This is a genomic window from Aeromonas sp. Y289-2 (genome assembly GCF_027705925.1).
Taxonomy (GTDB): Bacteria; Pseudomonadota; Gammaproteobacteria; order Enterobacterales; family Aeromonadaceae; genus Aeromonas; species Aeromonas veronii.
On sequence record NZ_JAPDCH010000008.1, the window covers coordinates 1 to 57,671 of the forward strand.

Annotated in this window: 47 protein-coding genes and 4 tRNA genes (1 of these 51 running past the window's edge); 25 read left to right on the forward strand and 26 right to left on the reverse strand. The window is 60.9% G+C overall.

The genetic code is table 11. From position 1 onward, the window contains the following. Positions 1–393: 393 nt before the first annotated feature. Positions 394–1,479 carry an AI-2E family transporter YdiK gene (ydiK, locus tag OKC43_RS12940; protein WP_047437873.1) on the reverse strand — a complete coding sequence of 362 codons (1,086 nt, stop codon included), beginning with the start codon at positions 1,477–1,479 and terminating at the stop codon, positions 394–396. Further along, complete coding sequence (locus OKC43_RS12945) at positions 1,476–2,864, reverse strand: bifunctional NUDIX hydrolase/phosphatase PAP2 family protein (protein WP_236271793.1); 1,389 nt, start codon at positions 2,862–2,864, stop codon at positions 1,476–1,478. The genes ydiK and OKC43_RS12945 overlap by 4 nt, the downstream gene beginning before the upstream one ends. Before the next feature lie 185 nt (positions 2,865–3,049). Between OKC43_RS12945 and OKC43_RS12950 the strand changes: the two genes are divergently transcribed. The 9 genes from OKC43_RS12950 (at position 3,050) to OKC43_RS12990 (ending at position 11,183) form a co-directional block, all read left to right on the forward strand. Next, a complete protein-coding gene (locus OKC43_RS12950) occupies positions 3,050–3,430 on the forward strand; it encodes a hypothetical protein (RefSeq protein WP_005340143.1) in 381 nt (126 codons plus the stop codon). Between the two features lie 255 nt (positions 3,431–3,685). Continuing rightward, positions 3,686–4,084: a ribosome-associated heat shock protein Hsp15 gene (gene hslR / locus OKC43_RS12955; RefSeq protein WP_005340141.1), complete on the forward strand. Its 399-nt coding sequence runs from the start codon at positions 3,686–3,688 to the stop codon at positions 4,082–4,084. A gap of 77 nt (positions 4,085–4,161) precedes the next feature. Continuing rightward, a complete protein-coding gene (hslO, locus tag OKC43_RS12960; protein ID WP_005340140.1) occupies positions 4,162–5,046 on the forward strand; it encodes an Hsp33 family molecular chaperone HslO in 885 nt (294 codons plus the stop codon). 149 nt (positions 5,047–5,195) lie between these two features. Then, positions 5,196–6,821 (forward strand): phosphoenolpyruvate carboxykinase (ATP), encoded by a 1,626-nt coding sequence (pckA, locus tag OKC43_RS12965; RefSeq protein ID WP_005340139.1) that lies wholly within the window; start codon positions 5,196–5,198, stop codon positions 6,819–6,821. A 193-nt stretch (positions 6,822–7,014) separates the two neighbouring features. Beyond that, the gene (locus tag OKC43_RS12970) at positions 7,015–7,680 is read left to right on the forward strand and encodes a GntR family transcriptional regulator (RefSeq protein WP_005340138.1); all 666 of its coding nucleotides are present in this window, start codon (positions 7,015–7,017) and stop codon (positions 7,678–7,680) included. A gap of 33 nt (positions 7,681–7,713) precedes the next feature. After that, positions 7,714–9,516, forward strand: coding sequence for an aminopeptidase P family protein (locus OKC43_RS12975; RefSeq protein ID WP_005355029.1), 1,803 nt, complete (start codon positions 7,714–7,716; stop codon positions 9,514–9,516). Between the two features lie 87 nt (positions 9,517–9,603). Then, entirely contained in the window at positions 9,604–10,008 is a 405-nt protein-coding gene (locus tag OKC43_RS12980; protein WP_005356534.1) for a nitrous oxide-stimulated promoter family protein, read from the forward strand. Positions 10,009–10,120: 112 nt separating this feature from the next. Next, entirely contained in the window at positions 10,121–10,618 is a 498-nt protein-coding gene (locus OKC43_RS12985; RefSeq protein ID WP_005340127.1) for a GNAT family N-acetyltransferase, read from the forward strand. Positions 10,619–10,715: 97 nt separating this feature from the next. Further along, a complete protein-coding gene (locus OKC43_RS12990) occupies positions 10,716–11,183 on the forward strand; it encodes a glycine zipper 2TM domain-containing protein (protein WP_236271792.1) in 468 nt (155 codons plus the stop codon). Between the two features lie 82 nt (positions 11,184–11,265). Here the strand turns inward: OKC43_RS12990 and amt are convergent, their stop codons facing one another. After that, positions 11,266–12,693 (reverse strand): ammonium transporter, encoded by a 1,428-nt coding sequence (gene amt, locus OKC43_RS12995; RefSeq protein WP_179902685.1) that lies wholly within the window; start codon positions 12,691–12,693, stop codon positions 11,266–11,268. 505 nt (positions 12,694–13,198) lie between these two features. Here amt and OKC43_RS13000 point away from each other — a divergent pair. Beyond that, entirely contained in the window at positions 13,199–14,122 is a 924-nt protein-coding gene (locus OKC43_RS13000; RefSeq protein ID WP_236271791.1) for a GGDEF domain-containing protein, read from the forward strand. 90 nt (positions 14,123–14,212) lie between these two features. On the opposite strand, the gene OKC43_RS13005 is transcribed toward OKC43_RS13000, so the two are convergent. Next, positions 14,213–14,836, reverse strand: a complete 624-nt coding sequence (locus OKC43_RS13005) for an outer membrane beta-barrel protein (RefSeq protein ID WP_236271807.1) — start codon at positions 14,834–14,836, stop codon at positions 14,213–14,215. Positions 14,837–15,083: 247 nt separating this feature from the next. Here OKC43_RS13005 and OKC43_RS13010 point away from each other — a divergent pair, with 247 nt between their 5' ends. Continuing rightward, on the forward strand, positions 15,084–15,722 hold the full coding sequence (locus OKC43_RS13010) for an exopolysaccharide biosynthesis protein (protein ID WP_236271790.1): 639 nt from the start codon (positions 15,084–15,086) through the stop codon (positions 15,720–15,722). A gap of 66 nt (positions 15,723–15,788) precedes the next feature. Here the strand turns inward: OKC43_RS13010 and OKC43_RS13015 are convergent, their stop codons facing one another. Beyond that, positions 15,789–17,063: an amino acid permease gene (locus tag OKC43_RS13015; protein ID WP_129503180.1), complete on the reverse strand. Its 1,275-nt coding sequence runs from the start codon at positions 17,061–17,063 to the stop codon at positions 15,789–15,791. A 471-nt stretch (positions 17,064–17,534) separates the two neighbouring features. Further along, positions 17,535–18,425, reverse strand: a complete 891-nt coding sequence (locus OKC43_RS13020; RefSeq protein ID WP_236271789.1) for a sensor domain-containing diguanylate cyclase — start codon at positions 18,423–18,425, stop codon at positions 17,535–17,537. A 348-nt stretch (positions 18,426–18,773) separates the two neighbouring features. On the opposite strand from OKC43_RS13020, the gene OKC43_RS13025 reads away from it, so the two are divergent. Continuing rightward, entirely contained in the window at positions 18,774–19,091 is a 318-nt protein-coding gene (locus tag OKC43_RS13025; protein WP_005355042.1) for a DUF6968 family protein, read from the forward strand. Between the two features lie 23 nt (positions 19,092–19,114). Then, the gene (locus OKC43_RS13030) at positions 19,115–19,750 is read left to right on the forward strand and encodes a Vat family streptogramin A O-acetyltransferase (RefSeq protein WP_199415443.1); all 636 of its coding nucleotides are present in this window, start codon (positions 19,115–19,117) and stop codon (positions 19,748–19,750) included. Between the two features lie 105 nt (positions 19,751–19,855). Here OKC43_RS13030 and ppc read toward each other — a convergent pair whose 3' ends face one another. Together ppc and argE are read right to left on the reverse strand one after the other, a co-directional pair. Beyond that, entirely contained in the window at positions 19,856–22,489 is a 2,634-nt protein-coding gene (gene ppc, locus OKC43_RS13035) for a phosphoenolpyruvate carboxylase (protein ID WP_115522987.1), read from the reverse strand. A 231-nt stretch (positions 22,490–22,720) separates the two neighbouring features. Beyond that, positions 22,721–23,866, reverse strand: a complete 1,146-nt coding sequence (gene argE, locus OKC43_RS13040; protein WP_236271788.1) for an acetylornithine deacetylase — start codon at positions 23,864–23,866, stop codon at positions 22,721–22,723. A 271-nt stretch (positions 23,867–24,137) separates the two neighbouring features. On the opposite strand from argE, the gene argC reads away from it, so the two are divergent. From argC to argH, 5 genes are all read left to right on the forward strand, one after another. After that, positions 24,138–25,145 carry an N-acetyl-gamma-glutamyl-phosphate reductase gene (gene argC, locus OKC43_RS13045; protein ID WP_179903065.1) on the forward strand — a complete coding sequence of 336 codons (1,008 nt, stop codon included), beginning with the start codon at positions 24,138–24,140 and terminating at the stop codon, positions 25,143–25,145. Positions 25,146–25,167: 22 nt separating this feature from the next. Further along, positions 25,168–25,947, forward strand: coding sequence for an acetylglutamate kinase (gene argB, locus OKC43_RS13050; RefSeq protein ID WP_005336097.1), 780 nt, complete (start codon positions 25,168–25,170; stop codon positions 25,945–25,947). Positions 25,948–25,972: 25 nt separating this feature from the next. After that, a complete protein-coding gene (locus OKC43_RS13055) occupies positions 25,973–26,884 on the forward strand; it encodes an ornithine carbamoyltransferase (RefSeq protein ID WP_236271787.1) in 912 nt (303 codons plus the stop codon). Positions 26,885–26,940: 56 nt separating this feature from the next. Continuing rightward, a complete protein-coding gene (locus OKC43_RS13060) occupies positions 26,941–28,176 on the forward strand; it encodes an argininosuccinate synthase (RefSeq protein WP_115545091.1) in 1,236 nt (411 codons plus the stop codon). 210 nt (positions 28,177–28,386) lie between these two features. Continuing rightward, complete coding sequence (gene argH / locus OKC43_RS13065; protein WP_236271786.1) at positions 28,387–29,772, forward strand: argininosuccinate lyase; 1,386 nt, start codon at positions 28,387–28,389, stop codon at positions 29,770–29,772. Between the two features lie 74 nt (positions 29,773–29,846). Here argH and OKC43_RS13070 read toward each other — a convergent pair whose 3' ends face one another. Together OKC43_RS13070 and OKC43_RS13075 are read right to left on the reverse strand one after the other, a co-directional pair. Beyond that, positions 29,847–30,302, reverse strand: coding sequence for a hypothetical protein (locus OKC43_RS13070; RefSeq protein ID WP_236271785.1), 456 nt, complete (start codon positions 30,300–30,302; stop codon positions 29,847–29,849). A 253-nt stretch (positions 30,303–30,555) separates the two neighbouring features. Further along, positions 30,556–31,071 carry a ClbS/DfsB family four-helix bundle protein gene (locus OKC43_RS13075; RefSeq protein WP_236271784.1) on the reverse strand — a complete coding sequence of 172 codons (516 nt, stop codon included), beginning with the start codon at positions 31,069–31,071 and terminating at the stop codon, positions 30,556–30,558. 132 nt (positions 31,072–31,203) lie between these two features. Here OKC43_RS13075 and OKC43_RS13080 point away from each other — a divergent pair, with 132 nt between their 5' ends. Continuing rightward, a complete protein-coding gene (locus OKC43_RS13080; RefSeq protein WP_236271783.1) occupies positions 31,204–31,536 on the forward strand; it encodes a hypothetical protein in 333 nt (110 codons plus the stop codon). An 86-nt stretch (positions 31,537–31,622) separates the two neighbouring features. Here OKC43_RS13080 and OKC43_RS13085 read toward each other — a convergent pair whose 3' ends face one another. The 6 genes from OKC43_RS13085 to plsY form a co-directional block, all read right to left on the reverse strand. Beyond that, a complete protein-coding gene (locus OKC43_RS13085; RefSeq protein WP_040068962.1) occupies positions 31,623–32,795 on the reverse strand; it encodes a CD0519/CD1768 family membrane protein in 1,173 nt (390 codons plus the stop codon). A 105-nt stretch (positions 32,796–32,900) separates the two neighbouring features. After that, positions 32,901–32,976: transfer RNA gene (locus tag OKC43_RS13090), tRNA-Asn, on the reverse strand. Positions 32,977–32,984: 8 nt separating this feature from the next. After that, a tRNA-Phe gene (locus OKC43_RS13095) sits at positions 32,985–33,060 on the reverse strand. 3 nt (positions 33,061–33,063) lie between these two features. After that, positions 33,064–33,139, reverse strand: a tRNA-Thr gene (locus OKC43_RS13100). 52 nt (positions 33,140–33,191) lie between these two features. Then, a tRNA-Phe gene (locus OKC43_RS13105) sits at positions 33,192–33,267 on the reverse strand. Between the two features lie 47 nt (positions 33,268–33,314). Continuing rightward, on the reverse strand, positions 33,315–33,977 hold the full coding sequence (gene plsY, locus OKC43_RS13110) for a glycerol-3-phosphate 1-O-acyltransferase PlsY (protein WP_042053596.1): 663 nt from the start codon (positions 33,975–33,977) through the stop codon (positions 33,315–33,317). A 157-nt stretch (positions 33,978–34,134) separates the two neighbouring features. Here plsY and folB point away from each other — a divergent pair, with 157 nt between their 5' ends. The 3 genes from folB (at position 34,135) to OKC43_RS13125 (ending at position 35,630) form a co-directional block, all read left to right on the forward strand. Then, positions 34,135–34,506, forward strand: coding sequence for a dihydroneopterin aldolase (folB, locus tag OKC43_RS13115; RefSeq protein ID WP_005355064.1), 372 nt, complete (start codon positions 34,135–34,137; stop codon positions 34,504–34,506). Next, the gene (gene folK / locus OKC43_RS13120) at positions 34,506–35,015 is read left to right on the forward strand and encodes a 2-amino-4-hydroxy-6-hydroxymethyldihydropteridine diphosphokinase (protein ID WP_236271782.1); all 510 of its coding nucleotides are present in this window, start codon (positions 34,506–34,508) and stop codon (positions 35,013–35,015) included. The genes folB and folK overlap by 1 nt, the downstream gene beginning before the upstream one ends. 126 nt (positions 35,016–35,141) lie before the next feature. Beyond that, on the forward strand, positions 35,142–35,630 hold the full coding sequence (locus OKC43_RS13125) for a YbaK/EbsC family protein (RefSeq protein ID WP_216947859.1): 489 nt from the start codon (positions 35,142–35,144) through the stop codon (positions 35,628–35,630). Here OKC43_RS13125 and mdtD read toward each other — a convergent pair. After that, positions 35,602–37,005, reverse strand: a complete 1,404-nt coding sequence (gene mdtD / locus OKC43_RS13130) for a multidrug transporter subunit MdtD (RefSeq protein ID WP_236271781.1) — start codon at positions 37,003–37,005, stop codon at positions 35,602–35,604. The two genes, OKC43_RS13125 and mdtD, sit on opposite strands and share 29 nt — an antisense overlap. 11 nt (positions 37,006–37,016) lie before the next feature. Next, a complete protein-coding gene (locus OKC43_RS13135) occupies positions 37,017–37,625 on the reverse strand; it encodes a TetR/AcrR family transcriptional regulator (RefSeq protein WP_005355070.1) in 609 nt (202 codons plus the stop codon). A gap of 90 nt (positions 37,626–37,715) precedes the next feature. Here OKC43_RS13135 and OKC43_RS13140 point away from each other — a divergent pair, with 90 nt between their 5' ends. After that, entirely contained in the window at positions 37,716–38,816 is a 1,101-nt protein-coding gene (locus OKC43_RS13140; protein WP_236271780.1) for an efflux RND transporter periplasmic adaptor subunit, read from the forward strand. Then, positions 38,813–41,920 (forward strand): efflux RND transporter permease subunit, encoded by a 3,108-nt coding sequence (locus OKC43_RS13145; RefSeq protein WP_236271779.1) that lies wholly within the window; start codon positions 38,813–38,815, stop codon positions 41,918–41,920. The genes OKC43_RS13140 and OKC43_RS13145 overlap by 4 nt, the downstream gene beginning before the upstream one ends. On the opposite strand, the gene OKC43_RS13150 is transcribed toward OKC43_RS13145, so the two are convergent. From OKC43_RS13150 to OKC43_RS13170, 5 genes are all read right to left on the reverse strand, one after another. Next, positions 41,905–43,032 (reverse strand): CobW family GTP-binding protein, encoded by a 1,128-nt coding sequence (locus tag OKC43_RS13150; RefSeq protein ID WP_236271778.1) that lies wholly within the window; start codon positions 43,030–43,032, stop codon positions 41,905–41,907. The genes OKC43_RS13145 and OKC43_RS13150 overlap by 16 nt on opposite strands. A gap of 9 nt (positions 43,033–43,041) precedes the next feature. Further along, positions 43,042–44,436, reverse strand: a complete 1,395-nt coding sequence (locus OKC43_RS13155; RefSeq protein WP_151286540.1) for a D-arabinono-1,4-lactone oxidase — start codon at positions 44,434–44,436, stop codon at positions 43,042–43,044. Between the two features lie 162 nt (positions 44,437–44,598). Then, positions 44,599–46,185, reverse strand: a complete 1,587-nt coding sequence (locus OKC43_RS13160; RefSeq protein ID WP_236271777.1) for an EAL domain-containing protein — start codon at positions 46,183–46,185, stop codon at positions 44,599–44,601. Positions 46,186–46,465: 280 nt separating this feature from the next. Next, positions 46,466–49,063, reverse strand: a complete 2,598-nt coding sequence (gene acnB, locus OKC43_RS13165; protein WP_236271776.1) for a bifunctional aconitate hydratase 2/2-methylisocitrate dehydratase — start codon at positions 49,061–49,063, stop codon at positions 46,466–46,468. A gap of 229 nt (positions 49,064–49,292) precedes the next feature. Continuing rightward, positions 49,293–51,554, reverse strand: coding sequence for a patatin-like phospholipase family protein (locus OKC43_RS13170; RefSeq protein WP_236271806.1), 2,262 nt, complete (start codon positions 51,552–51,554; stop codon positions 49,293–49,295). 234 nt (positions 51,555–51,788) lie between these two features. Here OKC43_RS13170 and OKC43_RS13175 point away from each other — a divergent pair, with 234 nt between their 5' ends. Beyond that, the gene (locus tag OKC43_RS13175; protein ID WP_129503161.1) at positions 51,789–53,699 is read left to right on the forward strand and encodes a methyl-accepting chemotaxis protein; all 1,911 of its coding nucleotides are present in this window, start codon (positions 51,789–51,791) and stop codon (positions 53,697–53,699) included. Positions 53,700–53,783: 84 nt separating this feature from the next. Here the strand turns inward: OKC43_RS13175 and OKC43_RS13180 are convergent, their stop codons facing one another. The 3 genes from OKC43_RS13180 to aceF all read right to left on the reverse strand — a co-directional run. Continuing rightward, entirely contained in the window at positions 53,784–54,746 is a 963-nt protein-coding gene (locus tag OKC43_RS13180; RefSeq protein ID WP_236271775.1) for a sensor domain-containing diguanylate cyclase, read from the reverse strand. A gap of 124 nt (positions 54,747–54,870) precedes the next feature. Beyond that, a complete protein-coding gene (lpdA, locus tag OKC43_RS13185; RefSeq protein WP_005336123.1) occupies positions 54,871–56,298 on the reverse strand; it encodes a dihydrolipoyl dehydrogenase in 1,428 nt (475 codons plus the stop codon). A gap of 148 nt (positions 56,299–56,446) precedes the next feature. Continuing rightward, a protein-coding gene (gene aceF / locus OKC43_RS13190; RefSeq protein ID WP_236271774.1) for a pyruvate dehydrogenase complex dihydrolipoyllysine-residue acetyltransferase crosses the window boundary here: on the reverse strand, positions 56,447–57,671 show its 3' portion. 665 nt of this gene lie beyond the right edge of the window; only the last 1,225 of its 1,890 coding nucleotides appear in the window; its start codon lies beyond the right edge, outside the window; the stop codon is at positions 56,447–56,449.

The following is a 57,671-nucleotide window of genomic DNA, read 5'->3' on the forward strand; positions in this document are numbered from 1 at the left end:
CATGTAGAACCTCCTGCGTTCAAGATACGAGAAAATTCTACTTATGAGCACCTCAGTTTTTCGGGGGGATTACCGGGCCAAATCGTATGTAGGGCTTGGATAGGCGTTGGTATAAGCAAAAATTGGGTCATTTAACACAAATCCATAAATTCAGCTTATACAACTTGCCCGGTCTGCTTTGCCGCCATAAGTCACCCGCATTTCCCCTCTGACGGGCCACCGCTGACTTATGGATACAACCGGGACAGCGGCATCTCGATCGTCCGATTACGCTTCGCTAATCGAACCTACATGGGATGGTAATAAACAACAGAGCCGCCCAATGGGCGGCTCTTTGTATCAGCGATGGATGGCTGATTCATCTTGTTACCGAATCGTCTTTGTACTGAATCGTTATTGGGCCTTGGGCGGTTCAACCGCGGCAGCCGCCGGCTGGTCATCTTCCTTGATCCAGGCATCCAGCAGGGTGTAGCCCACCGCCAACACTACCGGGCCGATAAAGAGACCGATGATCCCCATGGTCAGCAAGCCACCGATTACCCCCACCAGAATCAGGATGAGCGGCAAGTCGGCGCCCCGCTTGATCAGGAAGGGGCGCAGGAAGTTGTCCATGGTGCCCGCAATCAGTGACCACACCAGCAGGAAGGTGCCCCAGGTGGTGTCGCCGCTCCAGTAGAGGTAGCCGATACAGGCCAGCAGCACCGGGAAGGGGCCGATCTGGGCGACGATCAGCAGGAACATCACCACCACCAGCACCATGGCGTAGGGGATACCGGCAATCAGCAGGCCGACACCGGCTACCGAGGATTGCACCAGTGCGGTTACCACCACCCCCATGGCCACGGCACGGATCGCCTGTGAAGCCAGCACAGTGGCGTTGTCACCACGCTGGCCCGCCAGCCGGTGGGCGAAGCGGCGAATGCCGGTCGCCACCACTTCACCCGAGTGGTAGAGCACACCGCAGATACCGACCGTCAGCAGGAAGTGAACGAACAGCAGCCCAAGATTACCCGCCTGAGAGGCGAGCCAGCGGGCGGTCTGACCGAAATAGGGGGCCAGCTTGGCAAACAGCACCTGACCACCGCTCGCCAGAATTTGCTGCCAGAAGTCATAGAGCTTGTCGCCTACCAGCGGGATCTGTTGCAACCAGAGCAGCTCCGGCGGCGGTGACTGGCTGATATGGGTACCCAGCTCGATCAGCATGGGCGCCTTCTCCGCCACATTGGCCAGCGTCATAAAGAGCGGGATGACAAACATCAGCAGCAGCACCAGCGTCATAAAGAGGGCCGCCAGGGTGCGCTTGCCCCACAACAGCCGCTGCACCATCAACATCAGCGGCCAGGTGGCGATGGTGATCATGGTGGCCCACACCAGCGCAGGCAGGAAGGGCTGCAACACCAGGAAACAGGAGATAATCAGGATGCTGAGAAACAGCACCCCCAAGGTTATCTTGGCCAAATCCACTTTTTTCACATTCATAGAGTTCCCTTGTCAGAGCCGTTGCCCTTGGGTCGTGTGTCGCATTTCAAGAAAGAGAGTATCCACCAGAGGCCAGCGCTCAACCAGAGCCCCAGCCCGAAAAAGAGCACAAACTGACCAAGCAGTATGGCCAGCGAACTGCTGGTCAGCAGCGGCAGCGCCCAAAGCCCCGCCCCTATCACCGCGCCCCCCGCCAGCGTGACCGCGCCGGTCACAATGGGGGGATATCCGCCGCGGGTCAGGGTAAGCAAACCGCCAACCCAGAGCCCGAGGGCCGCCATGCCTATCCCGGCCAGATGGGCCGACTGGGTCAGCCCCCCGAGCGCCAGCGCAGATGCAATCAACAGCAGCCAAGCTGCCGAATGCCTGTCGGCACGCCAGCAGGGGCGAACCGCCAGCAGCAAGGCGCCAATCAGCAGCCCCGCCGCCACGTCGGAGATAAAGTGCACCCCGAGCCAGACCCTCGCCAGACCTGTGGTCAGCGCCAGCAGCAAGGCCAGCGAATAGGCCAGCCCGCGCCGGGCAGGCCAGAACCAGCCAAGCAGCGCCCCCCAGAACAGCAGGGCCGAAGCGGTATGGCCGCTCGGCATGCCAAAGCCTTGCGCGCTCTGGGTTGCCAGCAGCGGTTGCAGATGGAAGGGGCGCGGCCAGCCGATCCCCTCCTTGCTTGCCTGCACCAACAAGCCAAGCCAGAGCATGGCAAACAGCAGCTGGCGCAGCCGCGGCCACCCCAGCAGCGGGAGCAGCAAAGGTATCAGGGCAAGCTGAAAGCCGCCTGAACCAAACAGATTGCTGACCGACAGCCACCAGACATCGGGCCCCAGCCACTGTTGCAGGCGCAGCATCAGCGGGATCTCGGCCTGATGCAGCGCATTGCCCTGCGCCACAAAATCAGCCTGCCAGAGCATCTCGCTCTCGGGCACCTGATCAAGCCGGGATTGCAACCAGTCGAGCTGATCCGGGAAACGACGCTGCTCGCGGGGCAGCTGGTCGATGGCGATCAGCCGAGTGTTAAGGATCTCCCCGCCCAGATTGGGAGCCTTCAGCAGCGAGACAAAATCGGAATCTTGCTGGGCGACGATAGGCTCCAGCGTGCGGCAGGCGAAGATAACCGCTCGCTGCCAGCGGCCCAACTCCTGCACCACCTCCCCCTGCAAGCCGGTCTCTTCATAGAGTTCGCGCAGCGCCGCCTGCTCGGGGCGCTCGCCGCCATCTATATAGCCACCGCTCAGGCTGTAGCGGGAGGAGATGCGATCCTGCACCAGCAGCAGTTGATCCTGATGGCGGATGGCGCAGGCCGCTGCCGTGGGGCCAGCCGGTTCGGCACTCAGGGCTGGCAGAGCGGCAAACAGCGCCAGCAACAGTAAAAAGAGGGTTCTCGACATCAATTTGCTTTCCCTATGCACAATGGCGACAAGCCTCCCAGAAATCAGATAGTTGGGCAACGGTAGCGGCCGGATTGCCGCCGTTCCCGCCGCGCTGGCGGTGCACGGAAGATTGCGATGAAGCAGGGCACTCCCTACTATTGACGGCTATCTTCAATTGCATGCAGCAAATGCTGGAGCCCTCCATGAGACAGTTCGGCTTTTTCCTCGGCATCGCCATCGGTGTCATTTTGATCCTGTTCGGCAGCATCGTCATCTTCCAGGCGCTTCCTGCCGCACTGGATGTACTGGAGATGCCAAGCCGCATCCCGTTCGTGCGCGAGGTCTACACCTGGCTGATGACCAGCGCCAACGGCCTGACCGCCCAGCTGGAGCAGAACTTCCTGGAAGCGTTCCAGACCGTGCTCAAGCTGATCCTGCTCATCACCTTCATGTGGGTCTGCGTCAAGCTGGTCAACATGGGGGTGCTGATTATCCGCGCCGGGGTTGATCTGATCCGCACTGCCATCGCCCACAGCGAAGGCCCACACGACCAGAAGAAGCCGGATCAGCACGATCACTTCTGACTCTGACATGGTCGATGGATGTGAACGCTGCCGCCCCCAACCGGGGCGGCAGCGTTATATGCGCGGTATGGAGGCCCTTCCCAGCCCCCATGGATACCCGATAAAGCAGCGCTTTCCCTTGTGAATCAGCAAACTGCCCATATGTTGCATCACCTTGACATGGTTTGCGCCCCGCGCGGCGGCGGCCCGGTTTCTATCCCGACCCCGTGCTCTGGTATAATCGACCACCTCTTTTCCCCGTTATGGAGCCTGTTCATGCCCAATCATGCAGAAAGTGCCCTCGAGGTTCGTCTCGACAAGTGGTTGTGGGCGGCCCGTTTCTACAAGACCCGCTCCATTGCGCGGGATCAGATAGACGGGGGCAAGGTGCACTACAATGGTCAGCGCAGCAAACCGGGCAAACAGGTGGAAGTGGGTGCACTGATCCGCTTCTGGCAGGGGCAGGACGAACGCGAAGTGCGGGTGCTGGCCTTGAGCGAGCAGCGCAAATCGGCACCGCTGGCCCAGCAACTCTATGAAGAGACCGCCGAGAGCCTGAAAAAACGGGCCGAGAACAGCGAGGCGCGCCGCTTCAACAGCCAGTTTGCCCCCAGCCCCGAGCGCCGCCCCGACAAGCAGGAGCGACGCCAGTTGCTCAAGGTCAAACAGTACTGACCTACCCCGATTTGATACCGGGCTGGCATCAACCCCAGCCCGCCCGATTTACCTCACCGAAAAGCCAGGAATACATGATGAGCAACCAAGATCTGCTGTATCGCTATCTGTTTGAAGAGTACGAAGTGCGTGGCGAGCTGGTCCAGCTGGATCACACCTACCGCCACGTGGTGGAAGCCCAGAACTACCCGGTGCAGGTGCAAAAACTGCTGGGCGAGCTGCTGGTCGCCACCAGCCTGCTGACCGCCACCCTCAAGTTTGAAGGCTCCATCACGGTGCAGCTGCAGGGCGATGGCCCGGTGCGTCTGGCCGTGATCAACGGTGACAACAACCAGCAGCTGCGCGGCGTGGCCCGCTATGAAGGCGAGCTGCCGAGCGATGGCAAGCTGCAGAGCCTGATTGGCAACGGCCAGCTGATCATCACCATCACCCCGGAGCAGGGCGAGCGCTATCAGGGCATCATAGCGCTGGACGCCGACACCCTGGCAGGCTGCCTGGAGCACTACTTCGCCCGCTCCGAACAGCTGGCCACCAAGCTGTGGATCCGCACCGGCTACCACGAAGGTGCGCCGCGTGCTGCCGGCATCATGCTGCAGGAGCTGCCCGCCCAGAGCGAGGATCACAGCAACGATTTCGATCACTTGACCCAGCTCACCAGCACCATCAAGGATGAAGAGCTGTTCGGCCTGCAGGCAGAAGAGATCCTCTACCGTCTCTACCACCAGGACAAGGTGCGGGTGTTCGATCCGCAGGCGGTCGAGTTCCGTTGCACCTGCTCCCGCGAGCGCTGCGAAGGGGCCCTGTTGCAGATAGAAAAGGAAGAGGTCATGGAGATGGTGCAGGAGCTCGGCAAGATCGACATGCACTGTGATTATTGCGGCGCCCAGTACCAATTTAATGGGATCGATGTCGAAACCCTGTTCAGCAGGGCTCCCGGCAATGATGCAAACCAGTTACACTAATTAAAGGCGGGCAAAACCCGCCTTTAACTTTAATAACAAAAAAATACCCTATTTTATAAAGTTTGATGGCGATCGCTAAACTCTACCACCTAAGTGATAGGATGACCGTCAGATAGAACCCTACCAACCTCTGAACCCAGGAGAATACAATGACAATCGTGGCAGAACCCACCCTGGCCCAACAATTAGGACTGGACCAGTACGGCATCAAAAACAGCCAAGAAATCGTTCGCAACCCCTCTTACGAGCAGCTTTTCGCGGAAGAGACACGCCCTGACCTGGAAGGGTTCGAGCGCGGTGTGGTGACCGAGCTGGGCGCCGTCAACGTAAACACCGGTATCTTCACCGGTCGCTCCCCAAAAGATAAATATATCGTCAAAGATGCCACTACCCAGGATACTGTGTGGTGGTCTGACCAGGGTAAAAACGATAACAAAGCCATTACCCCGGAAGTGTGGTCACATCTGAAAGGGCTGGTCACCAAACAGCTCTCCGGCAAGCGCCTGTTTGTAGTCGACGGTTTCTGCGGTGCCAACCCGGATACCCGCCTGGCCGTGCGCATCATCACCGAGGTGGCCTGGCAGGCACACTTCGTGAAAAACATGTTCATCCGTCCGAGCGATGAAGAGCTGAAAACCTTCAAGCCTGACTTCGTGGTGATGAACGGTGCCAAGTGCACCAACCCGAACTGGAAGGAGCAGGGTCTCAACTCCGAGAACTTTGTTGCCTTCAACATGACCGAGAAGATGCAGCTCATCGGTGGCACCTGGTACGGTGGCGAGATGAAGAAGGGCATGTTCTCCATGATGAACTACTTCCTGCCCCTGCGCGGCATTGCCTCCATGCACTGTTCCGCCAACGTGGGTCAGGACGGCGACGTGGCCATCTTCTTCGGCCTCTCCGGCACCGGCAAGACCACCCTCTCCACCGATCCCAAGCGTCAGCTGATCGGCGATGACGAGCACGGCTGGGATGACCACGGCGTGTTCAACTTCGAAGGGGGCTGCTACGCCAAGACCATCAAGCTCTCCGAAGAGGCTGAGCCGGACATCTACCACGCCATCCGTCGCGATGCGCTGCTGGAGAACGTGACCGTTGCTGCCGATGGCACCATCGACTTCGATGATGGCTCCAAGACCGAGAACACCCGCGTCTCCTACCCCATCTATCACATCGACAACATCGTCAAGCCGGTCTCCAAGGCAGGTCACGCCACCAAGGTGATCTTCCTGACTGCCGATGCCTTCGGTGTGCTGCCTCCGGTCTCCAAACTGACCAAGGAGCAGACCAAGTACCACTTCCTGTCTGGCTTCACCGCCAAACTGGCCGGTACCGAGCGCGGCATCACAGAGCCGACTCCGACCTTCTCCTCCTGCTTCGGCGCAGCCTTCCTCTCCCTGCACCCGACCAAGTACGGTCAGGAGCTGGTGAAACGGATGGAAGCGGCAGGTGCAGAAGCCTATCTGGTCAACACAGGCTGGAACGGCACCGGCAAGCGCATCTCCATCAAGGATACCCGCGCCATCATCGATGCCATCCTGGATGGCTCCATCGAGAAGGCCGAGACCAAGGTGCTGCCGATCTTCAATCTGGAGATCCCGACCGCGCTGCACGATGTGAACCCAGCGATCCTCGACCCGCGCGACACTTACGCCGACAAGGCCGAGTGGGATGCCAAGGCCGTCGATCTGGCAGGGCGCTTTATCAAGAACTTCGAGCGCTTCACCGATAACGACGAAGGCAAACGTCTGGTTGCGGCAGGCCCGCAGCTGTAACAGGCTCGCTTCGTATCAGTGACATCATGCCGGTCAGCCACGCTGATCGGCATTTTTGTTTTTGTGGAGCCTCGAACGCCGCCATCGGCCCCATTCAAGGGGCCAAAACCTTGCCTTTGCCCATTGTGACAGGTTAGATTCAGCCAAACTTTATACAATATACAATTCTGTAACGCCCAATCGTGACCCGACCATGACCCCACCCTACAAGACCCGAACCCAGATGGTGATGGAAAACCTCCGTGGCCGGATCCTCCGTGGGGAGTTCCCCGCTGGCGCCCCCTTGCGTCAGGATGCCATCGCCAAAGAGCTGGCCGTGAGCCGCATTCCGGTGCGCGAAGCCCTGATGCAGCTGGAAGCGCAGGGGCTGGTCAAATTCGAGGCCCATCGCGGCGCCGTGGTCACCATGCTGGACGCATCGGCCATTGAAGAGCTCTTTTATTTGCGAGCGCTGCTGGAAGCCGATACCCTGTTTCACGCCGTCGACAAGATGACGGAAGCCACCTTCGCGCAAGCGGAGGCGATCCTCGCCCAGTTTGATCACGCCCTGGAGTCAGGCACCCAGATTGAACATTGGGCCGAGTTGAACCACAGCTTTCACGCCACCCTCTATCAGGCAGCCGGTCGCCCCCAGGCACTTGAACTGATCGCCCAGATCAATCTGAGCTGTGACCGCTATGTCCGCTTCGAGCTGCTGTTTGCCAGTGACGGGGTGGACAAGGCGGAGCGTGAACACGCCCAATTGCTGGAACTGTGCCGCGCCCGGCGCAAGCACGAGGCGGTGGTGCTGCTCAGGCAGCATATCGAAGCAGCGGGTCAGTCGATCAAGCGGATCCTGGCCAGCGGCCATAAAAACTGAACACTCATATAGCAACCATCTGGCACTAACGACATGAATAATTTCGAGATAATTGAAACCCGCGTCGCCCAAGTCAGGGCCGAGCTGGCCATGCAGGAGTTGGACGCCTTTATCGTCCCCCACGATGATGAGCACCTCGGCGAGTACATCCCCGCCTATGCCGAGCGGCTTGACTGGATCACCGGTTTCAACGGCTCTGCCGGCGTTGCCATCATCATGGCCCAGCGGGCAGCCCTCTTTGTCGATGGTCGCTATACGGTGCAGGCGCGGATGCAAACCCCCGCCGAACTGTTCGAATTCCTCCACCTCATTGAAAATCCTCATGTGCAGTGGCTGGCCGAGCAACTGCCGTCAGGCTCCCGGGTTGGCTTCGATGCCCGCCTGCACAGCCTGACCTGGTACAAGAATGCCAAGGCCGTGCTGGCCGACCGAGGTATCGAGCTGATCCGCGTCGAGCAGAACCCTATCGACCTGAACTGGAGCGATCGCCCGGAGCCGACCAAGAGCCCGGTCATCCTCTACAGCGAGGAGTTGGCAGGCCAGTCCAGCCAGTCCAAACGTGAACAGCTGGCGGCCGACCTGCGCAAGCGCGGGCTGGATGCCGTGCTGCTGACCCAGGCCGAGCCCATCAACTGGCTGCTCAACCTGCGTGGCCGCGACATCGACCGGCTGCCGGTGGTGCTGGGCTTTGCGGTGCTCTACGCCAACACCAGCATGGATTTCTTCGTCGATACCGACAAGATTGACTGCTTCGCCTTCACCCAACACGTTGGCCAAGATGTCTCCGTCTACCCCATCGACAAGCTGGGCGACGTGTTGCAGCGCATCGGTGAAGATCAGCAGAAGGTGCTGGCCGATCCGGACAGCGCCAACGCCTGGACCCAGCTCGTCATGGAAGAGGCGGGTGCCATTCTGGTGGCTGGCCAAGACCCCACCATGCTGCCGAAAGCGTGCAAAAACGAGATCGAGCTGACCGGTATGCGTGCCGCTCACCTGCGTGATGGCGTGGCCATGACCCGCTTCCTCGCCTGGCTGGATCGGCTGGTCGCCTCCGGCGAGTTCGAGGGGGTGGATGAAGGCACCCTGGCCGATCAGGTGGAAGCGTTCCGCCGCGAGCAGGAGCACTACGTCGAGCCGAGCTTCGATACCATCTCTGCGCTCGGCCCCAACGCCGCCATGTGCCACTACCACCACACCAATGGCACCCCCCGTGCGTTCGGCCAGGACAGCCTCTATCTGCTGGACTCCGGCGCGCAATACATGGACGGCACCACCGACATCACCCGCACCATCAAGGTGGGTGAGGTGAGCGACGAGCAGAAAGCGATGTTTACCCGGGTACTGCAGGGCCATATCGCGCTGGATCAGGCCCGCTTCCCCCGTGGCACCGCCGGTATCCAGCTCGACGTGCTGGCCCGCATGCCGCTGTGGCAGGCCGGTTACAACTACGACCACGGCACCGGCCACGGCGTCGGCCACTTCCTGAGCGTCCACGAAGGGCCCCAGCGCATCGCGCCGAAAGGGAGCATGGTTGCCCTGCAACCGGGCATGGTGCTCTCCAACGAGCCGGGCTACTACCGTGAAGATGGCTTTGGCATCCGTTGCGAAAACCTGGTGGTGGTGACCGAGCTGGAACAGGTTGGCGAGCTGCCGATGCTGGGCTTCGAGCGCCTGACCTACGTGCCGTTCGATACCCGCCTGATCGACCGCAGCCTGCTGAGCCCGGCCGAATTCCGCTGGATCAACGAATACCATGTCGAGGTGTTCCGCCGCCTGAGCCCGCTGCTCGAGGGCGAGGATCTCGCCTGGCTGGAGCAGGCAACCAGCCTCATCTGATGACACAGGGCCTGCGGGCCCTGTTTTTTATCCCCCCTTTTGACCTGTATCAACACCCAAAGCGAGCAGGTCAGGAGAATGGCGGCCATGAAAAGTCATCATGCCAGCCCAGCCCGGGGCTCACACGCCGCAGCCAGCAAAAAGGCGAGTGACCATCCCAGACTCATGCGCGAGCAGCAGACGGTCAGCGCCATGATCCGCCTCTACTGCCAGCACCATCATCAGGATCCCCATTGCCGCCACTGTCGCCAGTTGCGGGATTTCGCCCATCAGCGCCTGCGCCGCTGCCGTTATGGCCACGGCCACAAACCCACCTGCGCCAACTGCAATATCCACTGCTACGCACCGGCGATGCGCAAACAGATCCAGCAGGTGATGAAGTGGAGCGGCCCGCGCATGTTGCTGCGCCACCCCTGGCTCACCCTTCGCCACCTGCTCGACGGCTTGCGCAAGGCTCCCAAACTGCCCCAGAGCCGCCCCCTGCCGCCATAACCGCCAATCCCTTGCATCCGGCAGGGGATGACCACTACCCTATGACTCCTTTTCTGCCGTTGACCCCAAGGTCAGCGGCGTTGCCGATCCGTTTGCTGCCAATGGAGTCCTGATGCACCACAACCCACCCCTGCTACGCACCGCTACCCACAATGACATGCACGCCATCTGGCAGATCGATGCCAAGGTGTTTGGCGAAGATGTCTATCCCGCCTTCTTCTTCCGTCAGGCGATGGATTTGTGGCCCGAGTTGTTGCTGGTGGCCGAATACGAGGGGCAGCTGGTGGGTTATGTGCTGGGGGGATTCGGTCAGGAGCGGTCGCAAGGCTGGGTGCTCTCGCTGGCGGTGCTGCCCGAGGCGCGCGGTTTCGGCCTCGCGGAGCGAATGATGCGCCAGATGGAGGCCAACCAACAGGCGCTGCAGATCAGCGAACTGCGGCTCACGGTCGATCCGGCCAATCCGGCCCAGCGCCTCTACTACCGGCTCGGTTACACATTGCAGGCGGAAGTAGCCGACTATTTCGGCCCCGGAGAAGACCGTCTGCTGCTGGTTAAAACCCTCTCCGGTACAGCTGCGATTCAAGGACAAAACCGGTTACAGAACGCATAATTGGTTACATTTTGCCGATTTCATGTGTGACGGGGTTGGAGTAAAGTTCACTCATCAACCGAATTGTTCAAATTACGTGCAGCCCAGGAGGCCCACCATGTTGAAGCGTATGACCCTTATTGCCCTGCTGGCAGCAACCACCATCACCGGATGCGCCAACAGTGACGTTTACTCTGGCGATGTTTACACCAAAGACCGCGCCAAACAGGTGCAGACCGTCAGCTACGGCACCATCATCTCCACCCGCCCGGTGAAGATCCAGGCCGATGAGAACTCCCTGATTGGCACCATTGGCGGCGCCGTAGTCGGTGGCCTGCTGGGCAGCACAGTCGGTGGCGGCACCGGACGCGACATCGCAGCCGCAGGCGGCGCCATCGCCGGTGCAGCGGCAGGCAATGCCATCGGCAACAAGATGAATCAGATCGACGGCGTCGAGCTGGAGATCAAGAAAGAGAACGGCGAAGCCATCGTGGTGGTGCAGAAAGCCAGCCCCACCTTCACCCCGGGCGCCCGTGTACGCATGACCCAGGGCAATGGCAGCATCAACGTGGCCGTCGTGAACTAAGCGTGTGAACTCAGGCTTTGCAGCTTTAGAGTCATAAAAAAACCGCCGATCCCGGCGGTTTTTTGTTGTCTGGCATTCGGGATTACATGCTGTAAGCCTTCTCGCCGTGGGAGGTGACATCCAGCCCTTCCCGCTCGGCATCGCCGTTCACCCGCAGACCCACCAGCATGTCGACCGCCTTGAAGGCAATCGCCGCCACGGCACCGGACCAGAGCAGGGTGACACCGACCCCGATAGCCTGGATCTTCACCTGAGTCAGGATGGAGTAGCCCTCGGCAACCTGATTGGTGACATAGTCCCACACCCCGGTGCCGCCCAGATCCGGGCTGGCAAAGACGCCGGTCAGCAGAGCACCGAGAATGCCGCACACCCCGTGTACGCCAAACACGTCCAGACTGTCATCGGCCCCCAGCAGGCGCTTGAGACCGTGGACGCCCCACAGACCCGCCACGCCACTGACAAGGCCCATCACCAGACCACCGCCCACACCGACGAAACCGGCTGCCGGGGTGATCACCACCAGACCGGACACCGCACCGGATGCCGCACCCAGCAGGGAGGGACGTCCCTTCATCACCCACTCGGCCAAGGTCCATGAGAGAGCTGCCGCAGCCGGCGCTACCCAGGTGTTGATAAAGGCGAGAGCAGCGATACCGTTGGCTTCCAGCGCGGAGCCCGCGTTGAAACCGAACCAGCCGAACCAGAGCAGGGAGGCACCGATCATGGTCATGGTCAGGCTGTGGGGGGTCATGGGATCACGACCGTAGCCCAGACGCTTGCCCACCAGATAGGCACCCACCAGACCCGCCACGGCGGCGTTGATGTGCACCACGGTGCCGCCTGCAAAGTCCAGCGCACCATGCTGGAACAGATAACCGGCAGTGGCGGTCGCTGTGGCCGCAGCCTCGGCGCTGGTATAGGCATCCGGACCCGCCCAGTACCATACCATGTGAGCCAGCGGGATATAGGCGAAGGTGAACCAGATCACCGAGAAGAGCAGCACGGCGGCAAACTTGATGCGCTCGGCGAACGCCCCCACGATAAGGCCGCAGGTGATGGCGGCAAAGGCCCCCTGGAACACCACATAGATCAGCTCGCTGATCCCGACCCCCTTGCTGAAGGTGGCGGCGATGGAGTCAGGGGTCACCCCCTTGAGCAGCACCTTGCTGAAGGAGCCGTAGAAATTGCCCCCTTCGGTAAAGGCCAGCGAATAGCCGTAGATCACCCAGAGCACGCAGATAAGGCAGAACAGGGTAAAGACCTGCATCAGCACACTCAGCATGTTTTTGGCCCGCACCAGACCACCGTAGAAGAGGGCGAGACCGGGGATCGACATCAGGATCACCAGCGCCGCCGAGAGCAGCATCCAGGTGTTGTCACCCTTGTTGATTGTCATGGCGGCAACCGGAGCCACCGCCGCCTGTACCTGAGCGACCTCTTCGGCCCAACTTGGGGTAACCAGCAAGGCAGGCAACATCGTCAGACCCGCCATCATCCATTTTTTGACCATAGAGCACTCTCCTTCCCTGTCGTACCGGTACAAGACCGGCTCCGTTTCCCTGATTGAATCTGTGGCGAACCGCAAGGTGTTGCTGCAACCCGCCAGAATCACACCCGTGCCCGGCACGGGGATGTCTCTTGCCACTTCCTCATCACTGCATCTGCCGCCGATGACCGCAAGAGACCGTCTGACATGTAAAAAGCATAAAGCGGGCCACAAATTTAAATCCTTTTAAATCATTGCATTAGTAAGATTACGCATCATCAACGCACCAATTTGGCGCATGAGCTGCGCTAACCTGCCCAGGGGCGCCCTGTCGCAGGGCAGGCGATACGTCACGCACCAGAAGTGCGCAAAGCCTGAGCCAGCCCACAAGCTGACGTCATCGATATCGCGCTCTGCGGGCCCGCTCGTTTACACTGACAGACCAGCCGTTTCCTGTTATCCGACCACGGCATGCCATTACGCAGCCCCTTGTTTGCAACCTGATGGCAGTCCCAATCCGAGGAACACCATGCAGTTCGATCGTCTCGACATCAGCCTCTCCCACTACCGTCATCTCGACCGGGAGCATCGCGCCCACATCGCGCTGCTGGGGATAGTGATGCTGGCCATCATGGCCCTGCATCTGTTGCTGCTGCCCCACTTTCCCTACGAGCGCTTTTACGCCGTCAGCTTTGGCTTCGAGGTGATCAACTGGCTCACCATGCTGTTCCTGTTCTGGGTGGTGCAGTGCGCCCACCTGCCCACCCACACCTACCGCATGCTCTCCTGCGGTCTGATGTTGTGGATCATGGGGGCCACCGCCGACATCATGGATGAACTGGTGGCGCAGCCACTCTGGCTCGCCATCTATGCCGAGGATCTGCTGCGCTCCAGCGGCATCCTGCTCAGCAGTATCGGTATCCTGAGCACCATGCACCACCTCTTCCACATCAATACCCAGCTCAGACAGCAGGCGCTGTTCGACGATCTGACTAGGCTGCCAAACCGGCGCTACTTTCATCAGCAGCTGTTTCTGGAACAGGGGATTTGCCACGCTCTCATCCTGCTGGATCTGGATCACTTCAAGCTGATCAATGACAACTACGGCCACGATATCGGGGATCGGGTGTTGCAACAGTTTGGCGAGCTGTTGCAACAGCACTGCCCGCCCGGTGCGCTGGCGGCCCGTGTCGGGGGTGAAGAGTTTGCCCTGCTGCTGCCCGTCGCCCACGAAGCCGAGCTGCAGCAACTGGCCAACACCCTGCTCACTGCGACCCGCACCATAGCCCCCGACCCGACCCATACCATGACGGTCAGTCTGGGGGTGGGGATCCGCGAGCCCGGGGAGCCGGCCGTCTCGCTGTTCAAACGGGTGGATCAGGCGCTTTATGGCGCCAAGGAGGCGGGCAGAAACTGCGCGGTATGGGCGACGCCGACTAATAAAGAGGCGTGAAGAGCTGCCGGTTGATGGCCGATCACGGCGGAACATTGCTGCTGAAACAGGGGCCCAAGGGCCCCTGTTTCATGGGGGAAATCCCCTCGCCTAAAAGCGGAAGGTAAGACCAATATTGGCCTGCCACTGGGTTACCAGCTCCCCGCGCACCTTGAACACGCACTGCTCCGGGTTGCAGAGAAACTGGTTGTTGTCGTTAACCAGCGAGCCATAGCCGCGCACCTCGGCCCGCAGCGCCAGATGCTCGGCGAGGCGCGGTTGCACCCCGAGCGCCAGCGACATGGAAGGGGTCACCTCGCTGTCGTAGGCGGCAAAGCGGGTCACCCCGATCCCGGCGCCGATGTAGGGCGCCATCAGGTTGTCAGAGAGGGTCAGCGCACCGGCAAAGTGCAAAGTATCCACCGTCAGGCGATCCGGCTGGTCGGGAGAGAGGGGGGTGGACTGATGGCTGTAGAGCAGCTCAATCATGCCGGGATCATCCACCTCCTTGCTGATAAAGAGGCCCCAGCTGCCGGAGCCCTGTCCCTGCAGTGAATCAAACGATGCAGAAAGCGGCACCGGCTGCACCACCTCGTCACTCTTCTCGAAGTCGATGGCTGAGCTGTAGCCAAAAAACGGCGTCACCTGCCAACCGGATGTGGTCGCGGCCTCGCTACTCCAGGCCTGCCCGAGTGGCAGCAACAACCCCATCATCACTATCCCGGCGCTCTTCATCATCCCCTGCTCCCTGTGTGATTGTGCAGAAAGCATACCAGAGGCATCCTGCGCCCATCCTAAACGGCGGCTGTACCGGATCACTTTCATCGCGGGATTTCCCTCTCGCCGGAACCTCCGCCGAGCCGCCCCACTGGCACCGCTATGCGCCCCGCCACCATTCATCGACGGTTAACCTCTGCCACGTATGCTGGCGCCAAATCGGGTCATCGGGGCCCGTTATCACTACTCAAAAGGACATCAGGGAATGGTTGCCGCGCAACTCAACGACCCCAAAACTACCCTCGCGGATACCCTGCGGGCCACCGCGCACGCCATCAACGAGAGCCACATCAGCCTGCGCCAGATGCTCGCGCTGGTGGGCGAGCAGGGGATGCTGCTGTTTTGCGTGCTGCTCACCGTCCCCTTCCTGCTGCCGGTCTCCATTCCCGGGGTCAGCACCCCGTTTGGCCTGTTGATCCTCTTTATCGGGATCGGCATCACCCTCAATCGGGTGCCCTGGCTGCCCGCCATGCTGATGGAGCGCAGCTTCGCCGCCGACCAGCTCAAGCCGACCCTGCACAAGGGGGCGGATCTGCTGGCCCGGGTCGATCGCGTTATCCGCCCGCGCCTGCTGGTGCTGACCGGCAGCAACACGGTCAACCGCTGCAACGGCCTGCTGATCATGCTGGCCGCCCTGCTGCTGATGCTGCCTCTGGGCGCCATCCCGTTCACCAACGCCATGCCTGCCTGGGCCATCCTGCTGCTGGCCACCGGCATGTTGCAGCGGGACGGTCTGTTCGTCGCCAGCGGCTATCTGCTGGTAAGCGCAACCCTGGTCTGGTTCAGCATGCTGGCCATCGGCTTGCTGATGGCGGGCCAGAGCGCCAGCGGCCTGCTCGGCTAACCCCGATGCACAGAGAAAGGGCGACCAGATGGTCGCCCTTTTTGATTTGTGCGGGATACCGCCCGGTCAAAGCAGATCGTAGATAAGGGCCGAGATGGCAAGCAGCCCCATCACCAACACAAAAAGGGTACTCGGCCCGCGATAACGCTTGAGTGCGGGCAAGCGATAGATGGAGCAGGCCGGCAGCAGAAACAGGATCACCGCGATCAGCGGACCACTGACGCGCTCGATGATGTCGAGCACATTGGGGTTCAGATAGGTGATGACAGCGGTCACCATAAACAGGATCACCGATGACACCCGGGCGATGGTCGACTCCTTGAGAGAGAGCCCCAGCCCCTGACAGGCACCGCTCACCATGCTCACCGTCCCCTCGCTCACCCCCATGGAGGTTCCGAGGAAGGATTTGGACATGGCCAGAATGGCGATGAGCGGCCCCACATAGGCGATCAGCGGATTGGAGAACTTGTTCGCAAGCGCCGACAGCACCGAGATATTGTCGGTGCGGGCCAGCGCCATCTCGGCCTGACTCAGACTCATCACGCAGCTCACCACGAAAAAGAGCACGCTGCCGCAAATCAGCATGCTGCTGTACTTGATTATCCGCTTGGCGCGCAGGTCAGCACTCTCCTGACAACGCTTTTTCTGCGCCGCGCTGAAGGAAGAAATAATAGGCGCATGGCTGAAGGAGAAGACCATCACCGGCACGATCAGCCAGAGGGATTTCCAGAACGCCGGATCACGCCACTCCACCGCCTGACTCTCGCTGAAATAGGAGAGGCTCCACTGGGGCAGCAGATAGATGGAGAGGCCAATCAGAAAGGCGACCATCGGTAGCGCCAGCACGCTGATAGCCGACACCACGATCTGTTTGCCAGCCAGCAGCACCAGATGCAGGCCCAGCATTACCCCCAGCACCAGCAAGCCGCGCGGAAGCTCGGCATCCCCCAGCTGGTGAACCACGAAGCTCTGAATCGCGTTGGTGATGGAGATGCTGTAGACCAGAATGATGGGGTAGAAGGCCATCAGATAGACCAGCATCAGCAGTTTGCCCGCCTTGGCACCGAAGTGCTCCTCCACCACATGGGTGATATCCCCTTCCCGATGGGAGCTGGAGAGCACAAAGCGGCTCAATGCACGGTGGGAATAATAAGAAAGCGGAAAAGCCAGCAATAAAATAAATAGCAAAATAACCGGGGAATTACTGCCAACAGTAATAGGGAGAAATAACGTACCGGCACCGACAGCAGTGGCATATAGGCCCATGGTCCATACCGAATCGCTTTTCTCCCATTTCAATTTTGAAACAGGGTTACTCTTTTCAGCAATAGAAACACTCATTGCAATATATACCTTATTAATCTGTCATCATTATTTTTATTGGCCCGAATAACAGGCTGGAGATATGTCGTTGCATATCGCCCTGCACATGAAAAAACAACGCCGCCAGCGGCCAACAGGGCCACCGGAGAGAAACGGAGCTGCCACGCTACCATCGTTGAAATCGCAATCCGGGTCAAGGTTAATAATTCATGACTGTTTGAATCGGAATGTTTCAAAAGACAACAGGATGTATCACATTCGTCACCCAAAACCCGATTCAAACCTGTTTGATAACATACCGATAAAACCTCATGCTGTTGCCCAACAACATAAATAAGACCAGCGATCAGGCCGATAATATTAACACCTTAAGCTGTGGAATATGAGTTAAATAATACGACCAACTTTTCTACTAATTGACAGTGATGTCAGCCAATTTATTCAGGGTAAAAGCGCAGGCTATTTCCAACAGCGACCGGAGCGGCACTTTCAACCTGCCGGGCAGTGCGCCACCCGGTTGCGCCCTGCCCGCTTGGCCCGATAGAGCCACTCGTCGGCCCGGGCCAGCGCCTGATTGATCTCCTCCTCCGGCTGCACCAGGGTTGTGCCCAGACTGACCGTGATGGCGACCGGATCGGCAGGCAGCGTTTCGACGGCGGCGCGGATCTGCTCCGCCATCTGCTGCAAACCGGCTTCATCGATCCGCGGCAGCAGGATCAGAAACTCCTCGCCACCGCTGCGCACAAAGAGGTCATCCGCCCGCAACAGGGCATCGATACAACTACTGAAGCGCTGCAAGGCCCGATCTCCCTGCTGATGGCCGTAACGATCGTTGAGCTGCTTGAAGTGATCGATGTCGAGCATGATAAGACCACAGGGCGCCTCCCCTGCCCGCAACGGCTGGCAGTGCTCGAAGAAGTAGCGGCGGTTGTAGAGGCCGGTCAGCTGGTCGGTTTCACTCTGGCGCAGCAGTCGCTGCTGCAACTCGTACTGGCGGGTGATATTGCGGGTCACCCAGGCCACCGCCCGCTTGCCGTCATAGAGGGAGGGCAGCGGCGCAATCTTGCCCTCAAAACGCTGTATCCCTTGAGGCCCGGCGGCGGCATTGATCCCCCCCACCTCGACGGCGGAGAGCTCATACTCCACCACCCGCACCTGACCGCTCGCCAGAGACTCGGCCACCTGCGCCTTGACCCACATGGCCATCTCGGGTGGCAGCACATCGGCCAGCTGCTTGCCCGCCAGCGGATTGCCATCGTGATAGGATTGCTGCTCCATGCCGCCGATATATTCCACGTAATAGCCATCTTCACTGAGGATAAAGACGGGATCTGGCAGCTGGGCCATCACTTCATAAAGCTGGGTTACCGAAAGCGCCACGGAGACTCCTGTACTTCAGCGTCAAACAGGGGGGAGATATTCTGCCTCAAGAGGACTCACTCGCCCTCATCGGCAGCGCAGAAAAATCTGCGGCCACAGCCAACAATCCTTTACATCTAGCAGCCCGCCAGCCTCTCGGCCACCACAGGTGGCCAGCGCGTTGCTACTCCCGCCACTGCGCTCGCTCACGGCGGCGAAAGCCCCCTCACCCGGTCGCGCATATCCCATTGTTTCAACTCACAAGTTCATTTACGCTGACCGTCCTGAGTCCAGTTTTCACCTCATCAGCCATCAGGGAGCCAGCCACCCGCAACCGCAGGGGCTGTACCACGGAAAAGGAATCGCCAGATGAAAAACGCCATCGTTACCGCCCGCTTCGACGCTATCAGCACCGAAGGGGAACAGCTCACCCTCAAGATCGCCATCAAGGCCCCCGAGCCGGATCCCAAGTCCGCCAGCGGTGACTGGCGCTGCAAGGTGAAGCTGGCGGGGCTGAGCGACAAGACCTTTATCTACGGCATCGACAGCCTGCAGGCCCTGAGCCTCGCCATCAAGTTTGTCGAAACCGAGCTGCGCGCTTTCTCCGATGCGGGCTGGCAATTCTATCTACCCAATTGCCCAGATCACCCCATCGACATGAGCGCCTGCTACTTCCCGGCGCTCTAGCCCGGCCAATCCAAGGAGACCAGATGCACGGACCCGATCCCGCCAATCCCCACCCCATGAACGGCTTTCCCCAGGTGTGCTTTATCAAAAACACCATCAAGGGGCCCAATATCGAGGTGGGTGACTACACCTATTACGACGACCCGGAGGATTCGGCGGGCTTCGAGCGCAACGTCCTCTACCACTTCCCCTTCATCGGCGACAAGCTGATCATCGGCAAGTTCTGCGCCATCGCCCGCGGGGTGAAGTTCATCATGAATGGCGCCAACCACCAGACCTCCGGCTTCTCCACCTACCCCTTCTTTATCTTCGGCAACGGCTGGGAGCATGCCGCCCCCGCCCCGGGCAGCCTCCCCTACAAGGGTGATACCGTCATCGGCAACGATGTCTGGATTGGCTATGACGCCCTGATCATGCCGGGAGTAAAGGTCGGCAACGGTGCCATCATCGCCGCCCGCTCCGTGGTCACCGGAGACGTGCCCGCCTACGCCGTGGTCGGCGGCAACCCCGCCAAGGTGATCCGCTACCGCTTCGACGACGACACCATCGCCCGTCTCAACGCCATCGCCTGGTGGGACTGGCCGGTAGAGCTGATCAGCCGCAACTTGCCGCTTATCAGCGGCGGCGAGATAACCGCGCTGGAAGCGGCAACCCCATAGAGACAACCTGTAAACCAAGCGAGATCGTAGAAACAACAAAGGGCGCCTTGTCGGCGCCCTTTGGCTTGATGGATATTGCTGAAGCCTGCGGACCTGGACTGGTAATCAACCCGTATTACGCATACCTGCGGCAATACCGGCGATGGTGACCATCAGCGCCTTGTCCAGCTCGGGGTGCAGGGTCTCCGGGTGGTTGCGGGAGCGGTTGAGCAGCTCGGCTTGCAGCACGTTGAGCGGGTCTGTGTAGGGGTTGCGCAGCTTGATGGACTCCTTGATCCAGGGCTGATCCTCCAGCAGATCCCCGCGCGGGCTCAGTTTCAGCACCACCTCGATGGATTCGGCGAGCTCCTGACGCAGCTGTTTGCCAAGGCCCCACAGCTCCTGCGGCACCAGACGGGTGTCGTAGTACTCGGCGAGCCAGACGTCCGCCTTGAGGAACACCATCTCCAGCATCTCGAGGCGAGTGCGGAAGAAGGGCCACTGGGCGCTCATCTCTTCCAGCACCGCCAGCTTGCCGCCGTCGATGGCCTGCTGCAGCGCCTTGTGGGCACCGAGCCAGGCCGGCAGCATCAGACGGTTCTGGGTCCAGGCGAAGATCCACGGAATGGCGCGCAGGCTCTCGACGCCGCCGTTGGGCTTGCGCTTGGAGGGACGAGAGCCGAGCGGCAGCTTGCCGAGCTCCATCTCCGGGGTGGCGGCACGGAAGTAAGGGACGAAGTCCGGATGACCACGCACGATACTGCGGTAGTGATCGCAGGAGTCGGCGGCCAGCTGTTCCATCACCTCGCGCCAGCACTCTTTCGGCTTGGGCGGCGGCAGCAGGTTCCCTTCCAGCACGGCGCTGGTGTAGAGCTCCAGACTCTTGATCGCCACTTTCGGCAGACCGAACTTGAAGCGGATCATCTCCCCCTGTTCGGTTGTACGCAGACCGCCGCGCAGGGATCCCGGCGGCTGGGAGAGGATGGCCTGATGGGCAGGGGCACCACCACGACCGACGGTACCGCCACGGCCATGGAACAGGGTGAGGCGAATATTGTTGGCTTCGGCAAGTCCCACCAGGGATTCCATGGCGGCGTACTGGGCCCAGCCGGCAGCCATCATGCCCGCATCCTTGGCAGAGTCGGAGTAACCGATCATCACGTACTGACGGCCCTGAATGTAGCCGCGATACCAGTCCACCGAGAGCAGGCGCTCCATCACGGCGGTGCCTGCCATCAGGTCATCCTGGGTTTCAAACAGCGGGGCGACCGGCATGCGGAACTTGCAACCCGCCTCTTTGAGCAGCAGTTGCACCGACAGCACGTCGGACGGTGCACCGGCCATGGAGATGATGTAGATACCGAACGCATCGGGGTCGTGCTCGGCGATAACCTGACAGGTATCCAGCGTCTCGCGCACCTCGGCGCTCGGCTCCCAGTCGTGAGGAATGAGCGGGCGGCGGGAGTTCAGTTCGTTGAGCAGGAAGGCCTGCTTGTCATCTTCGCTCCACTCGGCGTAGTCACCCAGACCCAGATAGCGGGTCAGCTCGGAGAAGACCAGCCCGTGGCGCTCGCCATCCTGACGGATATCCAGCTTGACCAGATGGATGCCGAAACAGGCGACCTTGCGCAGCACGTCCAGCAACATGCCATCGGCGATATTGCCCATGCCGCAGGCGTGCAATGAGTGGTAGCAGAGCTCCAGCGGCTCGCGCAGCTGGGCGGTGGTCTTGACCAGATCCTGGCTCTCGCTCGCCTGGCCCTGCACCTTGGCGGTGAGATGCTCCTTGGTTTCGCGCAGCGCTTCACGCAGCTCGCGCACCAGCGCACGGTAGGGCTCGGGGTGATCGCCAACGCGAGCGCGCACGGCGTCGGTACAGTCAGACATGGAGAGCTCGGAGGTGAGCTCCTTGATGTCTTTGTAGAACAGGCTCACCGCCATCCAGCGGCCCAGCTCCAGCACTTCGGCAGTCACCTTGGCGGTGACGAAGGGGTTGCCGTCACGGTCACCGCCCATCCAGGAGGTGAACTTGACCGGCGCGGCATCCAGCGGCAGCCGCACACCCAGATGGTGTTGCAGACGCTCGTCCAGATTACGCATGAATTCTGGGATGGCAGGCCACAGGCTGTTCTCCACCACGGCGAAGCCCCACTTGGCCTCGTCGACCGGAGTCGGGCGCTGTTCGCGGATCTCGTTGGTGTGCCACGCCTGATTGATGAGCTGCTCGATGCGATTGAGGATCTTGTCCCGCTCGCGGGGCAGCAGGTCGGAGAGCTCCAGCGCCTCGAGGCAGTCGTTGAGCTGCACGTGCTTGTGGATCAGGGTGCGACGGGTCACCTCGGTGGGGTGAGCGGTCAGCACCAGATCGATATCCAGCTCGCGCACGGCCTGAATGATGGCCTCTTGCGACAGGTTGGAGGCTTTCAGCTTGTCGAACATCTGCTCCAGCGGGTCCGGGGTGCAGACCTGCTCTTCGCAGCGACGGGAGATGGTGTGGAACTGTTCCGCCACGTTGGCCAGATTGAGGAACTGGCTGAAGGCGCGAGCCACCGGCAGCAGCTCGTCGTCGCTCAGGGTGCGCAGGGTATCGAGCAGACGTTCCCGGTCTGATTCATTGCCCTTGCGGGAGGACTTGGCCAATTGGCGAATGGTTTCGATCTTGTCGAGAAAGGCCTGACCCTGATGATCCTTGATGGATTTACCCAGCAGCTGACCCAGCATACCTACGTTGGCGCGTAGTGCGGCGTACTTTTCGTTCATTCCACATCCTTATCTTGTTGGTGCCTGACACCCATCCGGGGTGCTAGACGACCTCACTTATTGTTGTGCGATTACAACATATGCTCCGTCATCTTAGGGTGACAATCTACCCAGATTGTCTGCGCAAGGTCAAATAACAGGCCGATTCAGAACATGTATTTCCATCACCACTCCACAACCGGCTTGTTATGTAACTTACTTACAGTTCTTACGCCCCTTTCACCGCCGCCGCTACAGGCAAAAACGTCTGATCAGGTGCTGCAACACCGAGGTGGTCGGCTTGACGAAGGAGAGGTCGAGATACTCATCCGGCTGGTGCGCCTGGGTGATATGACCGGGGCCCATCACTATGGTCTCGCAGCCAAGCTGCTGGATAAACGGCGCCTCGGTGCAGTAGTTGACCGACTCGGCGGCGCGGCCGCTCGCCTTCTCAGCTTCGCGCACCAGCACAGAGTCGTCGGCGCAGGCATAGGCGGGAATGGGTTCATGCAGATGTTGCAGATGCAGACAGCCCGGCTGGTGAATTTCGATGGGAGAGAGCGCCTCTTTCAGCATCCCCATCAACTCGTCCGGTCCCACCTGCGGGGTGGGTCGCAGGTCGATATGCAGCTCGCAGCAGCCGCAGATGCGGTTCGGGCTGTCGCCCCCCTGAATGTAACCGAGGTTCAGGGTCGGCTGCGGCACGGCAAAGCGGTGGTCGGCGTAGCGATCTTTCAGATCCTGCTGCAAGCGCAGCACCTGCCCCATCGCCTTGTGCATGATCTCCATGGCGTTGACGCCGTTGGCGGGATCCGAGCTGTGGCCACTCTTGCCGGTAATGCGGATCGCCTCCGACATATGCCCCTTGTGGGCCACCACAGGCACCAGTCCGGTCGGCTCGCCAATCACGGCGTAGTCGGGTTTCAATTCGGCCGCCGCGGCGATGGCGCGGGCCCCCGCCATGGTGGTCTCTTCGTCGGCAGTGGCGAGAATGCGCAGCGGCTTGCTGAGCGTCTTGAGGTCAATCTCTTTCAGAGCCTCGACGATAAAGGCGAAGAAGCCCTTCATATCGATGGTGCCGAGGCCATAGAGGCGGTTGCCCTCTTCGGTCACTTTGAAGGGATCCTTGCTCCAGCCCCCTTCATCGAAGGGCACCGTATCGGTGTGGCCTGCCAGCAACAAGCCGCCCTCCCCCTGACCAATCGTCGCCACCAGATTGAACTTGCCCGGCAGATCTGGGAGCGCCGTTACCTCGCACTGAAAACCGAGCTGACCGAACCAGTCTGCCAGCAGCCGGATCACCGCCTCATTGCTCTGATCCCACTTGGGATCCGTGCTGCTGATAGAGGGAATCGCAATAATATTCTTATAAAGTGAAAAAAAATCCAGATTGGCCATCAGCTCCTCCTTGCGTCCCCGGAATGTTTCTGTTAGAAAATACAAATGCAAAGTGAGTGCATGAATATTCTGTAATTTTACCTGAATATCTGGCTCATCAACAAAGGCTTCTAGTTGTAAGGGAAAGTTAATGTTCTGTCACCTGATCTATAACCGACGACACACACCCGCCTGAATTGCCCCTCCGCACTTGTGCAAAGGGGCGGTCTAACACCCTTGTGCACTGCAGCGTCATGCTGTGAATCTCGAACTCTGACTTGGAATATTCAACATGCTTAACACCGTTATCGTCGGTGCCAGTGGCTACGCGGGAGCCGAACTGGCCGCACTGGTACAGAACCACCCACAACTCAAACTGTTCGGCCTCTATGTCTCCGCCGGCAGTCAGGATGCCCACAAGCGCTTCTCTTCCCTGCATCCCCAGTGGGTCGGCGCCCTCGATCAGCCGCTGCTACCGCTGGACGACGACGGCATGACCCGGATCCTGACCCAGGCCGATCTGGTACTGTTGGCCACCGCCCACGAGGTGAGCGCCGAGCTGGCGCCCAAGTTTCTCGCCAAGGGGCTGCCGGTGTTCGATCTCTCCGGCGCGTTCCGGGTCAAGGATCAGGGCTTTTACGACAGCTTCTACGGCTTCACCCACCAGAGCGAACAGTGGCTGGATCAGGCCGTCTATGGCCTGGCTGAGTGGAACGCCGATGCCATCGCTACCGCCCAGCTGATTGCGGTGCCGGGTTGTTACCCAACCGCCTCCCTCTGTGCTCTCAAGCCGCTGCAGCAGGATGGTCTGATTGCCAAGGGGTGGCAGCCCATCATCAACGCCGTCTCCGGGGTTTCCGGCGCCGGGCGCAAGGCCGCCATCAACACCAGCTTCTGCGAAGTGAGCCTCAATCCCTACGGCACCTTCAATCACAGACACCAGCCGGAGATCAGCCACCACCTCGGCAAGGAGGTGCTGTTCCAGCCCCACCTTGGCAATTATGTGCGCGGCATCCTGGCCACCATCTATGTGCAGTTGGCGGACGGCGTCACCCCCACCCAGGTGGATCAGGCCTTCCTCAAGGCTTACGAAGGCAAGCCGCTGGTGCGCCTCACCGGCCAGATGCCCTCCATCCGTGGCGTAGCGGGCACCCCTTACTGTGATATCGCCTGGCAACAGCAGGGCAACATGCTGGTGGTGGTCTCGGCCATCGACAACCTGCTCAAGGGCGCCGCCTCGCAAGCCATGCAGTGCATAAATATCAAATTTGGATTTGAACCGGCCACCGGCCTGATTTAAGGACTTAGGAAGGATCTCGAACATGGACAAACAGACGTTGGTAATCAAGCTGGGCGGCGCCCTTATCGAGAACGACGAGGCGCTGACCGCCCTGTTCGCCACCCTCAAAACCTTTCTCGACGATCAGCACCGTCCGCTGGTGCTGGTGCACGGCGGTGGCTGTCTGGTGGATGACCTGCTCAAGGGGCTGGGGCTCACCTCCACCAAGAAGAATGGCCTGCGGGTAACCCCGTTCGAGCAGATCCCCTTTATTGCCGGGGCTCTGGCAGGGACGGCCAACAAGCAGATGATGGCCAAGGCAATCGCCACCGGCATTCCGGCGGTGGGGCTCTGCCTCGCCGACGGCGGCCTCTGTCAGGTGACCCAGCTCGACCCGGATCTCGGCGCGGTCGGCGAGTGCAAGCCGGGCAACCCGGCGCTGGTGGCGGGCATCCTCGGTCAGGGCTTCCTGCCGGTGGTGAGCTCCATCGGCATCACCGCCGAGGGGCAACTGATGAACGTCAACGCGGATCAGGCGGCCACCGCCATTGCCGAAGCGCTCGGTGCCGATCTGGTGATGCTCTCCGATGTGAGCGGCATCCTCGATGGCAAGGGCAAGCTGGTGCCCCAGCTCGACAAGCTGACCGCGCTGGATTTGATGGAGAAAGGGGTGATCCGCGACGGCATGGCGGTCAAGGTTGAAGCGGCCCTGCACGCCGCCGAGACCCTCGGCAAGCCAGTCTGTGTAGCCAGCTGGCGTTACCCGGATCAGCTGCTCAAGCTGCTGGCTGGCGGCGCGGTCGGCACCCAGGTAGCTATTTGATCTCCACCGGAACAAGGAACATCCGATGCAACATCTTCTGAAAGACAGTGATCTGAACAAAGCCCATATCGAGGCTCTGATTGCACTGGGCAAAGCAGTGAAGGCCGACCCGAAGAAGTACAGCCAGGCGCTGGCCGGCAAGAGTGTGGTCACCCTGTTCGAGAAGCCCTCCCTGCGCACCCGGGTCACTTTCGACATCGGCATCGCCAAACTGGGCGGCCACAGCGTCTATCTGGATCAGCAAAACGGCGAGCTGGGCAAGCGGGAGTCGGTGAAGGATTTCGCCGCCAACCTGTCGCGCTGGTGTGATGCCATCGTCGCTCGGGTGTTCGATCACCAGACCCTGGTCGAGCTGGCAGAGCACGGCACAGTGCCGGTGGTGAACAGCCTGTGCAACCTCTACCACCCCTGTCAGGGGCTGGCCGACTTTATGACCATTGCCGAGCACTACGACGATCTGTCGAAGGTGAAACTCGCCTACCTCGGTGATGGCAACAACGTCAGCCACTCTCTGCTGCTGCTGGGGGCGACCCTCGGCACCGACGTCACCCTGATCTGCCCGAAAGGCCACGGCCCGGATACCCAGATCTTCCTGCAGGCGCAGGCATTGGCGGCCAAGTCGGGGGCGACCATCCACATCAGCGATGACGTGGTGGATATCGAAGGGTTCGACGTGGCCTACACAGATACCTGGGTCTCCATGGGCGACAACACCCCAATGGAGCAGGTCAAAGACCTCTTTATGCCTTACCAGATCAACCAGGCCCTGCTCGACCGCACCGGCATCCAGCACGTGCTGCACTGCCAGCCGGCGCACCGCGAGCTAGAGATCACCTCGCAGGTGATGGATGGCCCCGCCTCCCTCATCATGGACGAGGCAGAAAACCGGATGCATATCCAGAACGCCGTGTTGCTGACCCTTCTCGGCAACAAGTAACGCGGTAATCAACCTGAATCACGACCCTTTATCGAATCATCATGGAGAGAAGTAAAATGAGCGGAATCAACAAGATCGTACTGGCTTACTCGGGTGGACTGGATACCTCGGCCATCATTCCCTGGCTGAAAGAGCACTATGACGCCGAAATCATCGCCTTTGTGGCCGACGTCGGTCAGGAGCGCGACGATCTGGAAGGGATCGAGCAGAAGGCCATCGCCTCCGGCGCCACCAAGTGCATCATCAAGGATCTGCGGGAAGAGTTCGTCAAAGAGTACGTCTACCCGACCCTGAAGACCGGCGCCGTCTATGAGGGCACCTATCTGCTGGGCACCTCCATGGCCCGTCCGGTGATCGCCAAGGCGATGGTCGAAGCGGCACTGGCGGAAGGGGCCGATGCCATCTCCCACGGTTGCACCGGCAAGGGTAACGATCAGGTGCGTTTCGAAGGTGCGGTCGCCGCGCTGGCGCCCCAACTGAAAGTGATCGCCCCGTGGCGGATCTGGGACATGCGCTCCCGGGAAGATCTGCTCTCCTATCTGGAGACCCGCAACATCCCCTGCAAGGCGACCCTGAAGAAAATCTACAGCCGCGACGCTAACGCCTGGCACATCTCCACCGAGGGTGGCGAGCTGGAGAGCACCTGGAACGAGCCCTCCGAAGCGGTCTGGCAGTGGACCGTACCGGCCGAGCAGGCACCGGATCAGCCGGAGTACGTCAAGCTGACCGTGGCGCAGGGTGAAGTGGTGGCCGTTGACGACCAGCCGCTCAGCCCGCACCAGATCCTGATGACCCTGAACGAGCGTGCCGGCAAGCACGGCGTGGGCCGCATCGACATCACCGAAAACCGGATGGTGGGCATGAAGTCCCGCGGCTGCTACGAGACCCCGGGCGGTACCGTGATGGTCGCCGCGCTGCGCGCCGTGGAAGAGCTGGTACTGGATCGCCCGACCCGCGCCTGGCGGGAGAAGCTGGGTGCCGAGTTCTCCCATCTGGTCTATGACGGTCGCTGGTTCACCCCGCTGTGCAAGGCGATCCTCGCCTCTGCCAACGCCATCGCCGAAGATCTCGACGGTGAAGTGGTGCTGAAGATGTACAAGGGTCAGGTCACTGCGGTGCAGAAGAAGTCACCGAACAGCCTCTACTCCGAAGACTTCGCCACCTTCGGTGCCGATGAAGTGTATGACCAGAGCCATGCCGAAGGCTTTATCCGTCTCTACACCCTGGCCAGCCGGATCCGCGCCATGAAGGAACAACATCAGGCTATCGGTGGCGCTCACACCCATGGCTAAGCAAGCGCGATAACCCGTTGATTCCGTTGAGGGGGCATGGCCCCTTCTTCTACAGGCAGAGGGCATAACCCCTGACCCATCAACAGCGGGTGTGACAAGAGCGGCAGCGCCCCGGCCGCTTCTGTGAGATAACAAACTCGCAGAAAAACAGGGCACGATTTCAAGCTCGGTGGCCAGGGCGCCGCCGACAACGCATTCAAGGAGAGCAGTATGGCACTTTGGGGTGGACGCTTCAGTCAGGGAGCCGATAGCCGGTTCAAGCAGTTCAACGATTCGCTGCGGTTCGATTACCGCTTGGCGGAGCAGGATATTCAGGGCTCCATGGCCTGGGCCAAAGCGCTGGTGAAAGTGGGCGTATTGACCGCCGATGAGCAGGGCAAACTGCAACAGGCGATGGAGGTGCTGCTCGCCTCGGTGCAGCAGGATCCTCAGCAGATCCTGAGTTCGGACGCCGAAGACATCCACTCCTGGGTCGAGAGCCAGCTCATCGCCGCCGTCGGCGATCTTGGCAAGAAGCTGCACACCGGCCGCTCGCGCAACGATCAGGTCGCCACCGACCTGAAACTCTGGTGCAAGGCACAGGGCGAGCTGCTGCTCGGCGCCATCACCGCCCTGCAGCAGGGACTGGTCGCCTCCGCCCGTGCCAATCAGGCCGCCGTGCTGCCCGGTTACACCCACCTGCAGCGGGCCCAACCGGTCACCTTCGCTCACTGGGCGCTGGCCTATGTGGAGATGCTGGAGCGGGACTACTCCCGGCTGCAGGATGCCCTCAAACGCCTCGACACCAGCCCGCTCGGCTGCGGTGCGCTGGCGGGTACCGCCTACGCCATCGACCGCGAAGCCTTGGCGCTCGACATGGGCTTTAGCGGCGCCACCCGCAACAGCCTGGATTCGGTCTCCGATCGGGATCACGTGGTGGAACTGATGCATGTGGCATCCCTCTCCATGACCCACCTGTCGCGCTTTGCCGAAGACCTTATCTTCTACAACACCGGCGAGGCGGGCTTTGTCGAGCTCTCCGATGCGGTCACTTCCGGCTCGTCGCTGATGCCGCAGAAGAAGAACCCGGATGCGCTGGAGCTGATCCGCGGCAAGAGCGGCCGGGTGGTCGGCGCCCAGATGGGCATGCTGATGAGCCTCAAGGCGCTGCCGCTGGCCTACAACAAGGACATGCAGGAAGACAAGGAGGGGCTGTTCGATGCCCTCGACACCTGGCACGACTGCCTCGACATGGCGGCGCTGGTGCTGATCGATCTGAAAGTGAACGGCGAGCGCACCATGGCGGCGGCGCAAGGCGGCTACGCCAACGCCACCGAGCTGGCGGACTATCTGGTGGCCAAGGGGATTCCGTTCCGTGAAGCGCACCATATCGTCGGCGAAACCGTGGTCTTCGCCATCAGCGTGGGCCGCCCGCTGGAGGAGCTCTCCATCGGCGAGTTCCAGCGCTTCAGCCCGGTGATCGAGTTCGACGTCTACCCCAACCTGGAGCTGGAAGCGACCCTGGCCAAGCGGGTCGCCAAAGGCGGCGTCGCCCGCGAGCAGGTAGAAGCGGCCCTTACTGCCGCAGAGCAGTGGCTGGCCAAACGGGTGGGTTAATCCACGGTAATAGTCATCCGAAATAGAAAGAAAAACGGCAACCTCGGTTGCCGTTTTTTATTGCTCACCGCGGTTCAGGCGCTGGCATTGAGCAGTTTGCCAACCCCCTCCCCCTTGCCATTGGGCAAGGTCTGTTTAAAGGCGCCGAGCAGCTGGTCGAGGTTGAGATTGCTGGCACCAAGGGTGCCCTTAAGGGTATCGAGCTCACTTTGCAGCGCATCGAGGCGGGTACTCTGGGTGCCGCTCGCCAGCTGGTTGCGGGCGCTGTCGATGGCTGCGGGAAGGGATTGGCCGCCATTCTCCTGCCCCAGAGTCTGCATCAGCTCACCCATAAAGTGGTTGATGGCAGCACGGTTCTGCTCGCTATTGGCATCCTTGACTCCCAGCCGCTGGAACAGGCTCTGGACGGTCGGGGCGAGGCGCTCTTCCTGCACGGTTTGCTGCACAGGCTCAGGTTTGCTACTGCTGCCAAGCAGCTGACTGCCCAGCTTGAGGGCGATCGAGGCAAGGGGAAGCAGGTTGCTGATCATGATATCTCTCCGCGACAACGACCCTTGATGGTGTTGCCAAGAGATGTGCATAAGCGGGGCCAGCACGGCGATAAAACGCACTGCATCGGCTAATCCCTTGAATGGCTGATCTATTTATTCAACCAGCACGCAGGAGATAGCCGAGCGCAAAGGGGAGGCAGGCGGCCAGTAGCTGCCGCCACGGGCGGTAGTGGCAATGTGGTGGCAAAGCGTTTTGCCGCCCCCCCCCCCCCGGGCAGCTATCGCCCTCTTTTCACACCCGGATCGCCAACTCTTTGAGCCACTTGCGCAGCCGCCCGTTGGCGTTGAGATAGGGGGAAGCGCTATTGAACTGGATCATCCGCCCGAGCGTCCACTTCTCATACCAGAGGCAGCCATAGAGCTGCTGGTCGCTGCGCGCCTCCACCAGTTCGATGATGTGCCCTCTGGCGGCAGCCAACCGCTGTAACAACGCCGGATAGCTGAGCCCCTCGTAATCCCGATAGAACTTTTGGGCCAGCCTGCCCAGCTCGTTCCACTTAAAACCGGTTTCGGGAAAATCCACTGGCAGACCTGCCGCATCCCGCTCGATCCACTTGATCAGCAGTTCGTTCCAGCCGATAAGGTAGGCCAGCATATTGGCGACGCTCATGGTGGTTCCCTTGCTGTGCCCTGCCAGGGTCGGCTCCCGCACCCGGCTCTCGGGGACGGCCTGCAACGCCTTGAACAACTTGCTGAAATTGGTATCGATCGCGAGTAGCAGCTCGGCCTTGTTTTGCGGGATCCCCATTGCTCTCCCCTTTTCAGGTTTACTTGCGGAGCAGCCGAGGCGATTGCCGCAACCAAGGCAGCACGTTACGCTAGCCCTCTTCATCCTGTACAGCTCATCCAGTGCAGGCCAACCATCACGGCAAGATCGGCAATGAATCAACTAATCAGCTATATCAGGGCCATTCATCGACAGGCGAGCCCCGTCCCCCTCACCCGCCAAGAGAGTGAACACTATAGCGAGCATGATGAGAGCGGCACTGTGATCCAGCACCAGATAACCACCAGCTGGTTTACCAATGGGGTCGTCATCCGCCAGCAAACCGAACAGGACGAAGCGCCATCTCAGCAGCTTTGTGCCGAGTGCTGGATCAGCTATCGGGTCATCGCCAGTCCCATCCCCATCACTCCAGCCAGCAAGCTGTTTCACAACCACTGTCAGGAGCGATTCTGGTTGAAGGTGCAGGGCATCACGCCACAAGGGTGATTGGTATGCCCGTGAGCAGGGCGCGGCAGGGGGAAACGCAAAGAGGCTCCAAAGAGCCTCTTTTTGTATACGTGTCTGAACCCGACTCAACCCAGCAGCAGATAGAGCTGGTGAGCGGCCACACCGGCGCACAGACCGCCGACCGTGTGGGCAACGATGGCGCGGGAGGTGAGGTGGCGATAACCGAGGGCATCGAGCATGGCTGTATGGGTGCTCAAAAAGCCACTCCAGCACATCCCCATGGCGGTAAACACCGCGACCTCGTTACCGGTGATCCACCCCTTGGCAATAAAGGGCGGCACCAGCGACATGGCGGCACCAACCGCACCGAGCGAGGTAGCCGGGAAGGCGACCAGCTCCGGCTGCTGGAAGCCGAACAGCAGGTCAAACAGCCAGCTCACCTTGGCGGCCAGCACTGGCAGCAGGGCTACCCCCTGAAACGCTTCGCCGGTATAGCCCTTGTCGCCGGGGCCGAAGGTGAGCAGCATCACGAAGGTACTGATGATCAGCACCCCGGGGATCACCGCCATCCCCAGCTCCACGCCAGATTTGCCACCATCGAGCAGAGAGTTGAGGATCCGCAGCCAGCCGGGAGCCGCCTCTTTGGTCACCCCTACCTTTCGGCCGTCCGACGATACAGCGTCATCGTTCAGCACTTCCCCCACCAAGGGGCGGATCATCCGCTGCATCAGTCGGGTAGAGACCACCGAGCCCACCAGAGCACCGAGCAGCCCGATCAGCGCCGCGCTGGCGGTGGATTCACCGCTCGGCAGTTGCAGGGTGGCCATAAAGGTCACCACGATCAGCCCCATGCCGAAGGCGGTGCCGAAGTTGGTGAGCGACACCAGCTGCCAGGGGGTGAAGCCCTTGCGAAAGCGGCTGTCCTTGGCGAGGCTGATCACCGCCGGGTTGTCGGAGAAGAAGGTCATCAGGGCCGCCAGGGCGGTGCGACCGGGCAGACGAAACACCGGCTTCATCAGCGGCGCCAGTAGCACCTCCAGCAGGCGGATCACCCCGAACTCGCTCAAGAGCTGGCTGAGAGCGCCGGAAAGTACGGTGATCCCCATGATAAAGAGCACGGTATTGAGCAGCAGCTGGTGGGCGGTATTGAAGAGGGTGTTGACCATGGCAGAGAGGCCCATCTGGCTGCCGAGGTAACCGAACAGGCTGCCGAGAATAAGCAGTACCAGCACGGGTTCCATCCAGTTCCTAATGGCGGCAAGTCGCCCCTTTGACTCTATAACTACATGATTTTCCATATCTATCCTGCGGTTCATCTGTGCGTGTGTGGTTGTTTTTATGGTTAAAAAATGGCTGCGCCAAATAGAAAAAAGCCCTTGTCTTGCGACAAGGGCTTTTTGAATTGGCTCCTCCTACTGGACTTGAACCAGTGACATACGGATTAACAGTCCGCCGTTCTACCGACTGAACTAAGGAGGAATTGTAATTGGTGCCCAGAGACGGAATCGAACCGCCGACACGGGGATTTTCAATCCCCTGCTCTACCGACTGAGCTATCTGGGCAAATGGTGCCGGCTACCGGAATCGAACTGGTGACCTACTGATTACAAGTCAGTTGCTCTACCTACTGAGCTAAGCCGGCACACTTTAAACCATTGTGCATGAACACATTTTTTATTTCATGGCACCAAAATTGGTGCCCAGAGACGGAATCGAACCGCCGACACGGGGATTTTCAATCCCCTGCTCTACCGACTGAGCTATCTGGGCGTGGGCGCTATTAAACGGATTTTAAGGCGGATGGTCAACGGGAAATTTCACTTTTTGTCTCGTTCGTCTCTTTTTTGCGCAACATCGTCCATTTCTGCCACTTCTTCGGCACAGGCTGCGCCTTTTCGCCCCCAGACTCTGGGTTCCTCTCCTTTGAGCAGGCGGGAGATGTTCTCGTGATGGCGGATCAGGATGAGGCAGGAGAGCAGGGAGACTGGCAGGGTATATTCGGGTTTGAGCAGGTAGGTAAAGAGCGGCGTCAGCAGCACGGTAATGATGGAGGCCAGCGAGGAGTAGCCACTCACCAGCAGCACCAGCAGCCAGGTGCCAATCACGGCGCCCCCCATGGTAAAGCCGATGGGCATCATGGTACCCAGCGCCGTCGCCACCCCCTTGCCACCACGAAAATGAAAGAAGATGGGGTACATATGGCCGAGACAGGCGGCGACCCCGATAAAGCCGAGGTAGACGGGTTTGATCTGCAGATACCAGGCGAGATAGACGGGCACAGTGCCCTTGAGCACATCGAGCAACAGCACCACCAGCGCCGCCATCCGGCCACCGAGGCGCAGCACATTGGTTGCCCCCGGATTGTGGGAGCCATGATCCCGCGGGTCGGGCAGACCGGTGCAGCGGGAGACCAGCACAGCACTGGATAGTGAACCACCCAGGTAGGCCAGAATAATCATCAAAATCGTCAGGGCCGTCATCTTGGTCGTTTTTACCACGATATGAATGGGGTATGATGCGGGCCACATACGCTGGCATGGGCCCATGCCCACCCAGAGCGCCTCGGCAAGCCTGTTGCCCGGCCAGCATCCCTGCGCTGTCATCACAGCCCATCAAGAGTAAAGAAGAAGTACAGTCATGGACAAGGTGTTTATTCGCGGACTCGAAGTTTTGACCACCATCGGTGTATATGAGTGGGAGAAGGGCATTCGCCAAAAGCTCCGTTTTGACCTCGAGATGGGGTTCGACAACCGCCCCGCGGCAGCAACCGACGACATCAATCTGGCACTGGATTATGCCGACCTCTCCAACAAGATTTGCGAGCATGTCAGCGGCAAGGTGGTCGAGCTGGTCGAGACCATGGCCGAGCAGGTTGCCATGCTGGTGCTCGCCGACGAGCGGGTACAGTGGGTCAAGGTGACCCTCACCAAGCCGGGCGCCGTGCCCAATGCCGCCGGAGTCGGCGTCGAGATCCTGCGCCATCGCACCCCGGCCGCGAGCAGCAACTGATGACCACCATCTATATCAGCCTCGGCTCCAACATCGAGCGGGATCGCCATATCCGTGCCGGGCTCGATGCCCTGCACGCCGAATTTGGTGAGCTGCGGGTCTCCCGGGTATTCGAGAGCGAGGCGGTCGGCTTCAACGGCCGCCCCTTCTACAACCTGGTGGCGGCTGCCGAGACCGATCTGCCGCTGACCACCGTCTGCCAGCGACTGCGGGCCATGGAGTTCGCCCACGGCCGTGAGCCGGATGCCAAGAAGTTCGCCCCGCGCACCCTGGATCTCGACCTGCTGCTCTATGGCGATCTGGTCTGCGACACCCCGCTGGTGCTGCCGCGCGGTGAAGTGCTCACCAACGCCTTCGTGCTGTGGCCGCTGGCCGAGCTGGCCCCCAAACTGCGCCACCCCGTCGATGGCCGCACCATGGGCGAGCTGTGGCAAGCCTATGACAAGGCCTCCCAGCAGCTGTGCCCCATTCCCTTTCACTGGGAAGCGTACGAATTGCAGCATCACTGATACGCAAGGGCGCCTCACGGCGCCCTTGTTGTTTTCACGGACAGGGTTGCTTATCACGGATAAGAAAGTGTCATTGGGCCTGACCCTGCGAGGCTGGCAGGATAGCGCCCACTACAGGAGAACCCCATGCCACTCGATACCATTCACCACTTTAACTGCCAGCTGCTGGCCGAACTGCCCCACCAGCGCTATGAGCATGAACCCATCCTCGACTACGCCACCGATGAAAAGGTCAAGGCCCGCCTCGGCTGGCAGGCTGAGTTCAGCAAGACCCTGTTTCTCAAGTTCAAGGATGGCCGCTTCGCTCTGCTGCTGACCCACAGGGACGGGCGGCTCGATAACAAGGCGGTCAAGGCCGCGCTCGGCGCCAAACCCTCCATCTGCACCGCCGAAGAGATGCAGGCGGAGATTGGCTGCCTGCCGGGGGCGGTGTGCCCCTTCCTGCCCCGCGCCGATATTCCGCTACTGGTGGACCCGCAACTGCTCAACCACACCGCCTTCACCTGGACTCCGGGCCACCCGGAGCAGACCTTTCTGCTGGCAACCACCCATCTGGCCGAGGTACTGGCGCAGCTCCCCTGCGAGGTCAGCTATCTGCCCTCGCCGACGGCGTAGCCCCATCGCGCGCCAGCTGGGCGAAGATCAGCGCCGCCAGCATGGAGAGCAACCCGACACAGAGGTAGGTAAGGTGGAACCCGGCCAGCCACTGGCCGTTAGCCGCTGAGGTACCCGCCGAGAAGAGCCCGAGCAGGCTGGCGGCAATCGCCACCCCCAAACTCATGGAGAGCTGCATCACCACCGAGAGCAGACCATTGCCACTGCTGGCCAGGGTCGGGCTGAGATCTTGCAGCGTGAGAGTGTTCATGGCGGAGAACTGCAGCGAGTTGATGGCGCCGAAGATCGCCAGCCAGCCCAGCAAGACCCCGTAGGGGAGCTGGTTATCGATGAAATAGAAGCTGGCGATCATCGCCCCCAGTAGCAGGGTGTTGCCGATCAGGATGCGGCGATAGCCCACCTTCGGAATAAGCTTGTTCACCAGCGTCTTGGTCAGCATGGCGCCAATCACGGTGGGGATCATGGTCATCCCCGCCTTGCTCGGGGAGAAACCGAGCCCCAGCTGCAGAAACAGCGGGGTGAGGAAGGGCATGGCGCCGCTGCCGAGGCGGGCAAACAGGTTGCCCCAGATGCCGATGGCAAAGGTGGTGGTCTTGAACAGGTTCAGGCTAAAGAGCGGCTGCTGTGCATTGGCGGCATAGAGCCAGTAGCTCGCCATCGCCGCCAAGCCGAAGATCAGTGCAAACAGCGCCCAACCGGTGGAGATGCTGTGCTCCCCCAGCCCCTGCAAGCCGACCGACACCAGCACCATGCCGACGCTGAACATCACAAAGCCCTGCCAGTCGAATCGGGCGGTCTGCTGCCGCAGCTCCGGCATAAAGTGCCAGCTGGCGATAAAGCCGAGCAGCCCCACCGGCAGGTTGATGAGAAATACCCAGTGCCAGCTCGCCACTTCCACCAGCCAGCCACCGAGCGCCGGCCCCATCAACGGGCCGAGCAGCCCCGGGATGGTGACAAACGACATCACCCGCAGCAGCTCGTGCTTGTCATAGACCCGCAGCACCGCCAACCGTCCCACCGGCATCAGCAGCGCACCGCCAATCCCCTGAAGCACACGGGCGGCCACCAGCATGGAGAGCGAATTGGAGGCGGCGCAGGCGAGCGAGCCGAGCGTGAAGAGCGAGATGGCGGTCAGATAGATGCGGCGGGTGCCGAATCTGTCTGCCAGCCAGCCGGAGGCCGGGATCAGCAACGCCACCGTCAACATGTAGGCAATGATCACCGACTGCATCTGCAGCGGGCTCTCTCCCAAGGTCTCGGCCATGCTGGGCAGGGCGGTGTTGAGAATGGTGCCATCCAGCGCTTGCATAAAGAAACCGACCGCCGCCAGCAGGGGCAGCCACTTGCGCTGGGCATCTGTCACTGTGTGGCTCATTGCCACCTCCATTATTTTTGCGGGGGAGCGGCGGCGGTCAGGAAGAGATCGACACAACTCAGGGTCCAGGCATCCTGCTCGGCAGCGCTCTGGGTCAACGGCAGACCCAGCTCACGGAGCATGCGCTCCTTGCCCTGCCACATCAGCAACAGCTGCAAGGCGGCCTGTTCGCTGTCTTGATGGCACAGCAGGCCTTGCTGCTTCTGCTGCTCCAGCCAGTTGGACAGCATCTCGGTCACGTAGAGCGGGCCCGCCTCGAAAAAAAGGGTGGCCAGCTGGGCATCGTTGCAGCTGATGCAGGTGCGAAAGATATTGATGGCATCATCGCTCAGGATCAACTTGCGAAAGCTGCGACCAAAGGCAATCAGACTCTCCCGTACATTGTTGCCACGCAGCAACACCTCCGGCATCAGCTCGCTGCTGACGCACTTGCTGCCCACCGCTTCGGCAAACAGCGACTCCTTGTTGGCAAAATGGCTGTAGACCGTCTGCTTGGAGACGCCCGCTTCACTGGCCACCATGTCCATGCTGACCAGATGCAGACCGTGCTGACAGAAGAGCCGCCCGGCAGCATCGAGGATCGCAGCCCGCTTCTGCTGACTACGGGGTGAAATGTTCATTTTTCCTCCACAATCAAACTGGACAGTCTAGTTTCGAAAAACTAGACTCACCGGTGTGATTTGATGTTATGTCAACCAGAGGATGATGTCATGACACTTTGCTTAATCCTGCTGGCGCTGTTACTGAGTGGCTGCAGCCCGGTCACAGAGTCAGAAGAAACACCCGCCCTGACCCGGGTGATCGCCCAGCCGCTGCAAGCCAGCGATCACTACCCGGTGCTACACCGCTTCAATGGCCGGGTGATCGCCCCCGAGCACAGCCAGATAGGCTTCGAGCTGGCAGGGCGGATCGCCACCCTGCACAAGGGACGGGGAGAGCCGGTCGCAGCCGGCGAACTGCTCGCCACACTGGACACCCGGCTGCTGGAAGTGGAAGCCAAAGAACTGGCCGCCCGGGCAGCCCAAAACGAGGCCGAGCTGACTCTTGCCCGGCAGACGCTCGATCGACTCACCGCCCTGCGCCAGCAGCAGTTCAGCTCCCGTCAGGCGCTGGATGAACAGCAAGGCAAAGTCCGCATGCTGGAGGCAAGCGCCAACCAGCTGGCCGCCGCCCTCGAAGCCAACCGGGTCAAACAGGAGAAATCACAGCTGCGCGCCCCCTTCAACGGAATCGTAGTCAGCCGCGAGCAGGCATTGGGGGCCGTGGTGGCCGCAGGCCAGCCTCTCTTCTCCCTGACCCGCAGCGGCCAGTGGGAGGCCGATATCGGCGTACCGGTGAAACAGGCCGAGTCCCTGATCGTCGGCCAACACTACCCCCTGCAAAGCGGGGAGCAATCACTGGAGGGGCGCCTGCTTAATCTGGGGGTTCAAGTGGACGGGCAGACCCACACCCGCACCGCCCGCTTCCAGCTGACCCGGGGTGGCGAACAACTGGCAGAGGGGCAACTGATCACCCTGTTGCATCAGACCCGCGAGCCCACCCGCGCCTACGAGGTGCCGCTCACCGCGCTGACCCAGGGATTGCGCGGCAGCTGGACCCTCTATCTGCTCAACGACGAAACGCCACCCCGAGTGGTCAGTCGGGACGTCACCCTGCTGCAGCAAGATGGCGAGCGGGCCTGGATCAGTGGTGCCCTGAACGGACAAGAACAGCTGGTGAATGATGGCCTGCATAAACTGGTGCCGGGCCAGCAGGTCACCCTGACCACCAGCGTGGATCATCAGGCGGCGCATCCGGAGCCACAGTCATGATCCGCCCGTTTATCGAAAATGGCCGCCTGCTGCTATTGACGGTCGCGCTGCTGCTGACGGCCGCCCTTGCGGCATTGCAGACCCTGCCCAGAACCGAAGATCCCCAGCTCACCAGCCGTTTTGCCAGCGTGGTTACCCACTTCCCCGGGGCCAGTGCCGAGCGGGTGGAGGCGCTGGTGAGCGAGCCCATCGAGAACCGGCTGCGGGCCCAGAGCGAGATCAAGCTGATCGAGTCGAGCTCTCGCCCCGGTCTCTCCATCATCAATCTGGAGCTCAAGGATGAGGTCAGCGATGTCGAGCCCGTCTGGTCCAGAGTCCGTGATCGGCTGGCAGATCTTGCCGCCGGGCTGCCAGCCGGCGCCAGTGCCCCCAAGCTGGATGACGAGAAGGGCTACCCCTTCACCCGGCTGGTCAATGTGGTCTGGCATGGGCCGGGCCAGCCGCAGCTGGATCGCCTCGCCCGCTACAGCGCCGAGCTGGAACGCCGGGCTCGCCAGCTGCCGGGCACCGAATACGTCGAGCGGGTCGGGGCACCGCAGGAGGAGATCGAAGTACGGTTCGATCCCCTCGCCCTCAGTGCCAGCGGCATGAGTGGCGAACAGCTTGCCCAGGCGCTGAGCGGTGCCGATGCCAAAGTGGCCGCCGGGGAGTTGCAAGGCAGCCACAATCGCTTTCAGGTGGAGATCCGTGGCGCCCTCGATACCCTGGAGCGGATCCGCCAGATCCCGCTGCGTACCGGCGAGCAGGGGCAGACCCTGCGCCTTGGCGATCTGGCCGAGGTAAGACGTACCCTGCACCAGCCGGAGAGTCAGCTGGCCTTTGCCAATGGTGAACGGGCCGTGGTGGTCGGCCTGCGCATGGCACAGGATCACCGCATCGACCTCTGGTCGGCACGGGTCGATACCATGCTGGCCCAGCTGGAACAGGACTTGCCGGATAATATAGGCCTCGTCACCAGCTTCGATCAGCAGCGTTATACCGATCAGCGGCTCGACACCCTGCTCATCAACATTGTGCAGGGTTTTCTCATCATAGTGGTCGTGCTGCTGGTGACCTTGGGAGTCAAGGCCGCCATTATCGTGGCCCTGTCGCTGCCGCTTACCGTGGCGTTCTCATTCGCCTGCATGAACCTGATCAATCTGCCCATTCACCAGATGTCGGTCACCGGTCTGGTGGTGGCGCTCGGGATCATGGTGGACAACGCCATCGTCATGGCGGATCGGGTGCAGTATCAGCGCCGCCACGGCATGGCCATGAGTGCCGCCGCACTGGAAGCCATCGGCCACCTCTGGCTACCACTGCTGGGCTCCACCCTCACCACCATGCTCGCCTTTATGCCGATCATTCTGATGCCGGGCCCGGCGGGCGAGTTTGTCGGCGGCATCGCCTGGGCGGTGATCTGTTCGCTGCTGGGCTCCTACCTCATCGCCCACACCCTGGTGGCTGGCCTCGCAGCCCGCTGGATTGGCAGTGATCAGGGGGGACGCTGGTATCAGGATGGCTTGCACCTGCCCCGGGTGAGCGTCCGTTTCCAGCAGAGCATCGCCATGGCGCTGGCTCACCCCTGGCGTACCCTGCTGCTGGTCAGTCTGCTGCCCCTGCTCGGTTTCTGGGTGGCGGGCCGCCTCACCGAACAGTTCTTTCCCCCTGCCGACCGGGACATGATCCACATCGAGGCCAGCCTCTCCCCACAGGCGAGCCTGGCGCGCACTCGCGAGCTGGCACTGGGGATCTCCGCCGAGCTGGCCAGCCTCCCCGAGCTGGTTCGCCAAGACTGGGTGGTGGGCGACAACGCCCCCAGCTTCTACTACAACCTGGTACCCAGAAAACAGGGGCGGGCCGATTACGCCCAGGGGATGATCACCCTGCAGGATGCCGATGCTGCCGAGCGGCTCATTCCACAACTGCAGCAGCGGCTCGATGCAAAATTTCCCGAAGCGCAGATCCTGGTGCGCAAGCTGGAACAGGGGCCGCCCTTCAATGCCCCGGTCGAGCTGCGGCTGTTTGGCCCCGACCTTGAACAACTACACCGTCTGGGAGAGGAGCTGCGCAGTCTGCTCGCCAATACCCCGGCCGTGGTGCAGACCCGCGCCACCTTGCAGGCAGGGGCACCCAAACTCTGGTTGCAGGTCGATGAGGAGGCCGCCCGACTGGCAGGCATGAGCCTGACAGATGTTGCCTCCCGGCTGGCGGGTGCACTGGATGGCAGGTTGGGCGGCACTGTGCTGGAAGGCACCGAGTCAATCCCGGTTCGGGTGCGACTGGCCGAGCCCTTGCGTCAGGATCCGGATGCGCTGCTCAATGTGCCGCTGTCGCTCACCGGCACCGGCCAGCAAGGGGCAGCCAATCTCACCTTGCGGGCGCTGGCCACTCCCGAGCTGCTGCCAAGCTGGGGGGAGATCAGCCGTCGGGATGGTGAGCGGGTCAATGTGCTGGAGGCCTATCTGGCGGTCGGCGTACTGCCGCAAACCGTGCTGGAGCAGGTAAAAGAGAGGCTGGCCGCCAAGGCGCTGGCATTGCCGCCGGGCTATCGACTGGAGTTTGGCGGGGAAGCCGCCAAGCGGGATGAATCGGTGGGCAATCTGATGGCCCATGTCAGCCTGGTCGCCGTGCTGCTGGTGACCGTGCTGGTGCTCAGCTTCAACTCGTTCCGGCTGGCAGGCATCGTCACCCTGGTGGCGATCCAGTCGGCGGGGCTCGGCCTGCTGTGGGTCTGGCTACTGGGCTACCCCTTCGGGTTTACGGTGATCATCGCCCTGCTGGGACTGATGGGGCTGGCCATCAACGCCGCCATCGTCATTCTGGCCGAGCTGAAGGCAGACCCGCTGGCACAGCAGGGCAATCTGCCGCAGATCCGTGACCTGGTGGCCGGTTGCAGCCGCCACATCGTCTCAACCACCATCACCACGGTGGGCGGCTTCATCCCGCTATTGCTGGGGGGCGGCGGCTTCTGGCCCCCCTTTGCCATCGCCATCGCCGGTGGCACAGCGCTGGCGACCCTGCTCTCGTTCTACTTTGTGCCGGTGGCGTTTGTGTTGTTCAACCGCCGCCGTCCTGACCCGGTGCAGGAGAGCTGCAACGCGCAAGATCAGTTGTCGGGCTGACCCAGCATGGCTTTGAGCCGCTCTTCCAGAGTGGGCTCGGGGGCCTTTAAGGTCGCCATAAAGAGCTGCTCGATACCGGCCTTGTCCTGACTTTTCACGATAAACACCAGTCGGGACTGGGCCTTGCCCTCCGGCCAGTCGCCCAGCGCCTGCAGCGGATAGAGCTGGCCGTGGACGCCGTGGATCACCACCGGCTGGCTTTCGCCCTCCAGCTGCAAGATCCCCTTGAGGCGCAGCAGGGCATCGCCGTATTGGGCCTGCACCGCATCGATGGCGGCCAGCAAACGAGAGGGTTTGAGCGGCTCGCCGATGCGCAGGGAGAAACTCTCGATGTTGCCGTGCTCGAAGTGGGTGGGCGCAGCTGTGCCCACCTTGGCGGCGAACGGCTGCATCTTTGGTTGTATCGGTGACGCCAGCCCCTGCCTGGGGGATTCGGTGCGCAGCCAGGCCAGCAGCTGGCGCACATCGCGCCCCGCCGCTTCGTTGTAGGCACCGAGCTTCTCCAGCACAGCTGGCGACAGTTCGCCATTGGTCACCTGCTGGATCGGGGCCGCCGGATTGAGGGCCGCCAGCTGGGCTTCGACCCGAGCCAGCTGCTCGCCATCCACCAGATCGCCTTTGCTCACCACCAGCAGATCCGCCAGCGCCACCTGTTTTACCGCCTCATACTGGGCCGCCAACTGCTGCTCGATATGACCGGCGTCCACCACGGTGACAGTGCCATCGAAGCGGTAGCGCTGGGCGATAAAGCCCTCTTCGCGCAGGGTAAAGAGCACGGGGGCAGGATCTGCCAGACCGGTGGTCTCGATAATCAGCCGCTTGAACGGTTTGATCTTGCGCTGGATGGCCTTCATAAAGAGCCCCTGTAACGCCTCCACCAAAGAGCCCTGCACCGAGCAGCAGATGCAGCCGGAGTCGAGCAGCATCACCTGCTCATCCACTTGTTGCACCAGATGGTGATCCAGCCCCACCGAGCCGAACTCGTTGATCAACACGGCGCACTCACCGAGCTCCGGCTGCTTGACCCAGTGGTTGAGCAGCGTTGTCTTGCCGCTGCCGAGAAAGCCGGTCAGCAGAGTCACTGGGATACGGGTATCTTGCATATCGGTCATGTCAGATCCTTACCGGTTGGCAAACAGGTCGCTGAGCCAGCGGTTTTCAAAGCGGCCGTGGGGGTCGAGCTCGGCTTTCAACGCCACGAAGTCGTTCCAGCGCGGCAGCAGGGCCGGGAAGTCATAGAGATCCATCGCCAGATGCTTGCCGAAGTGGGGAATGCCGCCAAGCGGCGCCAGCAGTTGCTGCAGCTCGCGCATCTGCTCCATGGAGCCGTTGACGAAGGTGCCGTCCGCCGCCAGATAGACCAGGAAACCGATCCAGCAGACCGGCTGGCCGTAAGCGGCACTGAGCCACGCCTCGGAGGGGCCGGTGCAGCGCAGAATAAAGGGGTAGTGCAGCACGCCCGGGTTGGCCTGCTGCCACGCTTGCAGGGTCTCCAGAGCCTCGTTCATCCGATGCAGCGGCACCGCCACCTCACAGTTGATCTGGGGGGCCGGGATCCCCTTGCAAAGAATTTGGTAGACGTTGCCCACCAGATCGGAGGCATCCTTGAAGCGGCGTACTGTCTCGAAGTGCTCACCGGCCAGCGCCTCATCCTTGGTGTCTTTCGCCATCTTCTGCAAAGTGGCATCAATGGTGGCATTCATGCGGGCGTCGATATCACCATCCAGCAGCAGCGGCTCGCTGCCACCGGCGCGATAGCGGGCCACCTCCTCATCAGAGGCGGGATCCACCAGCCAGATGTGGCTCTCACCGGTCCAGGCAAACCACCAGCTCTTCACGAAGCCGTGCTCGCGGTTGAGCCGCTCGTTGTGCTCCAAGAGGAAGGGGTAATCGGTGGTGAACTTGGTGCAGCGCATAATGCGGTTGGGCACGGTGCGCAGGGTGACGTCGAGCAGGATGCCGAGCATCCCCATCCCCATCACGAAGGCGCCGAAGCGCGGATCGGTGCGATCCACCCGGATGATGTCGCCACTGGCCAGCATCACCGTCATCGCCTCCACCGCATCGCAGAGGGCAGACTGGTGCAGCCCCTGACCGTGGGTGCCGGTGCTGAGGGCTCCGCCCAGAGTCTGGATGCCGATGACACCGGGGGATGCGGGAAGCATCCGCTCCATGGCGATCAGCTCGGCATAGACGGTATCGAGCGGCGTCCCCGCCTGATAGGTCACGGTATCGGCCGTTTTCGCCAACTGGCCGCGCAGGTGGTGCAAGTCCACCAGCAGCGCCTGGCTACCCTCGGCATAGACGCTGTGGATGGGTTCGAAGGAGAGGCCGGAGCCGATAAGGCGCAGCTTGCGCTCGGGGTGTTCCCGCAGCAGCGCTTGCAGCTCGTCGCGGCTTTTCGGGCGCCACACCTGATCCAGCGCCCCAAGGGGATTGGTTCTCGACCAGTTGAACAGCACCTCCCGATTACCGATCGCCTTGATGCTGTGAAATGCCTGGAACTGAACCGTCATACCGCGCCTCATCTTTTACTGACGTCAAAATGAGCGCTGATTCTACCGAAAAGCGAGCCGCAAGGCATGAAAAACAAGCCCCTGCACTCGAGGGGGGATAGGGAGAGAACACTTCCCTACCCAGCCATACAGGAGCGTGGCCGCCCATCTGTCACCGATAAATCAGGTCGCATTCGGGATGCCTCGCACCCCATCTGGCTGGCGGGTTTGTGCCTCTTCCAGCAGCAGCTCCTCGCAGAACTGGCGCAGCGGCATGGGGCGGGCAAACAGATACCCCTGCAGATAATCGACCCCTTTGGCCCTGAGGTAGTCAGCCTGACGCTCGCTCTCCACCCCTTCCGCCACCAGCGCCAGACCGAGCCGGGTCGCCAGATCGATCACGTTGTCCACGATATGTTCCGAGAGCGACTCGGTACCGATGCGGGCGATAAAGGATTTGTCGATCTTGAGGTAATCCACATGAAACTGCTGCAGGTAAGCCAGGCTGGAGTGGCCGGTACCAAAGTCATCGATGGCGAGTTTTACCCCCATCTCGTCCAGCTGGCGGAACAGGGAGAGGGTCTGGGGATCTGACATCAGCAGCTCCCGCTCGGTCAACTCCAGCACCAGTACCACCTTGCCGGGGAGGAAATGCCCGAGGAAGGCGCGGCACTCGGCCAGCAGGGCAAAATCGTGGCAATGGGCGGCGCTGATGTTGAAGCTGATATGAAACCCATCGGGCAACTGCTCCTGAGAGCGGTTCAACCTTGTCGCCACCTGCTTCATGATATGGGTGGTCATGGGAACGATCAGTCCCGACTCCTCCGCTTGCGGAATAAAGAGATCGGGCCGGATCACCCCTTCATTGACATGCTCCCAGCGCATCAGCACCTCGGCGCCCATCATCTTGCCATCGTGGCTGGCAATCAGCGGCTGCAGATAGGGAACAAACTCCCTGGCCCGCAGGGCGCGTCGCAACTCATCTGTTGGCGAGCCGGGGCGCCCCAGCACCCACCACACCAGCCAGGCCAGCAAAAGCGAGGAAACCGCCAGCCACGACAGCGCCACGTGCCGCGCGGCCCACAGCGACTTCCAGTAGACCGGCATGGCATAACCGGCATGGATGGTGAAAGGATAATGGGATGAGGTGAGGGCCTGGCTGATCCCGCGATGGAGGGTGGGCGCCTCGCTCAGATAGCGGCCAGACTCATTGAGCCAGGCCGACCCCACCTGCAGATAGAGCGCACTGGATTTTCCGCTCATGGAGAGCATGAAGCTGAGCTGGGTACTGTCGATGGCACTCAAGGCGGCATGCTTGCCCTGCTCGGTACGCACCACCAGCAGCGGGTGATTTTGCCGCACCCGGTTGCCACTCATCAGCAGCAGCTTGCGGCCGGTGTAGATGGAGCCGTCATCGGCATCATTGGCCTCACCAAACAGCGAGGTGCAATTGATGATGCCGTTTCGCACCAGATTGACCGAACGCAGGAAAGGCTCGATGGCGACCTTCTTGCGCAGCACCAGCAGGTTGTCGCGACAGGGAGCATTCACCAAGGGCAGCACGGAGCGGTTGGCCTGCTCCGCATGATCCAGCATCGACTCCATCAGGGTTCTGGCCTTGTGTGCCGAGGCGCTGGATTCCGCTTTCAGCTCCTGCACATAATTGCTGTGGATGAGCCAAGCTCCCACCAGCAGCGGCAGGGTAAAGACCAGCAAGGCACCGCCGAAGCGTAACCCGGTTCGGGAGAGATCGATCCTGAACAGAAACATAAAGAACCACGCCGCAATTCGTCAGGCCTGCCAACGCAAGCACCCAGTGAACAGATATCCACTTTCCCTCGATAACGATGCCTCATCATTACCGCACATAACCGAACAACATAACCCAAAGCGTTTATAAAACGAACCACCAAACAGGTGGTTGGATCTCTCTAGCAAGGATCGTGCAAACAATCTTCAAAAAAGACGGTGAATAACACACAAATAAATAATGCCGCGTAAATACGCGGCATTATTGGCTTCTTATCGCGAAAATTGCGCAAGAACTCCGTTAAACGGCTTGCTGCAGGATCACCGCATCGGCCTTCTTGGTGTAGGAGGCGATCTCGTTGAAGTTGAGGTAGCGGTAAGTATCTGCCGCAGTGGCATCAAGCGCCTTGGCGTACTGCAGGTACTCCGCCACAGTCGGGATCTTGCCGAGGATGGCGGCAACGGCGGCCAGCTCTGCTGAGGCCAGATAGACGTTGGCACCTTTACCCAAACGGTTCGGGAAGTTACGGGTGGAGGTGGAGACCACGGAGGCCCCTTCCGCTACCCGCGCCTGGTTGCCCATGCAGAGGGAGCAGCCCGGGATCTCGATGCGGGCGCCGACGCGACCAAAGATGCCGTAGTAGCCCTCTTCGGTCAGCTGATCCTTGTCCATCTTGGTAGGCGGCGCGATCCACATGCGGGTCGGCAGCTCGCCCTGATACTTCTCGAGCAGTTTGCCGGCGGCGCGGAAGTGACCGATGTTGGTCATGCACGAACCGATGAACACTTCGTCGATCTTGTCGCCAGCCACGTCGCTCAGCAGACGGGCATCGTCCGGATCGTTCGGCGCACAGAGGATCGGCTCCTTGATGGTGGCCAGATCGATCTCGATGATCTCGGCATACTCGGCATCCTTGTCCGCTTCCATCAGGGTCGGGTTGGCCAGCCACTCTTCCATCCCCTTGATGCGACGGGTGATGGTGCGAACGTCGCCGTAGCCTTCGGAGAGCATCCATTTCAGCATCACGATGTTGGACTTCAGATACTCGATGATCGGCTCTTTATCCAGCTTGATGGTGCAACCGGCAGCGGAGCGCTCGGCGCTTGCGTCCGCCAGCTCGAAGGCTTGTTCCACCTTCAGGGTCGGCAGACCTTCGATCTCGAGGATGCGGCCGGAGAAGATGTTCTTCTTGCCCGCTTTCTCGACGGTCAGCAGCCCTTTCTGGATGGCGGCGTAGGGGATGGCATGAACCAAATCACGCAGGGTGATGCCCGGCTGCAGCTCGCCCTTGAAGCGCACCAGCACGGACTCCGGCATGTCCAGTGGCATCACGCCGGTAGCAGCGGCGAAGGCCACCAGACCGGAGCCCGCCGGGAAGGAGATACCGATGGGGAAACGGGTGTGGGAGTCACCACCGGTACCCACGGTATCCGGCAGCAGCATGCGGTTCAGCCAGGAGTGGATGACGCCGTCACCCGGACGCAAGCTCACACCGCCGCGGTTCATGATGAAGTCCGGCAGGGTGTGGTGGGTCTGTACGTCGATGGGCTTGGGATAGGCGGCAGTGTGGCAGAAGGACTGCATGGTCAGATCGGCGGAGAAGCCGAGGCAGGCCAGATCTTTGAGCTCGTCGCGGGTCATCGGGCCCGTGGTGTCCTGAGAGCCGACCGTGGTCATCTTGGGCTCGCAGTAAGTGCCCGGGCGAATGCCCTTCACGCCGCACGCCTTGCCGACCATCTTCTGGGCCAGGGTGAAACCTTTGCCAGTATCGGCCACCGGCTGCGGGCGACGGAATACGGAGGAGAACGGCAGACCCAGCGCTTCGCGGGCCTTGTCAGTCAGGCCGCGACCGATGATCAGCGGGATACGGCCACCGGCGCGCACTTCGTCGATCAGCACGTCGGTTTTCAGTTCAAACTGCGCCAGCACCTGTTCGGTGCCGTGTTTGCAGATCTTGCCGGCATAGGGGTAGATGTCGATCACATCGCCCATTTCCAGCTTGGAGACGTCCACTTCGATGGGCAGAGCGCCAGCATCTTCCATGGTGTTGAAGAAGATCGGGGCAATCTTGCCCCCCAGGCAAACGCCGCCAGCGCGCTTGTTCGGCACGAACGGAATATCGTCGCCCATAAACCAGAGCACCGAGTTGGTGGCGGATTTACGGGAAGAACCGGTACCGACCACGTCACCCACATAGGCCAGCGGGAAACCCTTCTCTTTCAGGGCATCGATGGTCTTGATGGGGCCAATGGCGCCATCCTTGTCGGGGGTGATACCGGGACGGGCGTTTTTCAGCATCGCCAGCGCGTGCAGCGGAATATCCGGGCGGGACCAGGCGTCCGGTGCCGGCGAGAGATCGTCGGTGTTGGTTTCGCCGGTCACCTTGAACACGGTGACGGTGATCTTCTCGGCCAGCTCCGGGCGGGAGAGGAACCACTCGGCATCAGCCCAGGATTGCATCACTTGCTTGGCGTGGACATTGCCCGCCGTGGCCTTCTCTTCCACGTCATGGAAGGAGTCGAACATCAGCAGGGTGTGGGAGAGCCCCTTGGCGGCAAGCGGCGCCAGGGTGGCGTGATCCAGCAGGTCGATCAGCGGTTGAATGTTGTAACCACCCTGCATGGTGCCCAGCAGTTCAACGGCTTCGGCGGCAGTCAGGATGGGAGAGTGGGCTTCACCCTTGGCGACGGCGGTGAGGAAACCGGCTTTGACATAGGCCGCTTCATCAACACCGGGGGGAATACGGGAGGACAACAGCTCTTTCAGAAAGTCTTCTTCGCCAGCGGGCGGGTTCTTGAGCAGCTCAACCAGGGCGGCGACCTGCTCTGCATCCAGAGGTTTGGCAACCACGCCCTCGGCGGCACGTTCTGCGACGTGTTTACGGTATGTTTCAAGCACGACTAATTCCTCTTTGGTCTTTTTTTGGGGTTCGCCCACGCTCGCGGCGATCGTCCTTGCGGGACACCCCGTAGGGTGCTCCCCACTATATAAGTTTTAACGACTAATTAAAATCCAAACCCTGTTTACTTATTCACCACAAAATCGTAACCAATTAAACAGACTGGTATTTTTTGAAAATTAATTGAACGCCCTCAACCAGAGTTAACAAATTGGCATCATTTCGGCATTATTCGAACGTACTGCCCAATTGCAGATAGAAGACGTCATTGCCCCCCTCCGCCATGCCGTAGCCGAGGAACACAGGGCCAAGGAAGCTCTCCACCCCGACATAAACCGACCCGGCGGTAAACGAGCTCTCCAGACTGATATCCTCACCCTTGTTCCAGACCCCGCCCTGCTCCAGAGATCCACCCAGATAGAGCGGCATCTTGAGGGCACCAAAGTCATTATCTGCCACCCGATAGATGTAACGCAGGCCACCAAACAGGCTGTAGCGACCGCTTAGCTGGTAGCGCTGGAAACCGGAGAGGCGGAACAGCCCGCCCAGATCCTGAATATGCAGCGGCACCACCTCTTCACTGCCCGAGCCACCCCCTTCGAGGATCAGGTTGAGGCTGTGCCTGTCCCATGACCAGGGCTTGATCATCGAGAGCTGATAATTCCAGCCTTCACTGCGCCCATCTGCTGACTCAAGTCCATCCACACTGACGTGGGAGTGGCCCAGTTTCATGTCCCATTTCACCCCCTGATAGGGGAAATAGAGGCTATCCAGATTGTCGTGTTCAAAGCGGACATAGGGGCCCCACGCCGTGGCATCCATCTCCAGCCCCTTGAAGTTCTTCACATCAATCGTGCCCAGTTGTCCCTCCAGCCCCATCGACAACCTGCTCCAGGGCTGGCGGTTCCAGCCCACCGCCAGATCGCCGCTGAAGAAGGAGTATTCGGAGTCGAGATAGCTTATCGAAACCGCCTCGGGATCCGGATTGGGGAAAAACAGCCGGCGCAGGGTCTGGTCATAGGCCAGACTCGCCTCACCATAGAAGGTCTGGGAGGGTTCGAGCGGAGTATAGAAGTCGGTCTTGATATGTTTGGCCGTGCCCAGCGACGCCTCGGTCAGCCACTCCGCCCCCCACTCGTTGACGTTGGTGAGGGTATAGGACATGCCGACGTTGTAGTTGGAGGTGTTCTCGAAGTCATCGGTGAAACCGAACTGGAAGTTGAGGTAGCCCGGCCCCCAGTTCTTCTCGCTGGCGTCCACCAGCAGCACGTTTTCCCCGTCACGCTCCTCCACCTCGTAGGTGATGCGATCGAACGACTCAAGGGCATAGAGGCGGCGAATGCCCGCCTCCAGACTCTCGTTGGTCTGTACCTTGTCCGGCCGCACTTTCAGCATGGCGCGCACCGTCTCATCGGAGAGGCGCGACTTGTTGATGATCTCCACCTTGTCGATGAAGTAGGCGGGCTGACCGCTACGCTCGGCACGGCGGCTCAGCTTCTGGTTGCGATAGGCGTTGTACTGCGCCTTGGTGAGCGACAGCTTATCGAGTTGCAGCGACACCTTGTCAGCCGCCGTCTCACCGATCTTGATCCCCTCCGGCATCCGGGCAAAGTCGGCGATCCCCATATCGCCAAACTCGGGGGCGATCAGAATATCCTTCGGTCCCATCAGCGCCTTCTGCTTGTCGGTGCCCACCTGGGTCATGTAGGTGGTGAGCTGGTCAATCATCGCCAACCCTGACTTGAGGGACTCCCGGGTACGCAGCTTGGCACTGATATCCACCGCGATCACCACGTCGGCCCCCATCGCCTTGGCGACATCCACCGGCATGTTGTTGACGCTACCGCCGTCCGCCAGGATGTGCCCCTCCCACTCCACCGGCTTGAGGGCGCCGGGAATGGACATAGAGGCCTGCATCGCCTTGGCCAGACTGCCGTGATCCAGCACAAAGGGGGTGACCGTCTCCATGTCGGTCGCCATGGCGCGGTAGGGAATGGGGAGATCATCGAAGCTCTCCTGCACCGGCAGGTTGGAGGTGGCCCCCCGCAGCAGGCTGGCCATGGATTGGCCCTGGAAGAAACCGTCCGGCAGCTGGGTGGTGTCGCCATTCACCCCGATGTCGGTGCGCAGTTGGTACTGCTCGTTTTGCTGCTTCTTGCGCAACGACAGCTCGTCGCGGCCCACCTTGTCCTGATACCCCTTGTTCCAGTCGATGGCCAAAGTGGTGCGCTCCACCTCCTCGGCACTGAGCCCCATGGCATACATCCCCGCCACATAAGAGCCCATGCTGGTGCCGACTATGATGTCGACCGGAATCCGTTTCTGCTCCAGCACCTTGAGGATGCCGATATGGGCCGCCCCCTTGGCGCCGCCGCCGCTGAGCACCACCGCAATTTTCGGGCGCTCCCCCTGTGCCGCCACAGCCAGCAGCGGCATCGCCGCCAGCATCACCAAAAGCAGACGGGTCCATCCCGCACCTAAGCTGCGCATCATATTTTCCATATTATTCAGAGGGTCAGTCACCAAGGATGGCCTCTACTATAAGGGGCCCGGCAGTTAGCGCAACCGTCAATCCACCTCCCGCCTGTGCTGCATGGCGAAGGGGCACGCCGCCGCCCCTGTGAGCGCAAACGTAATCCGCAAATAAAGGGCTGCAAGCCTCATGGGTAGCGCCGCGCTGCCGCTAATATGAGCGTCGTCAATCTCAACCTTTTGAGCACCTTTATGCTGGCAACCCTCACTCTTAAACAGAAAATACTGGCCACGGTCACCCTGGCCGTGGTCGTCTCCTGCCTGCTGGTAGGCTACTTCAGCCAACGCTCGGCCCAGCAACTGATCGAAAACCGGATGTTCGAGCAGGAGCTCCCCAACCTGACCCAGCGGATCAGCAAGGAGATTGAACAGGATCTCCACGGCATCGCCCAGGCCGCCCGCCAACTGGCCACCGACCGCTTCATCCTCGACTGGGTGGATCGGGGCATGCCCAAAGAGCAGGAGCCAATCCTCATCAACCAGCTCAAGGATGTGGCCAACCAGTATGGTCTGGTGACCGCCTCCTTCGCAGATCGCCAGAGTGCAGCCTACTACAACCAGGATGGCTTTCTGCGCAACCTGACCCCCACGCAAGATGCCTGGTTCTATGACTACACCAAGAGCCAGAAGGAGATGACCCTCAGCATCTTCCGCGAGAGCAACGGCGAGGTGAAGCTGTTCGTCAACTTCCAGCAGCTCAACGGGCGCGGGCTGGCCGGCTTTGCCAAATCCCTCGACACCATGGTGACCATGGTCTCCAACTTCCGGCTGGAAGAGAGCGGCATCGTCTTTATGGTCGATGGCAGCGGCAAGGTGAAGCTGCACCCCGAGGCCAACCGCATCGAGCGTGACACGCTTGGCAACATTGCCAGCGGTGATACCGGCAGCCTGCTGGCCAAACGCCCCTTTGCCGTCATCAACGCCGAAGTCAATGGCGAGCCCATGGTACTGGCCAGCAGCTATATCCCGCTGCTCGACTGGTATCTGGTGGCCCAGGTGCCGCAAGCCGAGATCTATGCCGAGCTGGATCAGACCCGCAACGAGATCCTGATGATCTCGCTGGTGATTGCGCTGGCCATGGGGCTGATGGGGATGCTGCTGGCAGGCTCGGTCAGCCGCCCGCTCAACGAGTTGGCCCGCCTGTTCAAGGAGCTGGGCAGCGGCGATGGTGATCTCACCCAGCGCCTGAAAGTGGAGGGGCGTGACGAACTGAGTCAGGTCGCCACCGGCTTCAACAACTTCGTCGCCAAGATCCACGGATCCATCGAGCAGGTGGCAGAGAACTCCCGCCAGCTCGCGGCCACCGCCAACGAGGTGGCCAACAAGGCGCAGCTGACCCAGCACAACTGTACTGCCCAGCGTGACCGCACCGTGCAGGTGGCCACCGCCATCCACGAAATGGGGGCCACGGTGAGCGAGATCGCCGGTAACGCCTCTCTGGCAGCCGAAGTAGCTAGACAGGCCAACGATCAGGCCGATGCAGGGGCAGTTGTGGTAGCTCAGGCGCGACACGGCATCGTCGACCTCTCTGGCGAGATTGAGCAGGTGGCAGGGGTTATCGAGTCGCTGGCGAGCCAGACCGACTCCATCGGCAGCATCCTCGAAACCATCCGCAGCATCTCGGAGCAGACCAACCTGCTGGCACTGAACGCCGCCATCGAGGCCGCGCGCGCCGGTGAACAGGGTCGCGGTTTCGCCGTGGTGGCAGATGAAGTGCGCAATCTGGCCAACCGCTCCGCCGCCTCGACCGCCGAGATCCAGGGGATGATCAACCGCCTGCAGGAGCAGAGTGCCCGCGCGGTCAGCGCCATGGCACAGGGGCGCAACCAGAGTCTGGAGGTGGTGAGCCAGGCCGATGAGGCCAACGCCGCCCTCGGCCAGATCACCGCCCACATCACCCAGATCAACGACATGAATATTCAGGTCGCCACCGCCACCGAGGAGCAGTCCAGCGTGGTCGGCGAGATCAACCGCAACGTGGAAGATATCAACCAGCTCACCATGGAGACCGCCGATATCGCCCACCAGCTGACCGAGTCGAGCCGCAGCCTGCAACAGCTCTCCGGTCAGCTGGACAAGCTGGTCGGCAACTTCCGGCTCTGACCCCGACCTTGACCTGAGCCATCAACAACAGAGAGCGCCGTGGCGCTCTCTGTTGTTTTGGTGGCGGCTAATCCGGCATAGCAGTCAGCCCTTGCCATCCCGTTTGCGCTGATACATCAGCTCATCCGCGCGGGTGAGCAGCTCGGCCAGGGAGACACAGCCGCGTCCGTCATAGCAGACAATCCCGGTGCTGCAGGTCAGCGCATAGCCGCAACCACTGTGCTGATTGTGCTCGGCCAACATGGCATTGAAACGCTCATAGGCTAGTTGTGCCTGCGCCTCTAGCACATTGGGCAACAGGACGGCGAACTCATCACCGCCCATGCGGGCAAACACGTCTGCGCCCCGAAAAGCCTGCTTGAGCAGAGTGGCAAAGGCGATCAGGGCCCGATCCCCTTCTGCATGCCCCCACCGATCGTTGATCCCCTTGAAGCCATTGAGATCCAGATAGAGCAGCGCCAGCGGCATCTGCAAGCGACTGGCCAGCGAGAGGCTCTTCTCCGCCAGCATCACGAACCCGCGCCGATTGGAGATCAGGGTCAACTCATCAATGGTGGCCAGCTGCACCGCTTCGAGCTCCCGCACCACCATCGCCGCCAGATCCTTGAGCAGCCCCACATCCTCCTCACTCAATTCCCGCGGCACCGTATCGATGATGCAGAGCGTCCCCAGTTTGCAGCCGTTGGCGATCCGCAGTGGCTGTCCGGCATAGAAGCGGATGCCGGGCCCACCCACCACCAGCGGATTGTCGGCAAAGCGGGGATCCTGCGAAGCATCCGGCACGATAAAGGTCTCATTGCCCATGATGGCGTGGCCACAGAACGAGATGTCCCGCGCGGTCTCACGGACCTCCAGTCCGATACAGGATTTGAACCACTGGCGATCTTCATCCACCAGACTCACCAGCGCGATGGGGACATTGAACACCCGTCGGGCCATGCGGGTCAGCCGGTCAAACCGCTCCTCAGCCTCTGAATCGAGCAAAGAGAGCCGCCGCAGGGTCTCCAGCCGCAATGCCTCATCGGGTGGAATGGGTGCTTCTAGCATCGTGCCTCTCTCATCAGTGCCAAAACCTATCTTTAGCATATTGGGCTTTGTCGAAGTCGGGGCAGCAAGGAGAAAACAAAAAGCCGCTCATTCGAGCGGCTTTTTAGACAAACGGGGAAGAAAATTACTTTTTCTTCTTGGCCTTGGCGTTCGGCAGATCGGTGATGGAGCCTTCGAACACTTCGGCAGCCAGACCCACGGACTCGTGCAGAGTCGGGTGAGCGTGGATGGTCAGCGCGATATCTTCGGCGTCCGCACCCATTTCGATGGCCAGACCGATTTCACCCAGCAGTTCACCACCGTTGGTACCCACGATGGCACCACCGATGACGCGGCCGCTCTCCTTGTCGAAGATCAGCTTGGTCATACCGTCGGAGCAGTCGGACGCAATGGCGCGACCGGAAGCAGCCCACGGGAAGGTGGCGACTTCGAAGTTCAGGCCCTGTTGCTTTGCTTCCTTCTCGGTCAGACCAACCCATGCCATCTCTGGCTCGGTGTAGGCGATGGACGGGATCACTTTCGGGTCGAAGTAGTGCTTCTTGCCGGCGATCACTTCGGCGGCAACGTGACCTTCGTGAACACCTTTGTGTGCCAGCATCGGCTGGCCAACGATGTCACCGATGGCGTGGATGTGCGCCACGTTGGTACGCAGCTGCTTGTCCACCTCGATGAAACCGCGCTCGGTCACGGCAACGCCTGCCTTCTCGGCATCCAGCATCTTGCCGTTCGGCACACGACCTACCGCAACCAGCACGTTGTCGTAACGAACCGGCTCGGCCGGAGCGTGCTTGCCTTCATAGGAGACGTACAGGCCGTCTTCGCGAGCTTCAACTGCGGTGACCTTGGTCTCCAGCATGATATTGAATTTCTTGGCGACGCGCTTGGTGTAGATCTTGACGATGTCTTTGTCGGCAGCCGGAACCAGCTGGTCGGCAAATTCCACCACGTCGATCTCGGAACCCAGAGAGGAGTAAACGGTACCCATCTCCAGGCCGATGATGCCGCCACCGATAACCAGCAGTTTGCCAGGAACGGTTTTCAGCTCCAGCGCATCGGTAGAGTCCCATACGCGCGGGTCATCGTGGGGAATGAACGGCAGCTTCACCGGACGGGAACCGGCCGCGATGATGGCGTTGTCGAAGGTCACGGTAGTCTTGCCGTCGGCACCTTCAACTTCCAGGGTGTTCGGGCCGGTAAATTTACCCAAGCCGTTAACAACCTGAACTTTACGCATCTTGGCCATGCCAGCCAGACCGCCGGTCAGCTGGTTGATAACCTTCTCTTTCCACAGACGGATCTTGTCGATGTCGGTCTGCGGGGCACCGAAGACGATGCCGTGCTCGGCCAGCGCCTTGGCTTCTTCAATCACTTTGGCAACGTGCAGCAGCGCCTTGGAGGGGATGCAGCCCACGTTCAGGCAGACGCCACCCAGGGTGGAGTAACGCTCGACGATAATAGTATCCAGACCCAGATCGGCTGCACGGAAAGCAGCGGAATAACCGGCAGGGCCAGCACCCAGTACTACGACCTGGGTTTTGATTTCTTTACTCATCATGACCTCTTTGTCGTTCTTATATCCCCGGACAGCGCAGTCTTATACCGAAACGGGTGGCTGCAGCCGTGAAAAAAACGGGGCAAGTTTACGATCATGTTAATGAAATGAGAAGTAAAAAGGGCAGGCTCTGGGCCCGCCCTCTCACTTACAGGACCAGTCGACGAATGTCGGACAGCACGCCGTTCATGGTGGTGATGAAGCGAGCCCCATCGGCACCATCGATCACGCGGTGGTCGTAGCTCAGAGCCAGCGGCAGCATCAGGCGCGGCGCAAACTCTTTACCGTTCCACTTCGGCTTCATCTCGGACTTGGATACGCCCAGGATGGCCACTTCCGGCGCGTTGACGATCGGGGTAAAGCTGGTACCGCCGATGCCACCCAGGCTGGAGATGGTGAAGCAACCGCCCTGCATGTCGGCAGCGGTCAGCTTGCCGGCACGGGCCTTCTTGGAGATCTCGGCCAGATCGCGAGACAGCTCCATGATGCCCTTCTTGTTAACATCGCGCACCACAGGCACAACCAGACCGTTGGGGGTATCTACCGCCACACCGATGTGGATGTACTTCTTCATGATCAGCTTGCTGCCATCTTCGGACAGGGAGCTGCAGAAGCGCGGGTGAGCTTCCAGCGCCTTGGCGGCGGCTTTCAGGATGAACACCAGCGGGGTGATCTTCACGTCTGCCTTCTGCTTCTCGAGCATCGCGTTCTGCTCTTTGCGGAACGCTTCCAGCTCGGTGGTATCGGCTTCGTCGAACTGGGTGACATGAGGAATCATGACCCAGTTGCGGTGCAGGTTCGGACCGGAGATCTTCTGGATGCGGGTCAGCTCGACCTCTTCCACATCACCGAACTTGCTGAAGTCTACCTTCGGCCACGGCAGTACGCCCAGACCGTTGCCACCGGCTACGCCGGCAGAGGCAGGAGCGGACTCGGCACGCTTGATGGCATCCTTCACGTAGGCTTGCACGTCTTCTTTGACGATACGGCCCTTGCGACCGGAGGCTTTCACCTTGGCCAGGTTGACGCCGAACTCGCGCGCCAGACGGCGTACTGCCGGAGAAGCGTGCACGTAGGCGTCGTTGGCAACGAAATCGGTCGCAGCGGCAGCAGCCTGGGCAACCGGAGCCGGAGCAGCGGCAACAGGGGATGCAGCGACCGGAGCGGCAGCTTGAGCAACCGGCGCGGCGGCAGGAGCAGCGCCAGCCACTTCGAATACCATGATCAGGGAACCGGTGGAGACCTTGTCACCCGCCTTCACCTTGATCTCTTTGACCACACCGGCGAACGGCGCAGGCACTTCCATGGAGGCCTTGTCACCTTCCACGGCGATCAGGGACTGGTCGGCTTCAACCTTGTCACCCACCGCAACC

Coding starts and splice junctions, on each gene's coding strand:
- OKC43_RS13060 (WP_115545091.1), top strand. CDS start 26,941: ATGAGCGGAATCAACAAGATCGTACTGGCTTACTCGGGTGGACTGGAT.
- OKC43_RS13180 (WP_236271775.1), bottom strand. CDS start 54,746: ATGCTAGAAGCACCCATTCCACCCGATGAGGCATTGCGGCTGGAGACC.
- OKC43_RS13145 (WP_236271779.1), top strand. CDS start 38,813: ATGATCCGCCCGTTTATCGAAAATGGCCGCCTGCTGCTATTGACGGTC.
- ydiK (WP_047437873.1), bottom strand. CDS start 1,479: ATGAATGTGAAAAAAGTGGATTTGGCCAAGATAACCTTGGGGGTGCTG.
- OKC43_RS12985 (WP_005340127.1), top strand. CDS start 10,121: ATGCACCACAACCCACCCCTGCTACGCACCGCTACCCACAATGACATG.
- OKC43_RS13175 (WP_129503161.1), top strand. CDS start 51,789: ATGCTGGCAACCCTCACTCTTAAACAGAAAATACTGGCCACGGTCACC.
- OKC43_RS13125 (WP_216947859.1), top strand. CDS start 35,142: ATGCCACTCGATACCATTCACCACTTTAACTGCCAGCTGCTGGCCGAA.
- OKC43_RS12945 (WP_236271793.1), bottom strand. CDS start 2,864: ATGTCGAGAACCCTCTTTTTACTGTTGCTGGCGCTGTTTGCCGCTCTG.
- OKC43_RS12970 (WP_005340138.1), top strand. CDS start 7,015: ATGACCCCACCCTACAAGACCCGAACCCAGATGGTGATGGAAAACCTC.
- folK (WP_236271782.1), top strand. CDS start 34,506: ATGACCACCATCTATATCAGCCTCGGCTCCAACATCGAGCGGGATCGC.
- hslO (WP_005340140.1), top strand. CDS start 4,162: ATGAGCAACCAAGATCTGCTGTATCGCTATCTGTTTGAAGAGTACGAA.
- OKC43_RS13055 (WP_236271787.1), top strand. CDS start 25,973: ATGCAACATCTTCTGAAAGACAGTGATCTGAACAAAGCCCATATCGAG.
- OKC43_RS13025 (WP_005355042.1), top strand. CDS start 18,774: ATGAAAAACGCCATCGTTACCGCCCGCTTCGACGCTATCAGCACCGAA.
- ppc (WP_115522987.1), bottom strand. CDS start 22,489: ATGAACGAAAAGTACGCCGCACTACGCGCCAACGTAGGTATGCTGGGT.
- OKC43_RS12950 (WP_005340143.1), top strand. CDS start 3,050: ATGAGACAGTTCGGCTTTTTCCTCGGCATCGCCATCGGTGTCATTTTG.
- OKC43_RS13170 (WP_236271806.1), bottom strand. CDS start 51,554: ATGCGCAGCTTAGGTGCGGGATGGACCCGTCTGCTTTTGGTGATGCTG.
- OKC43_RS13075 (WP_236271784.1), bottom strand. CDS start 31,071: ATGGGGATCCCGCAAAACAAGGCCGAGCTGCTACTCGCGATCGATACC.
- OKC43_RS13010 (WP_236271790.1), top strand. CDS start 15,084: ATGGTTGCCGCGCAACTCAACGACCCCAAAACTACCCTCGCGGATACC.
- plsY (WP_042053596.1), bottom strand. CDS start 33,977: ATGACGGCCCTGACGATTTTGATGATTATTCTGGCCTACCTGGGTGGT.
- pckA (WP_005340139.1), top strand. CDS start 5,196: ATGACAATCGTGGCAGAACCCACCCTGGCCCAACAATTAGGACTGGAC.
- argC (WP_179903065.1), top strand. CDS start 24,138: ATGCTTAACACCGTTATCGTCGGTGCCAGTGGCTACGCGGGAGCCGAA.
- OKC43_RS13140 (WP_236271780.1), top strand. CDS start 37,716: ATGACACTTTGCTTAATCCTGCTGGCGCTGTTACTGAGTGGCTGCAGC.
- OKC43_RS13080 (WP_236271783.1), top strand. CDS start 31,204: ATGAATCAACTAATCAGCTATATCAGGGCCATTCATCGACAGGCGAGC.
- OKC43_RS13015 (WP_129503180.1), bottom strand. CDS start 17,063: ATGAGTGTTTCTATTGCTGAAAAGAGTAACCCTGTTTCAAAATTGAAA.
- OKC43_RS13155 (WP_151286540.1), bottom strand. CDS start 44,436: ATGACGGTTCAGTTCCAGGCATTTCACAGCATCAAGGCGATCGGTAAT.
- mdtD (WP_236271781.1), bottom strand. CDS start 37,005: ATGAGCCACACAGTGACAGATGCCCAGCGCAAGTGGCTGCCCCTGCTG.
- OKC43_RS13085 (WP_040068962.1), bottom strand. CDS start 32,795: ATGGAAAATCATGTAGTTATAGAGTCAAAGGGGCGACTTGCCGCCATT.
- amt (WP_179902685.1), bottom strand. CDS start 12,693: ATGGTCAAAAAATGGATGATGGCGGGTCTGACGATGTTGCCTGCCTTG.
- OKC43_RS13135 (WP_005355070.1), bottom strand. CDS start 37,625: ATGAACATTTCACCCCGTAGTCAGCAGAAGCGGGCTGCGATCCTCGAT.
- OKC43_RS13000 (WP_236271791.1), top strand. CDS start 13,199: ATGCAGTTCGATCGTCTCGACATCAGCCTCTCCCACTACCGTCATCTC.
- hslR (WP_005340141.1), top strand. CDS start 3,686: ATGCCCAATCATGCAGAAAGTGCCCTCGAGGTTCGTCTCGACAAGTGG.
- argH (WP_236271786.1), top strand. CDS start 28,387: ATGGCACTTTGGGGTGGACGCTTCAGTCAGGGAGCCGATAGCCGGTTC.
- argE (WP_236271788.1), bottom strand. CDS start 23,866: ATGGCCAATCTGGATTTTTTTTCACTTTATAAGAATATTATTGCGATT.
- OKC43_RS12980 (WP_005356534.1), top strand. CDS start 9,604: ATGAAAAGTCATCATGCCAGCCCAGCCCGGGGCTCACACGCCGCAGCC.
- OKC43_RS13160 (WP_236271777.1), bottom strand. CDS start 46,185: ATGTTTCTGTTCAGGATCGATCTCTCCCGAACCGGGTTACGCTTCGGC.
- OKC43_RS13070 (WP_236271785.1), bottom strand. CDS start 30,302: ATGATCAGCAACCTGCTTCCCCTTGCCTCGATCGCCCTCAAGCTGGGC.
- OKC43_RS12990 (WP_236271792.1), top strand. CDS start 10,716: ATGTTGAAGCGTATGACCCTTATTGCCCTGCTGGCAGCAACCACCATC.
- OKC43_RS13150 (WP_236271778.1), bottom strand. CDS start 43,032: ATGACCGATATGCAAGATACCCGTATCCCAGTGACTCTGCTGACCGGC.
- argB (WP_005336097.1), top strand. CDS start 25,168: ATGGACAAACAGACGTTGGTAATCAAGCTGGGCGGCGCCCTTATCGAG.
- lpdA (WP_005336123.1), bottom strand. CDS start 56,298: ATGAGTAAAGAAATCAAAACCCAGGTCGTAGTACTGGGTGCTGGCCCT.
- OKC43_RS13005 (WP_236271807.1), bottom strand. CDS start 14,836: ATGAAGAGCGCCGGGATAGTGATGATGGGGTTGTTGCTGCCACTCGGG.
- OKC43_RS12975 (WP_005355029.1), top strand. CDS start 7,714: ATGAATAATTTCGAGATAATTGAAACCCGCGTCGCCCAAGTCAGGGCC.
- folB (WP_005355064.1), top strand. CDS start 34,135: ATGGACAAGGTGTTTATTCGCGGACTCGAAGTTTTGACCACCATCGGT.
- OKC43_RS13030 (WP_199415443.1), top strand. CDS start 19,115: ATGCACGGACCCGATCCCGCCAATCCCCACCCCATGAACGGCTTTCCC.